Source organism: Clostridium sp. (genome assembly GCF_030532265.1).
Taxonomy (GTDB): Bacteria; Bacillota; Clostridia; order Clostridiales; family Clostridiaceae; genus Clostridium.
In genome coordinates, this window is sequence record NZ_JAUNLM010000008.1 from 1 (window position 1) to 57,671 (window position 57,671).

A 57,671-nucleotide genomic window follows, 5' to 3' on the forward strand; every position below is an offset into this window, starting at 1 on the left:
TTTCTCAGAACAAGAAACTACAGTTGGTATAGTAAGATATGCACCATTTAATGCATTAGCAATACTTATAGGTTCACAAGTTGGTCGTCCTGGAGTATTAACTCAATGTTCAGTTGAGGAAGCTACAGAACTTGACCTTGGAATGAGAGGACTTACAAGTTATGCAGAAACAGTTTCAGTATATGGAACAGAATCAGTATTTACAGATGGAGATGATACTCCATGGTCAAAAGCATTTTTAGCATCAGCTTATGCTTCAAGAGGACTTAAAATGAGATATACATCAGGAACTGGTTCAGAAGCATTAATGGGATATGCAGAAGGTAAATCAATGCTTTACTTAGAATCAAGATGTATTTACATAACTAAAGGAGCTGGAGTTCAAGGACTTCAAAATGGAGCAGTTAGTTGTATAGGTATGACAGGAGCAGTTCCATCAGGAATAAGAGCAGTACTTGCTGAAAACTTAATAGCTTCAATGCTTGATATAGAAGTAGCATCAGCTAATGACCAAACATTCTCACATTCAGATATAAGAAGAACAGCTAGAACATTAATGCAAATGCTTCCAGGAACAGATTTTATATTCTCAGGATATAGTGCAGTTCCAAACTATGATAATATGTTTGCAGGTTCAAACTTTGATGCGGAAGATTTTGATGATTATAATGTACTTCAAAGAGACTTAATGGTAGATGGTGGATTAAGACCAGTATCAGAAGAGGAAACAATTGCAATAAGAAATAAAGCTGCAAAAGCTATTCAAGTAGTATTTAGAGAGCTTGGATTCCCTAAAATAACTGATGAAGAAGTTGTAGCTGCAACTTATGCACATGGAAGTAAAGATATGCCAGAAAGAAATGTAGTTGAAGATTTAAAGGCTGCAGAAGAAATGCTTAAGAAAAGAATAACAGGATTAGATATTGTTAAAGCTTTAGGTTCAAATGGATTTGAAGATGTAGCAAACAATATATTAAATATGCTTAAGCAAAGAGTTACTGGAGATTATCTTCAAACATCAGCAATACTTGATAGAGATTTTGATGTAATAAGTGCTGTTAATGATGTAAATGACTATAAAGGACCAGGAACAGGATACAGATTAAGTAAAGAAAGATGGGAAGAAATTAAAAATATTCCTAACGTAATAAAACCAGAAGATATTGAATAAGAAAAGGTGGTATACATATGGAAAATGGAGCAAATAAATTTGTTATGCCAGAGCTTACTCTTACAGAAGTAGGAGAAGCAAAAGTTGGAACAAGAGCGGATGAGGTTGTGATTGGACTTGCCCCAGCATTTGAAAAATTTCAACATCATACATTAGTTAATATAGATCACAAAGATATTTTAAGAGAACTTATAGCAGGTATTGAAGAAGAAGGATTACATGCTAGGGTTGTTAGAATATTAAGAACATCAGATGTTTCATTTATAGCAAATGATGCAGCAAAATTAAGTGGATCAGGAATTGGTATAGGAATTCAATCTAAAGGAACAACAGTAATTCACCAAAAAGACTTACTTCCTTTAAATAACTTAGAATTATTCCCACAAGCACCATTATTAACATTAGAAACTTTTAGATTAATCGGTAAAAATGCAGCTAAATATGCAAAAGGAGAATCACCAACTCCAGTACCTACAAAAAATGACCAAATGGCTAGACCAAAATTTATGGCAATAGCAGCATTATACCATATAAAAGAAACTAAGCATGTAGTAAATGGAGCAAAACCAGTACAAATAGAAGTTAAATTCTAAAAGGATAAGGAGAGAGACTTAATGGAAGCGAAAAAAATGGGACCTAAAGATTACCCTTTAGCAACTAAAAGACCAGAGGATATAAGCACACCAACTGGAAAAAATTTAAATGATATAACATTAGAAAATATATTAAATGGAGATATTAAACCAGAAGACGTTAGAATATCACCTGAAACATTAGAAATGCAAGCTCAAATAGCTGAAGGTATGAATAGAGCTGCAATAGCAAGAAACCTTAGAAGAGCTGCTGAACTTATAAAAGTTCCAGATGATAGAATACTTGAAATGTATAATGCGTTAAGACCATTTCGTTCAACTAAAGAAGATCTTTTAAAGATTGCAGATGAACTTGAAAATGTATATGGAGCAAAAGTTAATGCAGATTTCGTAAGAGAAGCAGTAGAAGTATACGAAAAGAGAAATAAATTAAGACAAGAATAATTTATTTCTTTCAGGAGGAAAGTATGAAAATAGTAGCAGGTGTTGATATTGGTAATGCTACTACGGAAACAGCATTATCAAAAATAGAAGATGGAAAAATAGAATTTCTTTCAAGCGGTATAGTTCCTACAACAGGTATAAAAGGTACTGAAGAAAATATAGAAGGTGTATTCGATTCCCTAAAACAAGCATTAAAAAAAGTATCTTTAACTCTTGATAATTTAGATTTAGTTAGAATAAATGAAGCAGCTCCAGTTATAGGTGATGTTGCTATGGAAACTATAACTGAAACTATAATAACAGAGTCAACAATGATAGGACATAACCCACAAACACCAGGTGGAATAGGAATTGGAACAGGAAAAACTATATATATAGAAGACCTAGAAAATATAAATGAAAATGAATTATCAGAAGATGATGCATTTATACCACTTATATTAAGCAAAATAAATTTCCTAGAAGCAGCAGCTAGAATAAATCATGCTACAAGAAGAGGCATAAAAATTACAGCAGCAATAGTTCAAAGAGATGACGGAGTACTTATAAACAATAGATTAGATAATACTATTCCTATTGTAGATGAAGTTATGTTACTTGAAAAAGTGCCAGTTAATATGAAGGCTGCTGTAGAAGTTGCCGGTCAAGGAGAAGTAGTTGAAAGTCTAGCTAATCCTTATGGTATAGCAACAGTATTTAATTTAACAGCTGAAGAAACAAAAATGATAGTTCCAATATCAAGAGCTCTTATAGGAAACAGATCAGCCGTAGTAATTAAAACTCCAAAAGGAGATGTTCAAGAAAAGAAAATACCAGCAGGATGTATAAATATAGATGGGTTAAATCGTAAAGAAAGTGTAGATGTAGAACACGGTGCAGAAAAAATAATGGATGCTGTAAGAGCTTGTGTACCAATACAAGATGTAAAGGGAGAAGCTGGTACAAATGCTGGTGGAATGCTTGAAAGAGTAAGACAAGTTATGGCTAATCTTACTAAGCAAAAAATATCAGATATAAAAATACAAGACCTTTTAGCAGTTGATACTTTTATCCCACAAAAAGTAAAGGGTGGTCTTGCAGAGGAGTTTTCACTTGAAAATGCAGTTGGAATAGCTGCTATGGTTAAAGCAGATAAACTACAAATGCAAATGATAGCAGATAAGCTAAGAGAAGAACTTAATGTACCAGTAGAAGTTGGTGGAGTAGAAGCTGACATGGCTATTCGTGGAGCACTTACAACTCCAGGAAGTAGTACACCGCTTGCTATATTAGATATGGGGGCAGGATCTACTGATGCATCAATTATAAATAAAGAAGGAAAAATTTCATCAATACATTTAGCTGGTGCTGGAAATATGGTAACTATGCTTATTAAATCAGAATTAGGACTTGATTCATTTAATTTAGCAGAAGATATAAAAAAATATCCATTAGCTAAAGTTGAAAGTCTTTTCCATATAAGACATGAGGATGGAACTGTTGAATTCTTTAAAGAACCTTTAGATCCATCAGTATTTTCAAAAGTTGTAATAATAAAAGATGGAACTTTAGTTCCGATAGATGGACAAACTTCTATAGAAAAAATAAGAACTATAAGAAGAGGAGCTAAGGAAAAGGTATTTGTAACAAATTGCCTAAGAGCTTTAAGTATAGTTTCACCAACTGGAAATATAAGAGACATTGAATTTGTAGTATTAGTTGGTGGATCATCATTAGACTTTGAAACTCCTCAATTAGTTACAGATTCATTATCACAATATGGTGTAGTAGCAGGTCGTGGAAACATAAGAGGAACAGAGGGACCAAGAAATGCTGTTGCTACTGGACTTATATTATCTTGCAATGAAATGGAGTAATTTAGTATGGCAATGGTAATGAAAGCTTATGAGTATGAAGTTCCTAGTATATATGTATATTATTCAAATGATTTAAAAGATTTAAGTAGATTAGATGAAGTATTATGGGGAATAGAAGAAGAAGGAATACCTTTTGATTTAAAAGCTAAAGAATGTAATACTTCTGAAGAACTTAGTCATTTAGCATCAATGCAATCTAAACTTTTAGTTGGTATAGGAATTGATAGTAAGGGCAAAATAACTTTAACACTAAATAAGTTAGAAAAAGATAAACCTTTATTTACTATGAACTTAGATGATGATAACAGTAAATTAAGAGATCTAGGTTCTAATGCAGGAAGATTAGTTAAAGGTATAGCTTTTAAATAATATTAAGGAGTAATTAATATGTATAAAATCTACACAAAAACAGGTGATAAAGGAACTACAGCACTATTTGGAGGAAGCAGAGTTGATAAAGATAGTCTAAAGGTTGAAGCATATGGAACTGTAGACGAATTAATATCATCAATAGGTTTTGCTTACTCAAAAATTCAATTAACAGAACAAAGAGAAGAACTTAGAAATATACAAAAAAAATTATTTAATTTAGGTGCTGAACTTGCAAGTGATGAAAACGGAATTAAATATTTAAAAGAAATAGTTACTAAAGAAGATATAGAATATTTAGAAAAACTAACAGATAAATATATGGAAATAACAGGTCCTTTAAGAGAATTTGTTATACCAGGAAAAAATGAAATATCAGCAAGCTTACATATAGCAAGAACAGTATGTAGAAGAGCTGAAAGAAGAATAATAACTTTAAAGAGAGAAGAATCTTTAAGGGAAGAAGTTTCAAAATATATAAATCGTTTATCAGATACACTTTTTGCAATAGCAAGATATTTTGAAGAAATGTAAAGGAGGATATTGATTACTATGAAAAAGTTAAATGAAGTTAAAGAGTTAAGTTTAGAAATAGTAAAGGAAATGGCAAAAGCAGCTGAAGCAAAAGCAAATGAAATGAATGTTCCAGTTATATTTGCTGCAGTAGATAAGGGTGCAAACTTAATGTTAATGCACAGAATGGAAGATGCATTCATAACAAGCATTGATATAGCTATAAATAAAGCTTATACAGCAGCTTGTTTAAAACAAGGAAGTCATGAAATTGCAGATGTTGTAAAACCAGGAGATAGCCTTTACGGATTACAACTTACAAACAATCAAAGAATCGTACCATTTGGTGGTGGATTCCCAATAATAGTTGATGGACAAGTTGTTGGAGCAGTTGGAGTAAGTGGTGGAACTGTCGAAGAAGATATGGCCATTGCACAAGCTGCAGTTGATGCTTTTAGTAAAGAATATTAATATTTTAAAATTAATATATAAACAAATCTAGGAGGAATTTAAAGATGAGAATGTACGATTATTTAGTACCAAGCGTAAACTTTATGGGAGCTAACTCAATAACAGTAGTTGGTGAAAGATGTAAAATATTAGGTGGAAAGAAAGCTTTAATAGTTACAGATAAATTTTTAAGAGGATTAAAAGGTGGAGCAGTTGAATTAACTGAAAAATACCTAAGAGAAGCAGGAATAGAAGTTGCTTATTACGATGGAGTTGAACCAAATCCAAAGGATACAAACGTTAAAGATGGATTAAAAATATTCCAAGATGAAAAGTGTGATATGATAGTTACAGTTGGTGGAGGAAGCTCACATGACTGTGGTAAAGGTATCGGTATAGCAGCAACTCATGAAGGAGATCTTTATGACTATGCAGGAATTGAAACATTAACAAATGCACTTCCTCCAATAGTTGCAGTTAATACAACAGCAGGAACAGCTAGTGAAGTTACAAGACACTGTGTTATAACTAACACAAAAACAAAAGTTAAGTTCGTTATCGTAAGCTGGAGAAACTTACCATTAGTTTCAATCAATGACCCAATGTTAATGGTTGGTAAGCCAGCAGGACTTACAGCTGCAACAGGAATGGATGCATTAACTCATGCTGTAGAAGCATATGTATCAAAGGATGCTAATCCTGTAACAGATGCTGCTGCAATCCAAGCTATAAAATTAATATCAAATAACTTAAGACAAGCAGTTGCTTTAGGAGAAAACTTAGTAGCTAGAGAAAACATGGCTTACGGTTCATTATTAGCTGGTATGGCATTTAATAATGCTAACTTAGGATATGTACATGCTATGGCTCACCAATTAGGTGGATTATATGATATGCCTCACGGTGTAGCAAATGCAATGCTTTTACCACACGTTGAAAAATATAACTTAATTTCAAACCCTCAAAAATTCGCTGATATAGCTGAATTCATGGGAGAAAATATTGAAGGATTATCAGTAATGGATGCTGCACAAAAAGCAATAGATGCTATGTTCAAGCTTTCAACTGATATCGGAATTCCAGCTAGATTAAGAGATATGGGAATAAAAGAAGAAGATTTCGAATACATGGCTGAAATGGCTTTAAAAGATGGAAATGCTTTCTCAAACCCAAGAAAAGGAAATAAGCAAGATATAATCAATATCTTTAAAGCTGCATACTAATTATAAGTTATAACATAAAGCCCCTTTAGCTTTAATAAATAAAGGGGCTATTTTAATGACATAATTTATTACAACAGGAGGAGTTTTTAATGAATTTAGGAACATTTATGGCTGAACTTATAGGAACTGCTATATTAGTATTATTAGGTGATGGAGTAGTTGCAAACGTTGTTTTAAAGAAATCTAAAGGTTTTAATTCAGGATGGATGGTTATTGCATCAGGTTGGGCGTTTGCTGTTGCTGTTCCAGTATTTATGTTTGGAACTATAAGTGGAGCACATTTTAATCCAGCAGTAACTTTAGCTTTAGCTGTTACTGGTAACTTTGCTTGGAGTCAAGTGCCAATGTATATATTAGCTCAATTTATAGGAGCTTTTATAGGAGCTACATTAGTTCTATTATCATATTATAATCATTTTGAGGCTACAGAAGATAAAGCTACAAAACTTGGAGTATTTTGTACAGCTCCAGAAATAAGAAATCCAAAGTGGAATTTTATAACTGAATTTATAGGTACATTTTTATTAATGTTTGGAATATTAGGTATATCATCAAGTCCTTTTGTTGATGGGCTTCAACCTTTAGCTATAGGAATACTTATATGGGCTATAGGATTATGTTTAGGAGGTCCAACAGGATACGCAATAAATCCTATAAGAGATTTTGGACCAAGATTAGCTCATTTTATATTACCTGTACCAGGTAAGGGTGGATCAGATTGGAAGTATGCTTGGATACCAGTTGTAGCACCTATATTAGGAGCTATAGTATCTGCTATAGTATATGGAATTATATTTTAAAGTGGTTTTTAAACCACTTTTTTTATAGTATATATTATATAAATAGAAAAGTTTTAAATTTAGCTTTTATTTTAACTTAAATAAGGTTACAATTAAAATATAATGTTAAGTAATGTATCTTAATTATAAGGAGGAATGAAAATGGATAAAGAATTAAATAAATGCGGATGTGGAAATCACAATCATGAAGGAGAACATGAGTGTTGTGGAGGACATCATCACGATGAAAACCATGAATGTTGTGGAGGACACGGACATCACCATGAACATGGAGAAGGATGTGGATGTGGAGAAGACCATCACGATCATTTTGTAGTAGATTTAGTAGATGATGAAGGAAATACAGTATCATGTCCAATTATAGATGCTTTTCAATTTGAAGAAAATGAATATGTTTTAGCTAAAAATATGGATGATGATTCAGTATATTTATTTAGAGTTTCAGAAGAAAATGAAGAACTAATAGTACCTGATGAAGCTGAGTTTGATAAAGTTAGAGCTTATTATGAGGAAGTATTAGCAGAAGACTAATATTAAAAGATAGAGTGGTATTTTGCCACTCTTTTTTTGAAATATTTATAAGATTTTATTAATTTACATATAAATTTAAAAGTGGTATAGTCATTATATAGATAAGGATGGTGTAATTATATGAAGTACGCAGATTTACATTTACATTCCACCTTTTCTGATGGCAAACTAACACCAGAACAAATATTAGAAGTATCTAAAAACAATGGAGTTAAGTATATTTCTATAACAGATCATGATTCTATTGATTCACAATATATAACTAGAGGAAATAATGATGGAATTAATGTTATACCTGGTATAGAGTTTAGTAGTGAAATATATGAATTTGAAATTCATATATTAGGATATTTTATAGATATAGATAATAAAAATTTAAATGATGTAGTAAATAATTTAAAAAAATCTAGAATAAAAAGAGCAAAAAGTATAATAGATAAACTTGAAAATGAAGGAATATATTTAAATATTGATGATATTATAAAAGATAATTTATCTATTGGAAGAGCTCATATTGCAAATGAAATTGTTAAAAAGGGATATGAGGAGAATTTTAAAGGGGCGTTTTTAAAATATCTTTTAAAAGGAAAGCCGGCATATGTTTCAGGTGAAAAATTAAATTATAAAGATGCTATTAAGGTTATAAAAGAGGCTGGTGGAATAGCAGTTTTAGCACATCCAGGCAAAATATATAAAAGTATGGCAGTAGAAAAAATTATAAAAGAATTAAAATGTTATGGATTAAATGGAATCGAAGTTTACCATCCAAGTCATTCAAAGGATCAAGTAAATTTATTTTATAATTTAAGTAAAAAATATAAGTTATCCATAACAGGTGGAAGTGATTTTCACGGAGGATATAATAAAGAAATTTGCATAGGCTATGAAGGTATAGATGAAAATTTATTAAATAAGTTAATTAATAATAAAGGCAATAAGTAGAAAAGGGGAAGTTAAATGAAATTATCACAAAGAGCAAAAGGAATTTCAGCATCAATAACTTTAGAAATTACAGCAAAGGCTAAAGAATTAAAAGAAAGTGGTGTTGATGTAATTAGTTTTGGAGTTGGAGAGCCAGATTTTAATACTCCAGAAAATATATTAAAAGCAGCTAATTGTGCTATGATAGAAGGAAAGACTAAATATACAGAAGTTGCTGGAGTAAAAAATCTTAGAGAAGAGATATGTAAAAAACTAAAAAAAGAAAATAATTTAGATTATAAAATAGATCAAATAATAGTAAGTAATGGAGCAAAACAATGTTTGGCAAATGCTTTTATGGCGATATTAAATCCAGGAGATGAGGTTATAGTACCAATGCCTTATTGGGTTAGTTATCCAGAACTTATTAAGCTTTCAGGTGGTGTTCCTGTTTTAGTAAATACTAACGAAAACAATAGTTATAAATATACTGAAAATTGCCTAAAAGAAGTTTTAACAGATAAAACAAAAGCTTTAATTATAAATAGTCCTAATAATCCAAGTGGTGCTGTTTATTCTAAAGAAGAACTCTTAGAAATTGCAAAATTTGCAGAAGAAAATGATTTGATAATAATATCAGATGAAATATATGAGAAGTTAATATATGATGGAGAAAAGCATATAAGTATAGCTTCTCTTTCAGAATATGCGTATGAAAATACAATAGTAATAAATGGACTTTCAAAATCATCAGCTATGACTGGATGGAGAGTTGGATATGCTGCTTCAAATAGAGAAGTTATTAAGCATATGGTTAGTATACAAAGTCATATGACATCAAACATTAATTCAATAACACAATATGCTTCTATAGAAGCTCTTAAAAATTCTTTAGAATCAGTTGAGGAAATGGTTAAAGAGTTTGATAAGAGAAGATTATATATGGTTGAGAGATTAAATAAAATAAAAGGAATAGATTATATAATACCAAAAGGTGCGTTTTATATAATGGTAAATGTATCAAGTACTTATGGAAAAGAAGTTAATGGAGAAAAGATAACTGATTCTATTAGTTTTTCAAGAGAATTGCTTAAAGAGAAGAGTGTTGCAGTAGTTCCTGGAATTGCATTTGGACTTGATAAATATATAAGACTTTCATATGCAACTTCAATAGAAAATATTAAAGAAGGATTAGACAGAATAGAAGGTTTTATTAATTCTCTATAAATATTTGAAAATGATTAGCTTTAAAAATTGAAAGCTAATCATTTTTTATAAATTTTATTTTTTAATTAAATAAGTTTAATAAATAGTATATAATATATATAGAAAAAATATTTGGAGGAACATATGGTAAAGCTAGGAATATTCGATGTTGATTTTACAATAACAAAAAAAGAAACATTAATGCAATTTTTTAAATATATGATACATAAGGATAAGAAAAATATTAAATTTCTTCCAAGAGCAATATTTTCAGGTATTATGTATGGTATAGGAATATATGATGAAAAGAAAGTTAAAGAAACTTTTCTTAAATTTATAGATGGTATAGACGAAAAGGAATTATCATATATAGTTAAAGAGTTTTATAGTGACGTACTTAGCAATATATTGTATGAAGATGCTATAAAAATGATGAGAGAATTAAAATCAAAAGGTTATAAAATTTATTTAATATCAGCATCACCAGAATTTTATTTAAATGAGTTTTATAGTTTCAAAGAGGTAGACAAGATTATTGGAACTAAGTTTAAATTTAAAGATGGAAAATTCATAAGAGAGATGGACGGATATAATTGTAAGGGTGAAGAAAAAGTTAGAAGATTAATGGAAGAATTAAAGAAAGATAATATAGAAGTTGATTTTAAAGAATCATATATGTTTTCTGATTCTTTATCAGATAAACCTCTTTTAGATTTAGTCGGACATCCATATCTTATAAATTTTAAGAAAAAGAATAATATAGAAATACTTAAATGGAAATAAGAGAAAAAAATAAAGCCATGCTAAAAATAGCATGGTTTTATTTTTATGAATTTATTATTGAATTTGTAAGTGGTGGTATTACTTGTTTCTTTCTTGAAAGAACTCCTGGTAAAAATGCCATAGAATCTTTAAGTTCCACTTTAAATGCTTTTTCAACTATTTCAGGTTGTTTTCCTGCAACAAGTATTTGTGATCCTTCAGTTAATATGTCAGTTAATAATAACATAAGCATATCAAATCCGCCTTCTTCAGCTTTTTTGCTCATGTATGATAACATATCATCTTTTAAAGGCATAAATCCTTCAATATCCATTGTATTAACTTGAGCTACACCAATTTTAGTATCTCCAATAGTAAATGGTTTGAAGTCTTGGTTGAATATTTGTTCAACTGTTTTACCTTGTAGTGAAGTACCGGCTTTAAACATTTCTTTTGCAAATTCTTCTAAATTTATTCCTGCTATTTCAGCAAGTTTATTACAAATATATTTATCTTGTTCTGTGCAAGTTGGGCTTCTGAATAATAATGTATCAGAAATTATAGCACCACATAATAATCCAGCAATTTCTCTTGATGGTCTTATTCCATTTTCAAAATAACATTTAGCAACTATAGAAGATGTACTTCCTATAGGCTCGTTTCTGAAGAATATAGGGTTACTTGTTTGGATATCAGCAACTCTATGGTGGTCTATTATTTCAAGAACATCTGCTTCTTCAAGACCAGGTACTGATTGACCTCTTTCGTTATGGTCAACTTGAATAACCTTTTTCTTGAAGTTTGAGATTAAGTGGTATCTTGAAATAGTACCAATAACTTTTCCTTCAGAATCAACTACAGGATAGCTTCTATATCTAGTTTCAAGCATTGTTTCTTTAACATCTTCAACTAAATCATCAGTAGAGAAGGATACGATATCATCTTTAACCATAACGTATCTTACTGGGATACTTTGAATTATAAGTCTTGAAGCTGTAAATGAATCATGTGGAGTAGAAATAACTGTTATTCCAGCTTCTTTAGCTTTAGCTAAAAGTTCATCACTTAATGAACTTGATCCTATTAAAATCATTAAAGAAACTTTTTCGTTAATTACTTCTTCATGAATTTCAGGTCTATCGCCAACAATTACTATATCACCTTCATCTACATGTTCTTTCATTGAATTTGGTTGCATAGCAGCAACGCAGATTTTACCTGGAAATACTTTAACATTTTCATTTATGTATAAAGCTTTTGCAGATAAAGTATCAATTATATTATCAATACTTGTCTCGCTCTTGCTTAATATTTTGTTATCCCATATGTCCATGTAAGAAGATGTAAGGTTTGAAATTGATAATAAACCTATAAGGTGGTCTTTATGGTCACCTACAGGAATAGATTTAATATTTTTATCTCTCATTATATTCCAAGCCATTTTTAAAGATATATCAGGTGATATAGGGCTGATATTATCTATTTTTAAATCTTCAACTTTTAATTTAACTGTCTCTAAAAATTCAGGTGCTTCAACATTAAAATAGTCTAAAATAAATTGAGTTTCTCTACTAACATTTCCAAGTCTTACAGGAATAGCTGGAATATTACCAGTTTTATTTTTAAGCTCTGCGTAAGAGATGGCAGCACATATTGAATCTGAATCTGGATTTTTGTGTCCAGTAACATATACTACGTTCTTCAAAGACATTACCTCCTTTATCTTATGAATTTACAGTATAATTGTACGACCTAAATAACAAAAAGTAAAGCAGTAACTTTAATTAAAACTTTTCATAAGTTAATAAATTTTAAATATATATATATAAGAATGCTTAAATAAGGAGGAATTCTTAAGGTGATACAGGAACAAAATATAATTCCAGGGCTTACAACAAAAGAAGCAGAGAAGCGAATTAAAAACTTTGGATTAAATGAATTAGAACAAAAAGGTAAATCATCTCCTATAAAAATATTATTATCTCAATTTAATGATTTTATGGTTTGGGTTCTTATAGGTGCAACTATTATATCAGGTTTTATGGGAGATACGGCAGATGCAATAACAATACTTATTATAGTTATAGTTAATGCATTACTTGGATTTTTTCAAGAATTTAAAACTGAAAAATCCTTAGAAGCTTTAAAAGATATGGCGGCACCTACTTGTAAAGTTTATAGAGATGGAAGAATAAAGGTTATTAATTCTAAATATTTAACAATAGGTGACATAGTTATATTAGAATCTGGTGATAGAATACCAGCAGATGGAGAATTTTTAGAAGCTTCTGGAATAGTAGTTGATGAATCTTTGTTAACAGGAGAATCAGTAGGAATTAATAAAGATTGTAACAAAGGAAATAATTTAGGATTTATGGGAACAAATGTTTTAAAAGGAAAAGGACTTTTTAAGGTAGTAGAAATTGGAATGAAGACAGAGATGGGTAAAATAGCAAATCTGCTACAAAATATAGAAGAAGATAAATCACCTCTTAAAGAAAAGCTAGATTCGCTAGGTAAAATATTAGTAGTTATTTGTTTAGCTATATGTATAATAGTTACTGTACTTGGAATTATAAGAGGAAATGAAGTTAGAGAAATGTTCTTACTTGGAGTTTCATTAGCTGTAGCTGCAATACCAGAAGGACTTGCAGCAATAGTTACTGTTGCTTTAGCACTTGGTGTATCTAAAATGCTTAAAAGAAATGCCCTTGTTAGAAAACTACCAGCTGTTGAAACATTAGGTTGTACGTCTGTAATATGTTCTGATAAAACAGGAACTCTTACTCAAAATAAAATGACAGTAAAAGAAGTATATTTAAATGGAAAAATAATCGAATTAGAAAAAGAAGATATAAATAATGTTAGAGGTATATTAAAGTTAAAATCTGCATTAGTACATTGTAACGATTGTCAGATTGATAAAAAGAGTAAAAAAATAGATAGAGCATTATTTGGAGATCCAACAGAAACAGCATTAGTTAGAATGTTCTTTAAAAATGTAGATGATTTAAAAAATTTTACTAAGGATGTAAAAAGAGTGTTTGATATTCCCTTTGATTCAACTAGAAAAATGATGTCTGTAATAGTTGAGGAAAATGGAAAAGAAATATGTTATGTAAAAGGTGCTCCAGAGAGAATATTAGAAAAGAGTAATTATATATATGAAGATGGAATAGTAAAACCACTTACTTATCAAAGAAAGAAGATGATTACTAATTCAATTGAAGCTATGTCTTCTAGAGCTTTAAGATGTATTGCAGCAGCTTATAAAGCTGATAATTTAATGAAAAGTGAAAAACTTGAAAGTGATTTAATCTTTATAGGACTTGCTGGAAGCATAGATCCCCCAAGAAGTGAAGCAAGAGATGCTGTATTAAAATGTAAGCTTGCAGGAATAAAACCAGTAATGATTACAGGTGACCATCAAAAAACAGCTTTTGCTATAGCAAAATCTTTAAACATATGCAAAAATGAAAGTCAAGTGTTAACTGGAGAGGATTTAGAAAAAATGACTGATAGAGAGCTCTACAGCAAAATAGATTCAGTTAGAGTATTTGCAAGAGTATCTCCAAGTCATAAGCTTAGAATAGTTAAGGCATTTAAATCGAAAGGAAATATTGTTGCAATGACAGGTGATGGGGTAAATGATGCTCCAGCCATAAAAGAAGCTGATATTGGTATTTCTATGGGACTTTCAGGAACTGATGTTACTAAAGAGGCTTCATCAATGATACTTATGGATGATAATTTTAGTACTATAGTTGCTGCTGTTGAAGAAGGACGAAATATATATGATAATATTAGAAAATTTATAAGATATCTTTTATCATGTAATTTAGGTGAAGTTTTAACAATGTTTTTAGCAACAATATTTATGTTGCCAAATCCTCTTACGCCAATTCAAATTTTATTTGTAAATTTAGCGACTGATGGACTTCCAGCTATTGCGCTTGGTGTAGATCCAGCAGATAGTGATATAATGAGACAACAGCCTAGGGAAAAGAAAGAGAGTGTATTTGCAAGAGGACTTACAGAAAAGATAATTATAAGAGGAACCCTTATAGGTGTTTGTACACTTTTAGCTTTTATGATTGGAAGATTTTATAGAATGGATCTTGAAACTTGTAGAACAATAGCACTTTCAACTTTGATAATGTCACAGTTATTTCATGTATTTGAGTGTAGATCAGAGAGACATTCAATATTTGAGATAAAATTATTTACAAATCCATATTTAGTTGGAGCGGTTTTAGTATCAGTAATAATGTTACTTTCAATTTTATATGTACCATTTTTAAGCTCTATATTCCATACAGTACCACTTATGCTTAATCATTGGATGATAGTATTATTATTCTCTGGAGTAATAGCATTTATAAATAGTGTTTATTTATATATAAAATCAAAATAATTAAAATTATAAAATTAAATTTAAGAGTATTTTTTAGAAAAATTATTTATTTTAAATTTATTTTATAAGATAATTATTAAGAGGTGATATTTATGATTAAACATATAGTTATGTGGAACTTAAAAGAAGAAAATAGAATGAAAAATGCAAAGAAGTTAAAAGTATTATTAGAAGATTTAAAAAAAGATATAAAAGAAATAAACGAAATTGAAGTCGGAATAAATTTGAATAATAGTAATGCTAGTATGGATGTAATTTTATATTCAGTATTTAACAATTTAGATGATTTAGATATTTATCAAAATCATCCAAAGCATTTAAAGGTTAAAGAATTCGTTAAAGAAATTGCAACAGATAGAAAAGTTGTAGATTATGAAATATAAATAATAAAAGCTACGTTTATACGTAGCTTTTATTATCTTTGTCTCATTCTTGAAGCTGTTTGTCTAGCTTTTTTTATTTGAGAATGATCTATTGGTATTAAATCTTTCTTTGTAGTTAGATTTAAGATATTTTGAACTTGAAGAATTTCTGAGTCTTTCTTTCCTTTAACGCCTTTAAGTCCCATAATCATTACTTTATGACCTTTATTTAATTGAATAAAGTCTGGTTCTTTAAACCATCTACTTTTCTTATATCTACATTTAATAGCAGCTCTACCTACTTCAGGTTTGATTATCATATCAACAATTAATTTATGAAAAATAATATAATTTTTCTTTTCAGTTTTAACTGAAATTACAGTACCAGAAGCACTTGTTATTCTATCTCCATATTTTTCAAAGTAAGAGTCTCTAAAATATTTATCAAATTTATCTCTTAATCCCATAAACAAATTCTCCTTTTTAAATATAAGTCCGTGTCAATTGGATAAATCCATTATAACAAGTAGTATTATAACATAAATGAAAAATTAATAAAATAAAAAGTTAGTATAAGAAAATACCGTAAATATAAATATGTTTAATTAAAAATAAAGCTATTTATATTTTATTAAATTAACTTCTAGAAGTTAATTTAATAACTTTTAGTCATATTAATGACATAAAAATATAGTATAATTAAATTGGTTTTAATTAATAATTAAAAGATTATTATGAATTTTAATGTATAATATATTTGTTATTAAGAAATGGGGATGGTTAAATAATGAATAATATTTTATACTCTATTACAAATAAGGTTATTGAAAATTATAAATTAGTAAAGCATAAATTAAGATTTGATGGAGAATATATAAATCATTTTGCATCATTAATATTTGCAGAGGATTATAATATTGATATAGATAAAATAAAAGAAATAAGAAAGTATATAAAAACAAATACAAATAAAATGTCAAGCTTTAGAGGAGATATGTTATATATGATATCAATACTCATAAGTAAAGAGGAAAATTATAAAGAGTTTTCAGACAAAGTAATAAATATAAATGATGTATTAGAAGAAAATGATTTTAAAGAAAATGATTTTTTAGTATTAGCAGCTTATACAATAGCAAAACATATAGAATTTAATAACATCGATAGCACAATAAAAGATATGAAAATAATTTATAATTCTTTAAAAGAAAATTATAAAGGATTTACTGATGAGGAAGATTATTTAGTGTGTGCTCTTCTTGCAATAAAAAATAATAAAAATAAAGGTGAAGCTAAAAACATTCATGAATATATAGATAGTATGTTCAAACATCTTTTAGATTTAGAACACTATTCTAAAAATGATCTTCAAGGAATTGCAAGTAGTATAGTTTTAAATGATAAAGCCTCAGCACCCTATGAAATTAAAGCATTAATAAATGCATTTAATAAAAATAATATGAAAATTAGTGATGAAGTACTACCTTTAATTGGAATTATTGAAAGGGAAGAAAATATAAATAGTTATTTAGAAAAAATAAATGAAGTAAACCAGTATTTATGTGATGAAGATGGGGAATATGCTTTTTATATGGATAAAACATTTAGAACTTTAATTTCTATAGTTATAGTAGAGTTTTATGAGTTATTTAAAAATTCAACGAAAAATGAATTTTTAAATGAATTAATATGTTTTTCAGTATATTCATTTCTTGTTAGTAAAAAACAAGGGATTTTTGAGGAGGTTTTAGCCTAGTAAATGGAGCTTTATGAAAATATAATACTTCATGTTGATATGGATGCGTTTTTTGCATCAGTTGAACAAATTGATAATAAAAAGTTAATAGGAAAACCTGTAATAGTAGGTGGAGTTAGTGAAAGAGGAGTTGTATCTACATGCTCTTATGAAGCAAGGAAATATGGTGTTCACTCAGCAATGCCTTTGTTTATAGCAAGGCAACTATGCCCTACAGGAGTATTTTTAAATGTAAGACATTCAAGGTACAAAGAAATATCAAGAAGAGTCTTTGAAATATTTAGAGAAGTTACGAATTTAGTTGAACCATTATCAATAGATGAAGCTTACTTAGATTTGATGAGTGGTACTATAGAAAAAGGAGAAAATGTAGCAAGATATATAAAAGAAAGGGTTTATAAGGAATTAGGATTAACTTTATCTATAGGAATTTCTTATAATAAATTTTTAGCTAAACTTGCATCAGATTGGAATAAACCAAATGGAATAAAGATAATAAGTAAGGATATGGTGCCAGAAGTTTTATTTCCTTTATCAATATCTAAAATATATGGGCTTGGGAGTAAGTCTGTAAGTAAACTTAACAATATGGGATTTTTTAAAGTTGAAGATTTATATCCTCTTTCTAAAGAATTTTTATTTGAATATTTAGGAAAGCAAGGTGTAGAAGTATTTCATAGAATAAGAGGGATTGATAAGAGAAAAGTAACTATAATTAGAGATAGGAAATCTATTGGAAAAGAAAGAACTCTTAAAAGAGATACTAAAGATAAAAAAGAACTTATTAAATATTTGGAGTTTTTTTCAAGAAATATATCAGACATACTTATAAAAGAAGATAAATTTATAAAAACTGTTACTTTAAAATATAAAACTAGTTCCTTTAAAAATCATACAAGAAGTAAAACATTAAAAGATTACATTAGAAGTTTTGATGATATATTTAAAATAGCAAAAGAAATTTTAATAGAAGAGAGTCTTAAAGAAGATATAAGATTAATAGGGCTTAGTGTATCTTACTTTAAAGAAAGTTTAGAAGAACAAATATCATTATTTTAGTGTGCTTTTTTTAAAATGATATATTATTGACAATATTGTCGAAAAAGTTCTATAATCACATTAGAGTAATTATGTAAAGGAGTGCAAAAAATGAATAAAAAAGAATTAGCAAAAATGATAGACCATACATTATTGAAACCTGAAGCAACAAGTGAAGGAATTAAGAAGCTATGTGAAGAAGCAGTAAAATATAATTTTGCATCTGTATGTGTTAATCCAGGAAGAGTAAAAGAAGCATATGAAATAGTTAAAAATAGTGAAGTTAAAGTATGTACAGTTATAGGATTCCCTTTAGGAGCTACAACTACTGAAGTAAAAGTTTTTGAAACAAAAGATGCTATCCAAAATGGAGCAACTGAAGTAGATATGGTTATAAATGTTGGAAGACTTAAAGATAAAGATTATGATTTTGTAAAAGAAGATATAAAAGCTGTAGTAGAAGCTGCTAAAGGAAAGGCTTTAACTAAAGTTATAATTGAAACTTGTCTTTTAACAGATGAAGAAAAAGTTATAGCTTGTAAATTATCAAAGGAAGCTGGAGCTGATTTTGTTAAAACTTCAACTGGATTCTCAACAGGTGGAGCTACAGGAGAAGATATTAAGCTTATGAGAGAAACTGTAGGAGAGAATATGGGAGTTAAAGCATCAGGTGGTGTAAGATCATTAGAAGATGCTTTAGTTATGATTGAAAATGGAGCTACAAGAATAGGAGCTTCTGCTTCAATAGCAATATGTGAAGGAACAGAGTCAGATAGTACGTATTAATACGTATTAATTTAAAACGTTTTAAAATCCTTAAGAAAAAATTCTTAAGGATTTTTTTTATTTTCAAAAATTATATCTAAAATGAAATAACTAGAATATTAATATAATATACAAATATAAAATAAGGAGGAATTATCTAAATTTACTAAAGGTGAATTTAGTAAAAGCATTAGTATGAAGAAAGAATTAACTCTAAAAGAAATAATTTATGATTTGGAATATGTTAACGAAGGGGATGGGGTAACTATTAAGGATATTCCAGAAATAAATACTCCTTACAATGAAATAAAGGCTGCCCTTAATATAAGGAGGCAAGGATATAACTTGTATATTATAGATTCATTTTCAAAAGATAAGATAGATGGGTTAGTTAATTTCATAGATAATGAATATAAGTCTTTAAAGCCTCCTTCAGATATATGCTATGCAACTATTAAAGATATAAAAAGTCCATTTCCTATATTTGTTTCTAATGGAAAGGGGAAAAGCTTAAAAAAAGAAATAAAAAAATTAAAAGAAGAGTATATGATAAATTTTTTAGAATTTTTCAATATGTCATCAGATGATGAGAAAGATGAAATTGTAGAAAATATACATCTTAAAAGAAATAAATATATAGGGGAATTAGTTGAGGTTGCAAAGCAAGATGGATTTGATGTTAAAGCAACTTCAGGAGGGTTTGCATTCATTCCATTAAACGAAGGAGAAGTAATGACAGAGAAGGAGTATGATGAACTAGATATTAAAGATAAAGATATAATAATTCAAAAAGCTAGCAAACTTAAAGAAAGAGCAGAAATTATATTAGATGATTTAAAAGATTTAGAAGTTAATTCAATGGAAAGGATAAAAGTTATATTTAGGGAATATATAAATGAACGAATGGAAAACTTAAAGGATGATCTTCTTTTAGATTTTATAGGAGATGACGATGTATATAATTATTTAATAGCTTTATATGAAAGTATAGAAGACGAACTTATAGAAAATTACAGTATAGATTTAGAAGATGAGGATGAAACAGTTGAAAAGATTTTGTCAAAATACAATATTGAAGTTATTGTAGATAATTCAAAAAATAATCATCCTTTAGTAATATATGAAGATGATCCAAATATAGCGAACCTTATAGGTAATATAGAATATGAAAGTCAAAATGGTAATTATACCACAGATCTTTCACTAATAACTGCAGGTTCACTTCTTAAGGCAAATGAAGGCTGTTTAATAATAAGACTTAATAAACTTATTCAAAATGGTAATAGCTATTATCAACTTAAAAACTCATTGATGTCTGGAAAAGTGAATTTAGATAGTAATAGAAATTATTTAGAATTACTATCTATAAATGGATTAAAGCCTAAGTCAATACCTATAGATGTAAAAGTTATAATTATAGGAGATTATGAAAGTTATTCAATTTTATATAATCATGATGAAGAATTCAAAAGTTTATTTCCATTAAAATGTGAAATAAAAACTGAAATTGGGAATGTAAAAAATATAATTAATGAATTAGTAGAATTTATAAAAGATAGAATTAAGAAAAAAGAATTACTAGATTTAGATAATGAAGGAATAAAAGTTTTATTAAGGTATTTAACAAGAACAGCTTCAAATAGAGAAAAGATAAATATAGATGAATTTAAAATAGATACTATATTAGTAAGAGCAGATAATATAGCAAGAATAAAGAATGAAAATAAAATATTAAAAGAATTTATAGAAGAAGTAATATATGAGAAAGACAGCATAATTGATGAATATGCTGATATGTATAAAGAAAATAAAATCTTTATAAAGACAGATGGAAGATGTATAGGGAATGTAAATGGACTTGCTGTATTAGATACTGGAATTTTTAGTTTCGGAAAGCCTTTAAGAATAACATGCTTAGCATTAAAAGGTGAAGGTAATGTTATTGATATTCATAAAGAATCAAAGTTAAGTGGTAAAATTCATGAAAAATCAATAAAAATATTAACAGGGTTATTATATAGTTTAGTATCACCATATAAAAAGTTACCTATAAATCTTCATTTAAGTTTTGAACAAAGCTACGGACTTATAGAAGGCGATAGTGCTTCAGTTGCAGAAATGATAGCTATGTTATCTGCTATAAGTAAAATTGGAGTAGATCAACGTATAGCTGTTACAGGATCTTTAAATCAATTTGGAGAAGTACAGCCTATAGGTGGAGTAAATGAAAAAATAGAGGGATTTTTTAATGTATGTAAAAGAACTACAGGTATTAAAGGAAAAGGGGTTTTAATACCATCTACTAATAAAGATGAATTAGTATTAAATAAGGAAGTTGAAGAAGCTATAAAAAATGGGGATTTTCATATATACGAAATGGAAACAATAAATGATGCAATAGAAACATTAATATTAGATAATGATGAAACTGTAGAAGATTTTTATAAAAAAATAAATAAAGAAATAGAAAAATATAATAATTAATAGATTGTTATAAGGAGCAAAAACTGCTCCTTATTTTTTAAAAATATATAAAATATGTAAAGTAATTGACTTGAAAGAAAGTTATATGTTAAAATATGGAAGAAAAGGGTGATGAGGAGGTGAATTACTCTAAAGGGAACTTTAGGGTATTATGTATGTATCTTAAATTTAATATTATAGAAAACAAGTTGATTGCTCATCTTATTGGCGAGTTAGATCACCATAGTTCTCAAGAAGTTAGAGTTAAAATTGATGATAGAATAGACAGAGATAACATAACAAATGTTATATTAGATTTTAGTAAAGTAACATTTATGGATAGTTCAGGAATTGGTGTTGTTGTAGGACGATATAAAAAGGTTTCTGCAAATGGAGGTAATATTTGCGTTGCTAATGTAAGTAAAAGTGTAAATAGAGTTTTTGAATTATCTGGATTATTTAAAATTATAAAAAACTTTAATACTGTAGATGAGGCAGTAAGGTGCATTTAATGGAGGGGTTTTATAATGTACGATAATAAAATAAGTATTGAATTTTTAAGCAAATCTGAAAACGAAGGTTTCGCAAGAGTTGCAGTATCAGCTTTTGTTTCTCAATTAGATCCCACAATAGAGGAGCTTACAGATATTAAAACAGCTGTTTCAGAAGGTGTAACTAATTCTATTATTCACGGATATGAAAATAAAAAAGATGGTAATGTAAGAATTGATGCCTCAATTTCTGGAACTTTAGTTGAAATAATAATATCAGATTTTGGTGTAGGAATAGAAAATGTTGAAAAGGCAAAAGAACCTTTATACACTTCAAGACCGGATCTTGAAAGATCAGGAATGGGATTTACGGTTATGGAAAGTTTTATGGATAGTTTGGAAGTATATAGTGAAAAAGGAAAAGGTACAAGGGTTGTTATGAAGAAAAATATTGATACTGAAATAGATTAGGGGAAAAATATGAGTATTGAGAATTATAAAAGAGAGGAATTTAATTATGATGACAATTCTGAATTGTTGCCTTTAGCTAAAAATGGTGATAAAAAGGCATTAGACAGATTAATTGAAATGAATTTACCGTTGGTATCATCTATAAGCAAAAAGTTTTCTAATAGAGGATACGATTATGAAGATATATATCAAATTGGCTCGATAGGTCTTGTAAAAGCTATAAAAAATTTTGATGAATCATTTAATGTTAAATTTTCAACATATGCAGTTCCTATGATTATAGGAGAAATAAAAAGATTTTTAAGAGATGATGGAATTATAAAGGTAAGTAGAAATGTAAAAACATTAGCGAGAAAATTACATTATGCTAAAGAAGAGCTTACTAAAAAGTTAAATAGAGAACCTACTATAGATGAATTATCAGAGTATTCATCTATAGATAAGGAAGAGATTATAATTGCATTAGAGTCATCATCAAGCATGCAATATTTGTATGATACTATACATCAAGATGATGGTGCACCAGTACTTCTTATAGATAAAATAAGTGAAAATGCTGAAGAAGATTCTGAAATGATAGAAAGAATAGCACTTAAAGAAGCTATAGGAACATTAGATGTAAAGTCAAGACAAATTATAATACTTAGATATTTTAAAGATAAAACCCAGGTACAAGTAGCAAAAATGTTAGGTATAAGTCAAGTTCAGGTATCTAGAATAGAAAAAAAAGTATTATCTAAAATGAAAGAAAAATTGTCAGATTAGAATGAGATTTTAAAATCTCATTCTTTTTTTATGAAAATATTAATTATAAGAATTAGATTAATTATTTTACAAATAATAATGATATATATTTTTGAAAGGAGAGAATAGGTTTGAAAAGAAAAAATAATAAAGAAAATATGGTAAAAGAAAAATTTAAAAAAATAACTAAAGAAACTGAACCTAAACCTCAGCTTACAAGACATTGTATAAGAGCTTTTATAGTTGGAGGATTAATTTGTGATGTTGGTCAGTTAGTATCAGATATATTTTTAAGAATTGGATATTCAAAAGATGAAGTATCAAGTATAACAGCAATAATAATGGTATTTTTAGGAGCTTTATTAACGGGAGTTGGTATATATGATAAGATTGCAAATTATGGAGGAGCTGGTACTGTTGTACCAATAACTGGTTTTGCAAATGCTGTTGTTGCACCAGCTATCGAATTTAAAACAGAAGGTTTTGTTTTTGGAGTTGCAGCGAAAATATTTACAATAGCTGGACCAGTATTAGTTTATGGAATAGGATCATCTGTAATAATTGGATTAATATACTATTTAATAAAAATATTTTAATTAGCTTATGAATGGAGGCATTAATGTGAATAATATAAAAAAAGTAGGAGGGCAAACTGTAAAATTAAAAAATCCTCCTAAAATAATTTCAGCTTTTTCAATTGTTGGACCAAAAGAAGGGGAAGGACCATTAAAATCATATTTTGATCAAGTATTAAATGATGAAACTTATGGTAAAGAAAGTTATGAAAAAGCTGAAAGTGAAATGATGTATACATCAATAAAAGAATCTATAAGAAGAGCAAATTTAAAAGAAGAAGATATAGATTATATGTTTTCAGGAGATTTATTAAATCAAATAATTTCATCAAGTTTTGCAGCAAGAGAGTTAAATATACCTTTTTTTGGACTTTATGGTGCATGTTCAACCATGTCAGAATCCTTAAGTCTAGCATCTCTTATAATAGATGGAGGATTTGCAAATTATGTAGTAGCAGCTACTTCATCTCACTTTTGTGCTGCTGAAAGACAATTTAGATTTCCTTTAGAATATGGTGCTCAGAGATGTAAAACAGCTCAATGGACTGTAACAGGATCTGGTGCAATGGTTCTTGGGAAAGAAGGGGATTTTCCTAAAATAACATATGTTACTACTGGAGTAGTAAAAGATTATGGAATAAAGGATGCTAACAATATGGGAGCTGCAATGGCGCCAGCTGCTGTTGATACTATATATAATCATTTCAAAGATACGGGAAGAACAGCAAAAGATTATGACATAATAGCAACAGGAGATCTTGGAAAAGTAGGTAAGGAAATATGTGATAAGTTGATATTAGAATATGGATATGATATAAGAAATAATCATGTAGATTGTGGAGATATAATATTTAACAATGAACTTCAAGGCACAGAGGCTGGTGGAAGTGGATGTGGATGTTCAGCAACGGTTACATGTGGATATATATATAAAAAATTAATGAGAAAAGAAATAAAGAGTGCTCTTATAATATCAACAGGTGCTTTAATGAGTACAACATCATCTCTTCAAGGAGAAAGTATACCTGGTATAGCACATGCTGTAGCTATAGAGATGGATTAAGGAAGGAGATAAATAAAATATGGATTACGTAAAAGCATTTATAATTGGGGGGATTATATGCGTTATAGCTCAAATTTTAATGGATAAAACTAAACTTACACCAGGAAGAATTTTAGTTTTATTTGTAACGATAGGAGCAGTATTAGGAGCCTTCGGTATATATGACAAACTTATAGATTTTGCAGGAGCGGGAGCAACAATACCATTGCCTGGCTTTGGAAATTCTTTGGCTAAATCAGCTATAAAAGAAGTTGATAAAATAGGATTTTTTGGAGCTTTTAGTGGGGGTATAAAAGGAGCGGCAGCAGGAATAACAGCGGCTATAATTTTTGGTTACATAATGGCAATTATTTTTAAGCCTAAAAGTAAATAAATTTAGAATAAATTTTATAATTAATTGTCTATACTCACTATTAGAGGTGAGCTAATTGAACATAAATAAAATAGGAAAAGTAAGGTTACCTATTATATATATTGCAGTATCTTTACTTTTTAGTAGTATATATTATAAATATTTTGATAATGATATTTGGCTAGCTATCACCATAGTTAGCCTTTTCTTTTTATGGGTTATATTAAAAGAGGGAGCTGAATTTTTTATATTTACGATTATTATATTTATAATTGGAATAACTATAAATATAAATTTTTATAATTTAAAAATAAATAACATTGAAAAGATAAGAATAGAAAAATTATATTCTTATGGTGGTATAGGAAATATAAAAGGGAGAGAAGTATTTATTAAGGGGGATATATCTAATTTAAAAGAAGGAGTAGTAATAAAGGGCAAAGGAATATTTGAAAGAAAATTAGATAAAAAGCGTGGAAGAATAGGAAATTATGAAATAAAAAAATGGACTATAGATAATAGTGATATAAATACAAAACTTTCTAATATAAGAGAAAAGTTTAAAGAAAAACTTGAAAATAATATTGGAATTAGAAAGGCAAGTCTTATAACATCAATTACTTTTGGAAAAGATAAAGCTTTAGATTTTGAAGATCAAGAAGATATGAAAAGATTTGGAATTATACATGCATTAAGTGTATCAGGGCTTCATATAGGGGTTATATTTTTAATTATGAAAAAGTTATTTAAAGAAAAATTTGCACTTTTAATAACTTTTTTTTATGTAATTATGACTGGTATGGCTTTTTCAAGTGTAAGGGCATTTATTATGTTGTTTATTATAAACTTGGGAGTAATTTTAAAAAGTAGATATAATCATATATGTAGTTTGGCATTAAGCTCTATAATAATATTTTTAATATCTCCATATTGCATATTTGAAGTTGGATTTTTATTATCATTTGGAGCAACTATTGGTATTATATTATACAACAAAACTTTAAATAAAAAATTTTATAAATTACCTAAGGTAATTAGAGAAACTTTAAGTATATCATTAAGTGCTCAATTATTTACTTTACCAATACTTATAATATTTTTTAATGAAATATCTATAGGATTTATTATAGGAAATTTAATACTTATTCCTATAATAAATTTAATATTAACAATAAGCATAATATCAGTACTTTTTATAAATATAGATTTTCTATTTAATTATATTAGTTTTATATTAAAAAATATTATAATAATTTTTGATAATATAAGTGAATTATTTTTAGAAATCACACCTAATCTGATATATATAAATGAGTATTATGGATATTTTTATATTAGTCTTTTAATAACATTTTTTATATACAACAGAGGATATAAGAAAATTATTATATTACCTTTATCATATATAGTTTTCATAACAATTAGTTTATATAGTGTAAATCCTAAAATAGAGTATAAATATAAAGATACACTTTTAGTTTCGTATAAAGGAAAAAGAATTTTATTATCTAATGATAATATTGATGTAAATAAAATGAAATCTGTATATGCTTCTAATAATTATTATAAGAATCCAAAAAGAATAGTAATAAAAGAAAATTGCTTTTTAGAAGCTTTTAATAAAGATTATATATTAAATGTAAATGAAACTAAATATTATTTAAACATGAGTTTTAATAATAAAAGCAATATTAAATATGATATAATTAATTTCAAAGAAGATGATGTTACTAGTATAGTTATATTAGGAGAAAAAATATTAGTAAGATAGATTTTACTTGAAAGGTGATTAGCTTGATAAATTATGAAACGTTAGAAAAAGATATAAAGGTTGGGAATATAAAAAATTCTTATATTTTTTGTGGACCGGATGAAGAACTTATAAAAGAAGCCATAGGTAAGGTTATAAGTCCATATATTGATGAAAATTTAAAAGACTTAAATTTAGTAAAATTTGATGGGGTTCAATGTGAATTTGATGAAATAGTAAATGCTTGTGAAACATTACCATTTATGGCTGAAAAAAAAGTAGTCATTGTATATAGATGTCCATTTTTAAAAGAAAAATTAGATGCTTCAAATAAAAGTTTTTATAATAGTATGAAAGAATATTTAAAAGATATGCCAGGTCATACAATATTAGTTTTATACCATGTATTCGGAGATAAAAGAGATACTTTAAAGAAAAATAAAAATATAATGGCTCTTGATAAGATTACTACTATTGTACAAATAGATAAGTTAAAAAGGGATGGATTTTATAAGAGAGTAGACAATATATTTAAAACAAATAAAAAAAATATAAATAAAGTAGAACTTAGATATTTTTGTGAGAAGATTCCTATGAATTTAGAGATTGCACAAAAGGAAGTAAGTAAATTAGTTGATTATACTGTAGGAAGAGAAATAACTAAAAGAGATATTGATATGCTAATACCTAATAAAAGTGAAGATGATGTATTTGATTTAGTTGATTTAGTATCACAAAAAAAAATAGAAAGAGCTCTTGATATATTAAATGAACTATTATTTAAAGCAGATCAACATATGTTAATAATTACATCTATACAAAATCAGTTTAAAAGATTATATGATATAAAAGTTGGATTATCATTAGGAAAAAAAATAAATGATTTTGTAAGTGAATATAGAATACCACAATTTGTTGTTGAAAAACTTGTAGCACAAAGTAATAAGTTTTCTTTAAAACAATTAGAAAAAATATTACAGCTTTGTGTAGAAGTAGATAAAAATTTAAAAAGTGGTTTAGGAGATAAAAAGTCAGAGCTAGAATTATTTTTAATAAATATAGCAATGGTGAAGAAATAAAAAAACACCTCAGAAATTTCTGGGGTGTTTTTATTTCTTGAAAATATTTATTCAAGATAAAAGTTGTAGAAAGTAAATAACCGACCGTTAAAGGTCGGTTTATGTTACTACTATGCCATAGCGTTTAACTTTGCAGCTAGTCTTGACTTCTTTCTAGCAACCATGTTCTTGTGAAGAACTCCTTTTGAAGCAGCCATGTCTAAAGCTTTAGTAGCTTGAACGAAAGCAGCTTTAGCTTCTTCAGCGTTATTAGCAGCGATTGCAGCTTCTAACTTCTTTATTTCAGTTTTTAAAGCTGATTTAACCATTCTATTTCTTAAAGTTTTAGTTTGAGTAACTTTAATTCTTTTTTTAGCTGATTTTATGTTTGCCATTACTTTTCACCCCCTCTAAATTTTATAGGGCCTCTCTGCAGTTTTGGGGAATCTGCGTACGAGTTTACATTCAACAAACCATATTATAGCATTGAAATTTATTATATTCAAGTATTAAATTTAAACAAAAAGGAAAAATAATTTTGAAAGTATAAAATTAGAGAGGTGACATTATGTTGAATTTTAGAACAGACCTTGCAATTGAAGCTAAGGAAAACTATTCAAAAGCTCATAAAGGTGAGATCGATGGTGTTATTGTAAATGAAGAAGTAATTAGTGATAGTAAGATTACAACAGTAAAAATAAAAAATAATGAAGGTGCAAAAAAATTAGAAAAACCTATAGGAACATATATAACTATAGACATTCCAGAATATACAATATATGATGGAGAATTAATGGATAATGTTTCAGAAACTGTAGGGATAACTCTTAAAAAATTAGTTGATATTGATGAAAAAAAGACAGCTTTAGTAGTTGGACTTGGAAACTGGAAGGTAACTCCAGATGCTTTAGGGCCAAAGGTTGTAGAGAAGATAATGATAACAAGACATTTAAAAGAAGTTATTCCAGAGTCTATAGATGATTCTATAATACCTGTTTGTGCTATTGCACCTGGGGTTTTGGGAATAACAGGAATAGAAACAGGAGAAATAATAAAAGCACTTGTGGAAAAAATACATCCAGATTTGGTTATATGTATAGATGCATTAGCTTCAAGAAAAATAGAAAGAGTAAATAGAACTATACAAATAAGCGATACAGGAATATCACCAGGTGCTGGTGTTAATAATCATAGAATGCTTATAAATGAAGAGACATTAGGTGTTAAGGTTATAGCTATAGGAGTTCCAACAGTTGTTGATGCAGCAACTATTGCAAATGATAGTATAGATTTAGTAATAGATGAACTTATAAGCAAATCAGAAAAAGGATCAGAATTTTATAATATGATAAAAGGTGTAGATAAATATGAAAAAGGAATGCTTATAAAAGAATTACTTAATCCTTATGTTGGTGATTTAATGGTTACTCCAAAGGAAGTAGATCAAGTGATAGATTCTTTATCAAAAATAATTGCAAATGGTGTAAATATTGCAGTTCAACCTAATTTAGAAATGGAAGATATAAATAAATTTATGAATTAAAAATTAAATAAAGATATAATAATTATGTAAATTCCCTCATATACTTTTAAAAGTGAGGAGGGGATAGAGTGTGGGTTTAAATAGTAATAATTTAAGGCGAAAAAGCTCTATGGATATAGGAATAATGATTTTACTTGTATGCCTAGTGATATTTTTTGGTAGATGTATATATATAATGAAAAATAATAGTGAAAGAGGCGGATTAGCTTACGTTGAACTTCTAAATTTTTCAATGCCTTTAGTCAAAACTCAAGTTTATGATGAAGAAGCTTATTATGAAAATAATTTTTCATTAAAAAATATAGCATTAGAGGCACTTGGTTTATCAGACTTAAGTTTAGAAAAGCTAGTAAGCAATGAAATTCCAATGTTTAAAATAGATGATTATGTAAAAGAGAATAAAGAAGATTCAGGATATAGTCCTTTTGAGCTTGATTCTGAATCTATAATAAAATATACAAGTGAAGAAAAAAATAATTTATATAACCCAAAACTTAAAAAAGAGTTAAATCAGTCTAAGCCTGAGGTTTTAATTTATCATACTCATACAGGAGAAGGTTATTCAGAAACAAAGAACTTTACTGATGATAGTAATCATAATGTAGTTGGAGTTGGAGAAATTATTACAAAAGAGTTAGAAGAAAACTATGGTATATCAGTAATACATGATAAAACTGTACATGATGTTTCGTATAATGATAGTTATAATAGATCAAGAGATACGGTAAAAAAATATTATGATAAATATGGAGATAATTTTAAATTAGTAATCGATATTCATAGAGATGGTATAGATAAAAAGAAAGCAACAAATAGAACTAAAGATTTATTTACAGTAAATATAAATAAGCAAAGTATGGCAAGAATAATGTTTTTAAATACAAGAGGAAGTTCTAAATTTAGTTCTAATGAAAAGATGAGGAAAAATTTATATAATATTGCAAATTCTTTATATCCAGGTCTTGTAACAAGTGAAACATGGAACAGGGGAATTAATTTACTTAATCAAGATATATTAAGTAATTCAATATTATTTGAAGTTGGGTCTAATATAAATACATCAAAGGAAGCAATGACGTCAGCTAAATATATTGCGAGAGTTATAGCAGAATATATAAATGGTAAGTAATTAATAATGAGTACTTTTGCATAAAAGTTTTATAAAGTGTCTATTATTTAAAATAAGTGAGGTGAACTTTATGAAATTAAAAAAGTACTCAATAATTATATTTTCGGTAGTTATAGTATTATTAGCTTTTTTTAGCTTAATAAAAGTAAATATAATAAATACAAAATCATTATCTCCAGTTGGTAACACTGATGATAATAAAAAAATTGTTAATACAGAGTTTGGTGAAGATTTTAATAATTTTATTCAAGATAATGCAGATGTTAAAATATATAATAAGGAAAACGGAGATTATTTATTGAATATAAATGATAATAATTTAAGAATTAAGAAAGAATCTGAATTAGTTAACTTTATAAAAGATAAATTTTATAAAGTTACAGATAGTTTAAAAAGCGTAATAATAAATATACAAAATTTAATACAAAAATTAATATCTTAAAATAAAGGCAGTTATATACCCTATAAATATTGACACTACCTAAGGAAAGTATGATATAATTTAGCTTGACTTTAATATATGGGGGTGAAATAACTGCTTTCTTACATAAGAAGGGCAGATTTTATATATGAAAAATGATAGACAAAAATTTATTAGAAATTTTTCAATAGTAGCACATATAGACCATGGTAAATCAACATTAGCAGATAGATTATTAGAAATTACAGGTACTTTAACAAAAAGAGAAATGGAAGAACAAGTACTTGATAATATGGAACTTGAAAGAGAAAGAGGAATAACAATAAAGTCTCAAGCTGCAAGACTTATATATAGAAAAGATAATGGAGAAGAGTATATATTAAATCTTATAGACACTCCAGGTCATGTAGACTTTACATATGAAGTATCAAGAAGTTTAGCTGCTTGTGAAGGGGCTGTATTAGTTGTTGATGCAACTCAAGGTATTCAAGCTCAAACATTAGCAAATTGTTATTTAGCATTAGACAATGATTTGGAAATAACACCTGTTATAAATAAAATAGATCTTCCATCAGCAAGACCTGATGAAATAAAACAAGAAATAGAAGATGTAATAGGTATTCCAGCAGAAGATGCTCCAATGATATCTGCAAAAACAGGATTAAATGTAGAAGAAGTATTAGAAGCTGTTGTGCGTGATATACCAGCTCCAAATGGAGATGAAGAAGCTCCGCTTAAAGCTTTAGTTTTTGATTCATATTATGATACATATAAAGGTGTTGTAAGTTATGTAAGAATTATAGATGGTACTGTAAAAAGAGGAACTAAAATAAAGTTTATGGCAACTAATAAAGTTTATGATGTAACTGAAGTTGGTGTATTTACTCCAGGCTTTTTACCAGTTAATGAATTAAAAGCTGGAGATGTTGGATACATTACAGCATCTATAAAAAATGTAAAGGATGCTAGAGTTGGTGATACTATAACTGAAAGTGGAAGAGAAACTAAAGATGCGCTTCCAGGTTATAAACCAGCAATTCCAATGGTATACTCAGGTATATATCCAGTAGATGGAGCAAAGTATGAAGAACTTAAAGAAGCACTTGAAAAGTTACAAATAAATGATGCAGCTTTAAATTTTGAACCTGAAACATCAGTAGCATTAGGTTTTGGATTTAGATGTGGATTTTTAGGTCTTTTACATATGGAAATAATTCAAGAGAGAATAGAAAGAGAATTTAATCTTGATATTATTACAACAGCACCATCAGTTATATACAAAATAAAGAAAACTGATGGAACAGTTTTAGATATAACAAATCCAACAAATCTACCAGAAATGAGTGAAGTAGATTATATGGAAGAACCTATTGTTAAAGCTTCAATAATTACTCCAACTGAATATGTAGGAGCTGTTATGGAACTTTGCCAAGAGAGAAGAGGAACATATATTGATATGCAATATATGGAAGAAACAAGAGCTGTAATTAATTATGATATACCTCTAAATGAAATAGTTTATGATTTTTTTGATACATTAAAATCAAAAACTAGAGGTTATGCATCATTAGATTATGAATTTAAAGGATACGAAAAAGCAGAGCTTTGTAAGCTTGATATTCTTTTAAATGGTGATGTAGTTGATGCTCTTTCAATGATAGTTCCAAAAGAAAGAGCTTATCATAAAGGTAGAGGAATAGCTGAAAAGCTTAAAGAAATTATTCCAAGACAACTTTTTGAAGTTCCAATACAAGCAGCTATTGGTTCAAAGATAATAGCTAGAGAAACAGTAAAGGCTATGAGAAAAGATGTTTTAGCTAAATGTTATGGCGGAGATATTTCAAGAAAGAGAAAACTTCTTGAAAAACAAAAAGAAGGTAAGAAGAGAATGAGACAAGTGGGTTCAGTTGAAGTTCCACAAGAAGCATTTATGTCAATATTAAAAGTAGATTAATTTATAGAGTCTAATACATTTTGTATTAGACTCTTATTTTTAATTAAAATAACATTTAATATGTGGAATTATTTATATCTTTTTGAATATACATTACTATAAGAAATTACGGAGGTGTGTATATTATGATAGAAATTAATTTAAGAGATGTAAATATAAAGTGTAAAAAGTTAAGAAAAGAAGGAATAATAACAGGTACACTAAAAAGAATAAACGGAGAAATAATTCCTATAAGTTTAAAAGGAAATAAAATAGATTCTTATATATTAAATAATGGATTCAATGAAGATTTAAAAGTAGTATTAAATGGAGAAGAAATAGTAACAAAAATTTATAGAGTTCAGAAAAATCTTCTTATTCACAATATAGATAATATAGATATATGGGAAAAGAAATGTTAAAATATGTTTAAGATATAATAAGGTTAAGTGAATTTTTAGTAAATATAAGGTATAATAAAACAAAGGAAAAGGAGGTTTATTAATGTTTTTAAAAGAGTTAAACAATAAAGAAGCAATAGCTTTTATAAATTTAGTAAATGAGTTTGCTAACATAGATCATGTACTTGCAAGAGAAGAAAAGAGACTAATAAAAGATTATTTGAAAGAACTTAATTTAGATTTAAGTAAAATTGGTGCGGTGTCTTATGATGAAGCACTAGAAATTTTAAAAAATAGTAAAGAAAGAATAAAAAGAATAGTTTATTTTGAATTAGTAGGATTAGCTTTAGTAGATGGTAATTATGGTGAAGTTGAAGTAGATTATTTAGATAAAATAGCAACTGATCTTGATATTAATAGATCACAAAAAATTGCCTTTGCAAATTATTTTTATAATTTTAAAGATATACATGACTTCTCAGTAATAGAAACTGAAAGCAAAGAACTTGAAAATTTAAAGAGACAAGCAGAAGCGTTATTATAAAATAATTTTTAAAATAAAGGGGAATCTAATTTAATAAGGATTAGATTCTTCTTTTTTGTTATAATAAATAAAATATATAAATATAGAGAAGAAGGTGATAAGGATGAAAGAAATTTCACTATATGTGCATATTCCTTTTTGTAAGCAGAAATGTCTTTATTGTGATTTCCCATCTTATGCAGGAAAAGAAAATTTAGAAGATAGTTATATAGATTCATTGATTAAAGAAATAAATTTAAAATGTAAAGGTAAAATTATAAAAACTTTATTTATAGGGGGAGGAACTCCTTCATACCTAAAAGAAGAAAATTTAAATAATTTATTAGTATGTTTAAACAGTTTAAAGTATAAAGAAGGTTCAGAAAAAACCATAGAATGTAATCCAGGAACTTTAACAAGTGAAAAGCTTAAAATAATTAAGGATAATGGTATAAATAGAATTAGTATGGGACTTCAAACTACAAATAATAATTTATTAAAAAAAATAGGAAGAATACATACAATGAAAGAATTTGAGGAAAATTATAATAGGGCAAGAGAATTCGGGTTTAATAATATAAATATAGATATAATGTTTGGACTTCCAAATCAAAGTGTATTAGATTATAAAAAGAGTTTAGAAGATATAGTAAAATTAAATCCAGAACATATATCTTGTTATAGTTTAATAATAGAACAAGGAACACCTTTTTATAATATGAATGAAAAGGGATTATTAAAATTACCAACTGAAGACGAAGAAAGGAAAATGTATAACATAACAAAGGATATATTAAAATCTAATGGTTATCATCAGTATGAAATATCAAATTACTCAAAGGAAAATAAAGAGTGCGAGCATAATAAAATTTATTGGAAACTTGAAGAGTATATAGGGGTAGGTGTATCTGCAAGCTCATATATAGATAGTAACAGAATAAAAAATATAGATGATATAAAAGAATACATAAATAAAATAAATAATAAAGAAGCAGTAGAAGAATCTATTATTAAAAATAGTAAAAAAGAAGATATGGAAGAATTTATGTTTTTAGGGCTTAGATTGATTAAAGGAATAGATAAAAATAATTTTAAGAGAAAGTTTGATAAAAATATAGAGGATGTATATGGTGATGTTATAAATAAAAATATAAAAAAAGGACTAATAGAGGATAAAGATAACTATATATATTTAACTTCAAAAGGTGTAGAAGTATCAAATTACGTTATGAGTGAATTTATTAAATAGTGATAGAAAAATGAAGCAATTAAAAGAAAAATAAATATAATATCATATAAATATCTTTAAAAGTTAAAATAAAGCAAATATTCTCGTTGACAAAAATATGTAACGAGAATATTATTTAAATATAGTCATTAGCACTCGTTGTTAGTGAGTGCTAACAAGTAGAGGTGATGATATGGTTATTGATGATAGAAAGATAAAAATATTAGAAGCTATTATCAATGATTACATTAAGACTGGTGAACCTGTTGGATCTAGAACAATAGCTAAAAACTATAATTTGGGTGTTGGTTCTGCAACAATAAGAAATGAAATGGCAGATTTAGAGGATATGGGGTACTTAGAACAACCTCATACTTCAGCAGGAAGAGTTCCATCTAGCAAAGGATATAGACTATATGTAGATAGTTTGATGGATAAACCAATTTTAAGTAAAGAAGAAGATTTAAAAATAAGAGAGTATGTTATAAACTCAGCAATGCTTGAGGTTAATAAGATAGTTAAAAATGCAAGTACTTTACTTTCAGAATTAACTCATCTTACATGTGTTGTAAAAACACCATCTCTTAGTATGAGTTGTATAAAATCAATTCAACTTATGAGAGTCGATAGTTCAAGTTTATTAGCAGTAATAGTTACTGATGGTGGACTTATAAAAAATCAAATAATAAAAGTAGATAAAGTACCTTCAATAAATATATTAAATAAGATGAATGAAGTATTAAATAAACGACTTGTAAATCTATCTATAGATGAAATTAACTTAGAAGTTATAAATCATTTAAAAATAGGTTTAGATGGTCAAGATGAAGTATTTAATGCAATAATTCCAGCACTTTATCAGTGCCTAAAGGAAGACGATACTTCAAGAGTTTTTATGGAAGGTGCAACTAATATATTCAACTTTCCTGAGTATAATGACATAGAAAATGCAAAAAGAATATTATCACTTCTTCATAATAAAGATTGCGTTGTGGAACTAATAGAACCTGAAAGCGATATAACAATAAAGATTGGTGATGAAAATTATCTTCCAGAAGCAAAAGAGTGTAGTGTTATATCAGCTGAGTATTCTTTAGGAGATAATGCAAAAGGTACTATTGGACTTATAGGACCTAGAAGAATTGATTATTCAAAGGTAATTGCAATAATGGCACAAGTCATGAAAGAGCTTAATCAAACTCTTAAAGGACAGTCTAAAAAATAAGAGAGACGAGGTGTGGGCAAAAAGTGAAAGAAAATTTAGAAAATCAAGAACAAGAAGTTAAAAATGAGGAAAACATAGTAGCTGAAGAAGAAATGACAAAAGAAAATTTAGATTCATCAAATGAAGAAGAGTTAAAAGAAGAGTCTCAAGTAGAAGATAATAAAGAAGAGGATGAGTTAAAAATGTTTAAAAAGACAAAGGAAGAAAATAAAAAGCTACAAAATGAACTTGAGACTTTAAAGGACAGACTTTTAAGACTTACAGCTGAATATGATAATTATAGAAAAAGAACAACAAAAGAAAAAGAAGGAATTTACACAGATGCATGTGTAGATGTATTAAAGGAAATAATTCCAAACCTTGATAATCTTGAAAGAGCTATCGAAGCTGATGGTAGTGTAGAAGATATGAAAAAAGGATTAGAAATGACACTTAAAGGTTTTAGAGGATCTCTAGAAAAGTTAGGTGTTGAAGAAATTATAACAGAAGAAGGTTTTGATCCTAATATGCATCAAGCAGTAATGCATATTCAAGACGAGAACTTTGGAGAAAATCAAGTAGCTGAAGTTTTCATGAAAGGTTATAAAAGAGGAGACAAAGTTATAAGACACTCTGTTGTAAAAGTTGCAAACTAAAAATAACATTTTAAAATATATTAAATTTAGAATTTAAATCAAATGAAAGTTTGAGTTAAGGAGGAATATATTATGGCAAAAATTATAGGAATTGACTTAGGAACTACAAATTCATGTGTAGCAGTTATGGAAGGTGGAGAACCTGTAGTTATAACTAACTCAGAAGGAGCAAGAACAACTCCATCAGTTGTTTCATTCCAAGCAAATGGAGAAAGACTAGTTGGTCAAGTTGCTAAAAGACAAGCGATTACAAATCCAGACAAAACAATAATCTCAATAAAGAGACATATGGGAACAGATTATAAGGTTGATATAGATGGAAAGAACTATACACCACAAGAAATATCAGCAATGGTACTTCAAAAATTAAAAGCAGATGCAGAAAGTTACTTAGGAGAAAAAGTAAATCAAGCAGTTATCACTGTTCCTGCATACTTTAATGATGCTCAAAGACAAGCAACAAAAGATGCTGGTAAAATAGCAGGACTTGAAGTATTAAGAATAATAAACGAACCAACAGCAGCAGCTTTAGCTTATGGATTAGATAAAACAGAAGCAGAAGAAAAGGTATTAGTATATGACCTAGGTGGTGGTACTTTTGATGTATCTATACTAGAACTTGGCGATGGAGTATTTGAAGTACTATCAACAAATGGAGATACTCACTTAGGTGGAGATGACTTTGATAACAAAATAATGGACTATATTGCAGATACATTTAAAGCAGAAAATGGTATAGATTTAAGACAAGATAAGATGGCACTTCAAAGATTAAAAGAAGCAGCTGAAAAAGCTAAAATTGAATTATCATCATCAACACAAACAAATATTAACTTACCATTTATAACAGCAGATGCAACAGGTCCTAAACATATAGATATGAATTTAACTAGAGCTAAATTCAATGAATTAACTCATGATTTAGTTCAAAGATCAATTGAACCAATGAAAAAAGCATTACAAGATGCATCATTATCAGTAAAAGACATTGATAAAGTATTATTAGTTGGTGGATCAACAAGAATACCAGCTGTTCAAGAAGCAGTTAAAAACTTTATAGGAAAAGAACCTTCAAAGGGAGTTAACCCGGATGAATGTGTTGCAATAGGTGCAGCTATTCAAGCAGGTGTATTAACAGGGGAAGTTAAAGACGTATTATTATTAGATGTTACACCATTAACATTAGGAATTGAAACTTTAGGAGGAGTTGCTACTCCACTTATAGAAAGAAATACAACAATTCCAGCTAAGAAGAGTCAAGTATTCTCAACAGCTGCAGATGGTCAAACATCAGTTGAAATTCACGTAGTTCAAGGTGAAAGACAAATGGCTGCTGATAATAAAACTTTAGGAAGATTTACATTATCAGGAATTGCACCAGCTCCAAGAGGAATTCCTCAAATCGAAGTTACATTTGATATAGATGCTAACGGTATAGTTAATGTATCAGCTATGGATAAAGGAACTGGTAAAGAAGCAAATATTACAATAACAGCATCAACTAACTTAACTGATGATGAAGTAGATAAGGCTGTTAAAGAAGCTGAAAAATTTGCTGAAGAAGACAAGAAGAGAAAAGAAACAATAGAAGTTAAAAATAATGCAGATCAAGTCGTTTATCAAACAGAAAAAACTTTAGAAGAACTTGGAGATAAAGTTTCAGCAGAAGATAAAGCAAAGGTTACTGAAAAATTAGAAGCTGTTAAGAAAGTTAAAGATGGAGACGATTTAGAAGCTATTAAGACTGCTGTTGATGAATTAACAAAAGAATTCTATGCAATTTCATCAAAAATATATCAAGAAGCAGGAGCACAAGGTGGAGCTCAAGGATTTGATCCAAATAACATGGGTGGAGCTCAAGGATCTCAAGAAGCACCACATGATGATAATGTTGTAGATGCAGATTTTAAAGTAGAAGATGATAAGTAGTTGTAAATAAACTACAATACCTTTATAATAACAAAGGGGAAGGCAGTACTCGTCTTCCCTTTTGTAAAGTTTAATAATATAAATTTATAATAATATGGTGGTGAAATAGATGGCGCAAAAAGACTATTATGAAATTCTTGGTTTACAAAAGGGTGCAAGTGATGCAGAAATAAAAAAGGCCTTTAGAAAGCTAGCTATAAAATACCATCCTGATAAAAATCAAGGAAATGCTGAAGCAGAACAAAAATTTAAGGAAATAAATGAAGCTTATCAAGTACTTTCAGATCCAGAGAAAAAAGCTAGATATGATCAATTTGGAACAGCTGATTTTGATGGAAGTGGATTTGGAGCAGGAGCAGGTGGATTCGGAGGTTTCGATTTTTCAGATATCGGAGGCTTTGGAGATATATTTGATTCATTCTTTGGAGGCGGTGGCGGAAGTTCAGCTAGAAATAATGGACCAAGAAGAGGAGCCGATATTGAATATACAATAAGACTAACATTTGAAGAAGCTATAAAAGGCGTAGAAAAAGAAATATCAATTACAAGAAGTGAAAATTGTGAAAGTTGTCATGGAACAGGTGCTAAAGCAGGAACAACACCAAAAACATGTCCAACTTGTCATGGAACAGGACAAATTAGAGTTCAAAGACAAACACCTCTTGGAAGTTTCGTAAGCACAACAACATGTGATCAATGTCATGGAACAGGTAAGATTATAGAAGAACCATGTGAAACATGTAAAGGAAAAGGTAAAGTTAGAAAGCATAGAAAAATAAAAGTTAATATACCAGCAGGTGTAGATACAGGAAATGTAATTCCACTTAGAGGACAAGGTGAGGATGGTACTAATGGAGGTCCAGCAGGAGATCTTTATATTAATATAATTGTATCAGCATCTTCTAAGTTTAAAAGAAAAGGAATAGATATATATGTTGATACTCATGTATCTATGGCTAAAGCAGCTTTAGGTACTGAGATAACTGTTGAAACTGTAGATGGAAATGTTAAGTATACAGTTCCAGCTGGAACTCAATCTGGAACATTATTTAGGTTAAAAGGAAAAGGTGTTCCTAGAGTTAATGGAGGCGGAAGAGGAGATCAATATGTAAAAGTAATAGTTGATATTCCTAAAAAGCTTAATGAAAAGCAAAAAGAAGCTTTAATGATGTTTATGGAAGCATCAGGAGAAAAGGTAGATGGAAAAGAGCATCATAAAAAAGGATTAAGAGATTTATTTAAATAAATCTAAAAAGGCTACTATTTTAAGTAGCCTTTTTTGTAATATAAATATATAAATTGTTAAAAAGATATTTTATAACCTATTGATAAATGTAATTTAAAGTATTTTATATATTGATAGTAGTAACCTTGACATAATCTTAAGAAAAAGGTTAAAATTATTTATTAGTTTATTAGTGACATATTAGAAAGGAATGATTTTCATGGAAGGATCATGGATAGAGATAAAAGTTATTACAACAAGTGAGGCACTTGAGCCAATAGAAGGGATTTTTTACATATTAGATTGCAAAGGAGTTTCAGTTGAAGATCCAAATGACATATTAGGTAGAGAACAAGGTCCTTTAACTTGGGATTTTGCAGATATAAATGTTTTAGAACATAAAGGTAAATTTGCTGTTGTAAAAGGATATTTTTCAGAAGAAGACAACATAGATGAAGTTGTTAAATATGTTAAAGAGAAAGTAGAAGAAATAAGAAATATGGGCTTTAACGTTGGAGAAGGAAGAGTTGAAGTTTCTAAAACTCATGAAGAAGATTGGGCAAATAATTGGAAAAAGTATTATAAACCATCTAAAGTTGGAGACCAAATAGTTGTAAAACCAATATGGGAAGAATACGAACAAAAAGATGGAGAATTAGTTGTAGAATTAGATCCTGGAATGGCATTTGGAACAGGTGACCACGAAACAACAAGAATGTGTATACAAGCACTTGAAAAATATGTTCAAAAAGATAGTATAGTATTTGATGTTGGAACAGGTTCAGGAATTCTTGCAATAGCTGCAGCTAAGCTTGGAGCTAAAAAAGCTGTTGGGGTAGATTTAGATCCAGTTGCAGTTGAGTCAGCAAAGGAAAATGTAGAATACAATAATTTAGATAATATAGAAGTTCTTTATGGAAACTTAGTTGAAGTTATAGATGGGAAAGCTGATATAGTTGTAGCTAATATTATTGCAGAAGTAATATGTATATTAATAGATGATGTTAAGAGAGTTTTAAAAGAAGGTGGAATATTTATAACATCAGGTATAATTCATGATAGAGTTGATATGGTTACATCTAAGCTTGAAGAAAGTGGTTTTGAAGTAATTAAAGTTAACAAAGACGGAGAATGGAACTGCATAATTGCAAAATCAAAATAAAGGTTAGGTGATTATTTAATGCATAAGTTTTTTACACCATCAGAGTATGTATTTGGAGATTATGCCAAAATAATAGGTGATGATGTTAAGCATATATATAAAGTTTTAAGACTTTCAGAAGGTGAAGAGGTAGTCTTAAATGATTGTAATGGAACAGAGTATTTAGCTAAAATTAATGAAGTTACAAAAAGTGAAGTAACTTTAGATATAGTTAAAAAGTTAGATTTAAATAATGAAAGTAATATTGAAATAGTTTTATTTCAAGGGATGCCAAAAGCGCAAAAAATGGATTTAATAGTTCAAAAAGGAACAGAACTTGGAATAACAAAATTTGTTCCTTTAATTACTGATAGAGTTGATGTAAAATTAAAAGGCGATTTTAAAAAATTAGATAGATTAAATAGAATAGCACTTGAGGCTTGTAAGCAAAGTAAAAGAAGTATAATTCCAAGGGTTTTAGAACCTATAAAAATTAATGATTTAATAAAAGAAATAAAAGAATTTGATTTACTTATAGTACCTTATGAAAATAAAGAAGATTTTGGTATAAAATCTTTGATGAAGGATTTAGATAAAAATTCTATAAAGAGAATTGGAATTGTTGTAGGGCCAGAAGGTGGATTTGAAGAAGCAGAAATAGAAAAGTTAAAGACAGAGGGAGCATATATTATAACTCTAGGAAAAAGAATTCTTAGAACAGAAACAGCAGGTTTTGTTGCTACCTCATTGATTCAATATGAATTAGGTGACTTAGGAGGAAAGATTTAATGAAGGTTGCATTTGCTACATTAGGATGTAGAGTAAATATGTATGAATCAGAAGCTATGACTGAAAAATTTGTAAGAGAAGGATATGAAGTTGTAGATTTTTCAGAAGTTTCAGATGTATATGTTGTAAATACATGTTCTGTTACTAATATGGGAGATAAAAAATCAAGACAAATTATAGGTAGAGCTAGAAGATTAAATCCTGAAGCTATAATAGCAGTTGTAGGTTGTTATTCACAAATAGCGCCAAAAGAAGTTTCAGGAATAGAAGGTGTAGATGTAGTTCTTGGTACTAGAAATAAAGGAGACATAGTATACTATGTAAATAAAGCTAGGGATGAAAAGAAACCTCAAGTTAAAGTTGGGGCAGTACTTAGAAATAAACAATTTGAGGAATTAAAAATAGAAGATTATAGAGATAAAACTAGAGCGTTTTTAAAAATACAAGATGGATGTAATAGGTTTTGTGCATATTGTTTAATACCATATACTAGAGGCGCAGTTTGCTCAAAAGATTTCAATAATGTATTAAATGAAGTAAGAGAACTTGCAAATCATGGTTTTAAAGAAGTAATTTTATCTGGTATACATACAGCATCATATGGATTAGATTTAGAAGGTAATGTTGATTTAGTAACGTTATTAGAAGAAATAGAAAAGATAGATGGAATAGAAAGAGTTAGAATAGGTTCAATAGAGCCAGCATTCTTTACTGATGAAGTTGTAGAAAAAATAAAAAACATGAAAAAATTATGCCCACAATTCCATTTATCACTTCAAAGTGGTTGTAATTCCACATTAAAAAGAATGAATAGAAGATATTCAGCAGAAGAATATGAAAGAATAGTTAATGTTTTAAGAGAAAATTTAAAGGATGCTTCAATAACAACAGATGTAATTGTTGGATTTCCAGGAGAAACTAATGAAGAGTTTGAAGAAACATATGAATTTTTAAAAAGAAATAAATTAACTAAAACTCATATATTTAAATTTAGTCCAAGAACTGGAACTAAAGCAGCTACAATGGAAAACCAAATAGATGGAAATATAAAAGAAGAGAGAAGCAAAAGATTAATAGAACTTAATAATATAAATGAAAAAGCTTATACTGATAGTTTAATGGGAAGAGAAATGGGAGTTTTAATTGAGCAGGAAGTTAAAGGCTTAGATGGAATATTTGAAGGGTATACTAGAAATTATGTTAAGGTTCATGTTCATGGTGCATCTAAAGATGATATTGGAAATATAATAAAAGTAAAACTTTTTGAATCAAAGGGTGACTATGCAGAAGGAAAAGTGGTAAAATAATAAGGTAACTACTCTGTAAAGGGGGTGAACTTATGACAGATTGTATTTTTTGTAAAATAGTAAAAGGTGAAATTCCTTCAAAGAAAATATACGAAGATGATTTAGTTTATGCATTTTATGATATAAGTCCAGAGGCACCGGTTCATTTTTTAGTAATACCAAAGGAACATATAAAAAGTGCTAATATGATTTCAAACGAAAATTCTCATATAATAGCACATATTTTTGAAGTTATAAATAAAATAACAAGTGAGTTAGGTATTGCTGATGATGGATATAGAATAGTAAATAACTGTGGAGTGTTAGGTGGGCAAACAGTAGATCATATGCATTTCCATGTTTTAGGTGGAAGAGAATTAAAATGGCCACCAGGCTAAAAATGTTTACGTAAAATGTTGACATAAATAACAAAACTAATGTATAATATAGCTTGTGTTATTAAGCCCGTAGCTGATTGAATTTATAATTTAAGCTAGCGGAGGGAGGGATAATAGATGTCAGAAATAAAAGTTGGAGAAAACGAAACACTTGAAAGTGCATTAAGAAGATTTAAGAGAAAATGTGCTAGAGCTGGAGTTCTTTCAGAAGTTAGAAAGAGAGAACACTACGAAAAGCCAAGCGTAAAGAAGAAAAAGAAATCAGAAGCTGCTAGAAAGAGAAAGTTCAAGTAGTATTTTGAAAGAAGGTATAAAAATGCCAGGAATTAAAGAGAGACTTCAAGAAGATTGGAAAACTGCTTTAAAGGCAAAAGACAAGTTTAAAGCTAATGTATTAAGTACCGCTAAATCTGCTATTTTATTAGCTGAAAAAACAACTGGTAAACCAGTAGAAGAAAGCGAAATAATTGAAATATTAGCAAAAGAAGTCAAGCAAAGAAGAGAAGCTGTGCTTGAGTTTGAAAAAGGTAACAGACAAGATTTAGTAGATGAAGCTAATGCTGAAATCAGTATCTTGCTAGATTACCTTCCTCAGCAATTAAGCGAAGACGAAATTTTAAAGATAGTAGAAGAATCAGCTACAGAAGCGGGTGCATGTAGCATAAAAGACATGGGAAAAGTTATGGCGTTAGTTAGACCTAAGACAGTTGGTAAAGCTGATGGCAAGCTTGTAAGTCAATTAGTTAAAAATTATTTAAATAATAAATAATAAATAGCAAAAGAGCTCTTATGGAGCTCTTTTTGTTATTTATTAAAAAAGGAGAGTTTAAAAACTCTCCTTTTTTGTAATTAAAATTATTTAAAAATCATAAATTACTATGATAGGAGTATTTGTAAAGGGAGGTTTTATTTTGAGAGAGAGTATAAATAAAAAAAAGAATAACATTATAGAAAAAATAGATTTACCTAAAGATGTTATCTTGAATTTACCTAAGATAACTGTTGTAGGTAGAGAAGAAATAAGTATAGAAAATCATAAGGGAATAGATTCTTTTGATAAAGAGTTTATAAAAGTAAAAACTAATATAGGTCTTGTAAAAATTGAAGGTGAAAATTTTGAAATATTATATATAGCATCTGAAACGATAGTTTTAAGTGGAAGGTTTAAAGCAATGTCATATGAAGGTATTGAAATATGAGGTACTATGCAAAAAAAATATCTATAATAACAGTTGAAGTTACTTGTATGAATACAGAACAAATATTAAATGGACTATGGAAAAGTGGTATAAAGGTTAATAAAATAAAGAGAATAGATGCTGTTACTTTAAATATGGATATATATGGAGATGATTATGAAGATTTAAAGACAATAGTTAAAAGGTGTAATGGAAAAACTAAAATTTTAAAAAGAAAAGGAAAAATAATAAATATATCGAAATTAAAAAGAAAGATAACATTTACTATAGGTGGGGTTTTATTCTTTTTTATATTGTTTATATTATCAACAAGAATATGGGCGATAGATATATATACAGAAAAAAATGTTACTCCATTTGAAATAAGAAAAATATTAAATGAATTTGGAATAAAGCAAGGTATTGGGAAAAGTGAAGTTGATGTTTATAGCTTAGAGAAAAAACTTGAAGATATACATGATGAAATATTATGGGTTAGGGCAAGAATTGAAGGTTCTACTTTAAAAGTTAAAATAGAAGAAAAAGTAAATCCACCAGATTTTTTAGAAATTTATAATAAAGAAATATTAGCTAAAAAGGATGGAGAAGTAAAAAGAGTATATACTCAATTTGGTACAGCAGCAGTAAATCCAGGAGATATGGTTAAAAAGGGTGATGTTTTAATATATCCATATGATGGCCTTTTAGAAGAAAAATATGAGGTTGAACCTAAAGGAAGCGTTATAGCTAATGTTTTTTACGAGAGAAGTTTAGAAGTTCAAATAAAAGGTAAAAAGTTAGAGAAAACAGGAAGAGAGGATAAAGATTTATATTTAAACTTATGGGGAAAGAAAATTTACCTAAAAAAGGCTACAAATTCATTTGAAAATTATGATAAAATAGTAGATAATACTGGATTTGTTAAGTCTATTACTTATTGTGAAATGGCAGAAAGGGAAATAAATTTAGATGAAGATAGCGTAGTGAATGACTCTTTAAATAAGTTAGAAAACCTTCTATTAAAGGATCTTAGTAATGAAGCTAAAATAATAAAGAGAAATCATAAAGTTAAAAGTATAAAAGATGGAAAGATACAAATAATTGCACAATTTGTAGTTGAAGAAAACATAGCGTAAATTTAAGTAATATGTAATTGATAAGAAGGTGATAAACATTGAATATAAAAGAAAAGTTATTTTTAAATAAAAGTCTATCAAAAAAGTCTAAAAAATTATATATTAAAACATTAGTTAATATAGTTACAATACTTATAACATATATATTGCTTATAACGGCAATAGCACCTAAACAGTATGATTTAAAGGAAGGTGAAATAGCTAGAGTTGATATAAAGGCACCAAGAGATACTGTAAATGAAATAGCTACAAATGAAAGAATAAAAGAAGCAACTGAAAAAATAGATAAGCCTTATACTTCAAAGGGTGAAATTAGGACGGAAGCCTTAAAAAATATAGATAATGTTTTAAACAAAGTTATAAATTTAAAAGCAACAGTGGAAAATGAAAATGATAAATTAAAAGAATTATTGAAGTTAGATAACAAATATTTAAATGAAAATGATTATAAAGTATTAATTTCACTTTCTGATTCTAAACTTAATGATATAAAGTTTGAATTAAATACAATAATAAATGAAGTTTATCAAACGAATATAGAGGATGGAAATGCTGAAAGTTTAAATAATGCAATAGATCTTGCAAACAAACAAATTGAAGCAACAGATACTAAGCCTTCTGTTAAAAAGGTTCTTAAAAAGTTAGTTATACCTGAAATAAAACCAAATTTCTTTTATGATAAAGAAAAAACAGAAGAGTTAATAAAAGAGGTTCAAAAGAATGTACCTAAAGTAATAATTAAGAAAAATCAAACAATAGTAAGTGAGGGAGAACCTGTAACAGCAGAGCAGATAGAAATATTAAAAGATTTAGGTATTTTAGATCAAAATGGAGGGGGAAGCTTTTTACTTCTTTATTCAATGCTTGCTATATTTACTGTTGTAACATTCTTTATTCAATATTTTTATATATATAAATATCATAAAAATATATATAAAAATACTAAGCTTGTTGTACTTATAAATATAATAAATATATTTAGTTTTATATTAGCTAGAGTTATTGGAGAAATTTCTCCCTTTGTTATTCCTCTAGCATGCGCACCAATACTTATTACTTTACTTATTGATTATAAGTTATCTCTTATAGTTTGTAGTATTAATGTAATAATTATAAGTGCATTAGTTAATTTTAATCCACAAATAATGATTCTTGGAATATTAAATGCTATTTTAGGAGCTATAAGCTTTAGAAAGATGCAACAAAGAAATGATATTTTTTATTCATCAATATGGCTCATGATAATAAGTGCTATAATTACATTTACAACAGGGGTATTATTATCAAACAACTTTAAAGAAATATTTATTTTTAGTGGATTATCAGCAGTAGGAGTTATTTTTTCGGCAATACTTTCTATAGGTGTATTACCGTTTTTGGAATCAAGTTTTGATGTTGTAACAACACTTAAGCTTTTAGAACTTTCAAATCCTAATAATCCGTTACTTAAAAAGCTTTTGATGGAAGCTCCTGGAACTTATCATCATAGTATGTTAGTTGCTAATTTAGCAGAAATGGCTGCAGAAGAAGTTAATGCTAATCCTGTAATAGCTAGAGTAGGTGCTTATTTCCATGATGTTGGTAAGACAAAAAGACCATATTTTTTTGGTGAAAATCAATTTGGAAAAGAGAATCCTCATGACAAAATTACAGCTAATTTGAGTACATTAATAATAACTTCTCATGTTAAAGATGGTGTTGAACTTGCAAAGGAATATAACATACCTGATGTTATAAAAGATATAATAGAACAACATCATGGAACAACGTTAGTAAAATACTTTTATTATAAAATGAAAAATAGTTCTGAAAATCCAGATGAAGTAAATGAAGAAGATTTTAGATATCCAGGTCCAATACCAAGTAGTAAAGAAGCTGGAATAATAATGTTAGCAGATAGTACAGAGGCAGCGGTTAGATCAATATCTGAACCAACTAAAGGTAAAATAGAGGAAATGGTAAATAATATAATAAAAGATAAACTTTATTCAGGACAATTAGATAATTGTGATTTGACACTTAAAGATTTAGAAACGATTAGAAAGTGTTTCTTAAAGGCTTTATATGGCATATACCATCAGCGTATAGAATATCCAAGTGAAAAAAAAGAGAAAAATAATTAATTGTTATGGGGAGTATTAAACTCCCCATAATTTAGTTTATAATATAAATATAAAATAAATATAAAGGGAGAAAAAATATGATATATGTAGATAATAGACAAGATAAAATAAATGTAACAGAAGAATTTATTAATAAGTTAGAAAGAGTAATAAATTTTGCCCTAAAAGAAGAAGAAGTTAATGTAGATTGTGAAATATCTATGTTATTTGTTGATAATAATGAAATAAAAGAAATAAATAATGATACAAGAGGAATAGATAGAGCAACAGACGTTTTATCATTTCCAATGTTAGATTATGAAGATAAAAAGGTATTTAAAGAAATATATTTAAATAAGGAATTTGATGAAACATTTTTAGATGGAGAAGAATTAGTTTTAGGTGATATAGTTTTATCTTTAGAGAGAGCTTTAGAGCAAAGTGAAGAATACAATCATTCCTTTGAAAGAGAAGCATGCTATTTAGTAGTTCATTCAGTTTTACATCTTTTAGGTTATGATCACATGGAAGAAGATGAGAAAAAAATAATGAGAAAAAGGGAAGAAGAAATACTTGGGAAATTAAATATTAGTAGATAATAAATAAGGGTGATTTTATGAGATTAAAAAAGATGGTTGATAGTTTTAATAATGCTATAGATGGGGTTATTTATACTGTTAGAACTCAAAGGAATATGAAAATTCATATGGTAGTTTCTGTATTAGTTCTTATAGGATGTTTATTTTTTGATGTTTCAAAAATAGAATTTTTAATTTTAGCAATAACTATATCTATGGTAATAAGTGCAGAGCTTTTTAATACAGCTATAGAATCAGTTGTTGATATGAATACAAATTATTATCATCCTTTAGCTAAGATAGCAAAAAATGTTGCGGCAGGAGCTGTAATAATTACAGCCATAAATGCTGTTGTAGTTGGTTATGTTATCTTTTGGGATAAATTATCTAACTTTTCATTTATATTGCTTCATAAAATAAAGAGTTCAGAGCCTTATACAATATTTATAGTATTAGTTGTAGTTTGTATCTTAACGATAATAGTAAAAGCTATATTTGGAGAAGGAACACCTCTTAAAGGTGGTATGCCAAGTGGACATAGTGCTTTAGCTTTTTCTATAGCTACTGCTATCTCTTTAATAACAGAAGAACCTATATGTATAGTTTTGAGTTTTATTATGGCACTTATTACAGCGCAAAGCAGGGTTGATTCTGAAGTACATTCTTCATTAGAAGTTTTAGTTGGAGCTATTTTTGGTATATTAGTTACACTACTTATATTTACGATATTTAATGGGTAAACATATATATATAACTTTTTAAATTTCATTATTAGTGATATAATATATAGCACATATAGTTAAATAGATTATACAATTTAAAGCGAGGGATTTTATATGGTTAATGAAAATTTAATAAAAGAAGCTATAAATGTAAGAGAAAAAGCATATTGTCCATATTCAAACTTTAAAGTTGGAGCAGCAGCTCTTTTTGAAGATGGAAATATATATACAGGATGCAATATAGAAAATGCATCATATGGAGCTACAAATTGTGCAGAACGTAGTGCTATCTTTAATGGAGTTTCTAAAGGAAATAGAGTTCTTAAAGCTCTTGCACTTATAGGAGATACAAATAGCTATACTTATCCTTGTGGAATTTGCAGACAGGTTATAACTGAATTTGCAGAAGACGAAAATATAAAAATTTATATAATAAAAAATGAAAATGACTATATAGAAAAAACTTTAGAAGAGTTAATGCCAGGTTCCTTTACAAAGAAGGATCTAGAGTAACAGGAGGAAAAATGTTTAAATCAGGATTTGTTTCAATTGTAGGAAGACCAAATGTTGGAAAATCTACATTAATGAATTATATAATGGGTGAGAAGCTTTCAATAGTTTCTAATAAACCACAAACAACAAGAAATAATATACAGACAATATTAACAACAGATGATTATCAAATGATTTTCGTTGATACACCAGGTATTCATAAGCCTAAACATAAGCTTGGAGAATACATGGTTAATTCAGCAAAGGAATCAACTAAAGATGTTGATTTAATTCTTTTCTTAACTAATCCAGGTGAGGAGATTGGAAGAGGAGATAAATTTATACTAGAATCATTAAGAGATAAAAAAGCTCCAGTTTTTTTAGTTATAAATAAAGTTGATGAATTTAGTAAAGAAACTGTAGCTAAAACATTAGTAGAGTTTTCAAAAGAGTTTGATTTTAAAGAAATAATTCCTATATCAGCAATGAAAGGAAAAAATGTTGATAAATTATTAGAACTTATGGTAGCAGAATTACCAGAAGGTCCTAAATATTATCCGGAAGATATGATAACTGATGTTCAAGAAAGATTTGTAGTATCAGAAATAGTAAGAGAAAAGGCTCTTAGAACATTAAGAGATGAAGTTCCACATGGTATAGCAGTAGATGTAATACAAATGAAACAAAAAGAAAATGGAACTTATCATATTGAAGTTGACTTAATATGCGAAAAAGATTCTCATAAAGGAATAATAATAGGGAAAAATGGGCAATGTTTAAAAAGAATAGGTGAATCTTCAAGATATGAATTAGAAAGATTTTTAAGAAGCAAAGTTAATATAAAAATATGGGTTAAAGTAAGAAAAGAATGGAGAGACAACCAAATATTGCTTAAGGAACTTGGATATAAAAAGCTTAAGTAAATATTTGGAGGTTGATTTTAATTGTCTTTAATAAATACAAGAGGTGTTATTATTAAAGCTCTTGATTATAAAGAAAATGATAAGTTAATCTGGATTTACACTGAAGGGTTAGGTAAAATTACAGCTGTAGCTAGGGGAGCGAAAAAAAGTAAGAGTGGTTTATTTGCAATTACACTTCCACTTTGCTATGGAGATTATACAATATTTAAAGGTAAAAATTTATCTAATATTCAAGAAGGTAAAATAATTAATTCATTTCAAGGCCTTATGAGTAACTTAGATAAGCTTACATATTCATCATATTTATGTGAGCTTATTGATATAGCATTAGTAGAGGGAGAGAGGAACTTATATCTTTACAAAGAGTTTATAACTACACTATATCTTTTAGATACTGATGCTATAGATTATGAGTTGCTTATAAGGTCCTTTGAATTAAAACTTTTAAAAGCTACTGGATATGGATTGGTATTAGACTATTGTGTAAGTTGTAGAAAAAAAATAAATGTATCAAATTATATAAGTCTTTCTAATTTTGGAGGAGTTTGTGATGAATGCGAAAAAACTCATGGACTTTATGTTTCAAAGGGATGCTATAATTCATTAAAATTTTTATCTAATACTACTGCAGATAAAATTTTTAGACTTAATTTATCAAAAGATATAAAAAAAGAAATTGAGAGAGTTACAAGCTTTATAATATCATCAAATTATTCAAAAAAACCTAAAAGTTTAGAGATGCTAAATTACTTAAAGGAGTGATAATTTATGAAAGAAATTACTTTAGAAAAAGTAGACCAAATAAGAGAAAGAACAGGAGTTACTTATGAAGCTGCAAAAAAAGCATTAGAACTTAATGATGGGGATGTTTTAGAAGCTTTAATATATATAGAAAATAGTGTTGTAGTACCATTTGCTGAAGAAAATTCAAGTAAAAATGATAATGAAAAAAAATCATTAACTATTGATGAGCTTAAAACATGGTTAAAGGATATTATAGAAAAAGGAAATGTAAGTAGAATAAGGGTAAAAAAAGATAATAAGTTAATTGTAGATGTCCCAGTAAATGCTGGAATAGCAGCAACAGTTATAGCTGTTATTATTCCGCCTATACTAGCTTTTGGAGTGATTGCAGCTGTTGCAACTAAGTTAACTATTGAAATAATAAAATCTGATGGAAGTATTGAAGTTGTAAATAAGTATGTTGAAAGTGCAGCCAAAGAAGTTAAGGGTAAGGCATTAAATTTTACTGAAATGGTTAAAGATAAAATAAATAGTACAAAAAACAAAAAGAACAAAACTAATGTTTATAGTGGAGAAGATACTGTATATACATATAGAGTAAATTTTGATGATAAAGAATAATTAAAATACAAAATAATCAAAACTATAAAATTTTTAAGATAAAATCAATTAACAAGGAATATTTTATAAATTAATTACAAAAAAATGGGAAAAGTTATGACAAAAATGGAATTGAGTGGTATAATTATATTATAATTTCAAAAAATAACAATTTATTCAATATTCCTTGTATTAGAAAGAGGGATCGATTTTGAAATTGTCAGAAAGACAAGAGGAGATAATTAAGCTAGTAAAAGAAGGACAGCCTATAACTAGCGAAGCTTTAGCAGAGAAACTAGGGGTAACGAGAGCTGCCTTAAGAGCTGATCTTGCAATATTGACGATGATAGGTACATTAGATGCAAGACCTAAGGTTGGATATGTATACTCAAATAAACCAAAGAGTAGTTTAGTAAATGAATATATAAATGAAATAAAGGTTAAAGATATTATGTCCAAACCTTCTATAGTGAATGAAAGTACAACAGTTTACGATGCAATCGTATACTTGTTTTTGAATGATGTAGGAACTTTATTTGTTGAAAATGCAGGAGTTTTAACTGGTGCAGTTTCAAGAAAAGATTTTCTTAAAATTGCAATAGGAGGCACGGATATTCATAGAGTACCTGTAGGTGTGATAATGACTAGAATGCCTAACATAGTATGTGGCACAGTTGATGATCCAGCTTATGATATAGCAAAAAAAATAATAGAACATGAAATTGATAGTATTCCAATTGTTGAAAAAATTATGGTAGAAGATAAAGAACAATACAAAATAGTGGGTAAAGTGTCAAAAACTAACGTTACAAGGTTATTTGTTAAACTAGGGAATAATAAATAATTAAACTTAGCTAACTACGGTAATATTGCCGATAGTATAGATAACATTAGTATTGAACGGAGGAGTATTGAGATGGAAAAAAAGTACGTTTATCTTTTTAAGGAAGGAAATGCGTCAATGAAAAATTTGCTAGGTGGAAAGGGTGCCAATCTAGCGGAAATGTCAAGTCTTGGAGTACCAGTTCCACAAGGATTTACAGTTACAACAGAGGCTTGTAATAAATATTATGAAGATGGGAAAATAATTGCGTCTTCAATAATAGAAGAAATAGAAAAATCTATGAAGGAATTAGAAAAAGTTACTGGAAAGGAGTTTGGAAGTACTGAAAATCCACTTCTTGTTTCAGTAAGATCAGGGGCTAGGGTTTCAATGCCTGGTATGATGGATACCATATTAAATCTTGGGTTAAATGATGCTTCTGTTGAGGCTATGGCAAAGGCTACAAATAATCCTAGATTTGCTTATGATTCATATAGAAGATTTATTCAAATGTTCTCAGATGTTGTTATGGGAATTGAAAAGAGATTATTTGAAAATAAAATTGATGAAATGAAAGAGCGTAATGGAGTTGAATTTGATACAGAGTTAACTGCAGAGGATTTAAAAGAGCTTGTTTCAATGTATAAACAAATATATGTAAAAGAAAAAGGGGAAGAATTCCCTCAAGATCCAAAAACACAATTAATTGAAGCGGTAACTGCTGTATTTAGATCATGGAATAATCCAAGAGCTATAGTATATAGAAGATTAAATGATATACCAGGTGAATGGGGAACAGCAGTAAATGTTCAAGAAATGGTATTTGGTAATAAAGGAGAAACTTCAGGAACAGGAGTTGTATTCTCAAGAAATCCAGCAAATGGAGAAAATGAAATTTATGGAGAATATTTAATGAATGCCCAAGGAGAAGATGTTGTTGCAGGAATAAGAACACCTCTTCCTATAAAGAAACTAGAAGAACAAAATCCTAAAATATATAAAGAATTTGTTGACATAGTTAACATATTAGAAAAGCATTATAAAGATATGCAAGATATGGAAATAACAATTGAAGAAGGAAAATTATATTTCCTTCAAACTAGAAATGGTAAAAGAACAGCTCAATCAGCACTTAAGATTGCAGTTGACTTAGTAGATGAAGGTATGATTTCAAAAGAAGAGGCAATACTTAAAGTTGAGCCAAAACAATTAGATACACTTCTTCATCCAACGTTTTATGATGATGATTTAAAGAAAGCAAATCCTATAGCAAAAGGATTACCTGCATCACCAGGTGCTGCATGTGGTAAAATAGCATTTACTGCAGAAGAAGCAAAAGAGAGAGCAGCAAATGGAGAACAAGTAGTTTTAGTTAGACTTGAAACATCACCAGAAGATATAGAAGGTATGATAGCAGCAGAAGGAATACTTACTGTTAGAGGAGGTATGACTTCACATGCAGCTGTTGTAGCTAGAGGAATGGGAACTTGTTGTGTTGCAGGATGCGGAGATTTAAAAGTAAATGAAGAAAATAAGACTTTAGAAGTTAATGGAAAAGTTTATACTGATAAAGATTATATTTCAATAGATGGAACTACTGGAAATGTATATGGAGAAAAAATAAAAACAGTTACTCCAGAAATAACAGGACACTTTAAAACTTTCATGGAGTGGGTTGATGAAATAAGAGCATTAAAGGTTAGAACTAATGCTGATACTCCAAGAGATGCTAAACAAGCTGTAGAATTTGGAGCAGAAGGAATAGGTCTTTGTAGAACAGAGCATATGTTCTTTGCTGAAGATAGAATTTTAGCTGTTAGAGAAATGATAATAGCTAAAACAGTAGAAGAAAGAAGAAAAGCACTTAATAAAATACTTCCAATGCAAAGAGCAGACTTTATAGGAATATATGAAGCTCTTAAAGGTATGCCAGCTACAATAAGACTTTTGGATCCACCACTACATGAATTCTTACCTCATACTGATGAAGATATGAAAGCATTAGCTAAAGAATTAAATATTGATGTATCAGAAATAAAAAATGCTGTAGAGAGTAAACATGAATTTAATCCAATGATGGGACATAGAGGTTGTCGTCTTGCAGTAACTTATCCTGAAATTGCAGAAATGCAAACAAGAGCAATTATTGAAGCTGCAATAGCTGTTAATATTGAAAGAGGATATAATGTAATACCAGAAATTATGATTCCATTAGTTGGAGAACTTAAAGAATTAAAATATGTTAAAGATGTAGTTGTTAAAACAGCAGAATTAGTTATGGATGAAAAAGGAACTAAGATAGAATACAAAGTTGGAACTATGATAGAAATTCCAAGAGCTTGTATTACTGCTGATGAAATAGCAAAAGAAGCAGAATTCTTCTCATTTGGTACAAATGATTTAACTCAAATGACTTTCGGATTTTCAAGAGATGATGCAGCTAAATTCTTAGGTTCATATTATGAAAAAGGAATTTATGAGCAAGATCCATTTGCAAAACTTGATCAAAATGGAGTTGGACAATTAGTTAAAATGGCAGTAGATAAAGGTAAATCAACAAGAGAAAATATAAAACTTGGTATATGTGGAGAACATGGTGGAGATCCTTCATCTGTTGAATTCTTCCATAATATAGGTTTAGATTATGTATCTTGTTCACCATTTAGGGTTCCACTTGCAAGACTTGCAGCAGCTCAAGCACAAGTAAAGAATAAAAGATAATTAATAAAGTCCTAGAGAATTTATTCTCTAGGACTTTTTTAAAGTTTAAATCCATATTCAGATTCTATTCTAGGTATTATTTCATTAATGAATTTAAGATGAAAATAAGTTTTATCATTAGATTTTTGTAGAAGAGCAAAAAATGCATCTTTATTGCATTTATTTAAGTTTTTATAATAATCTCTTGATATTTTCCAAAATTTTTGCGGAAAGGCAACATATGCTAAAATATATCTTAAATCAGAAGGGGTAAGATTAGTTATATTATTGTATTCTCTTAATAGTGATAAGGTAAGTTCTATATCAAAACAGGTTGTATCTCGTCTTAAAAGCCTTCTAAGAAAATATCCAAAATCTCTAGCAGAATAATCAAATCTACATTTATCTAAATCTATTACCCATATATTAGAATTGTAATCAAATATAATATTTTTATTTACATAATCACCGTGGCATAAAGATTTAGATAATTCATTATTATTTATATTTGATGTTAAATATAATGAAGCTTTAGCAAGTTCTAAGTTATCATCAAAGGTTTTTATATATTCATTAGAAAATTTATCTGATGATTTAGAAGCTAAGTTATAAAATGATAATAACTGTTCAAAATGCTTTGTTGTAGATATGTAATAATCAGAAAGGCCTATGCGATTTTCACTTCCAGGTATAGGTTTAAATTTTCTTGAGTAAGAATGAATTCCAGCAAGTTGTCTTATTGAGATTACTAAATGATCTAAATTGTCAAAATCACATTTAACACCATCTATCCAAGGGGTGAGAATGAAAAACATATTTTTAAATTTAACATATTTCTCTTTAGATAAAGTATTTAAAAGAGTTGGTGTTTTTATTCCATTTTTCCATAACCACTCTAAAGCAGAATAAACAAAAAGTAAATTTTTTTCATCAAAATAAACTTTTTTTAAGCAGTAGGAAATACCAGACTTATTTATTTTATAAACTGCTCTTTGTTTATCTGTATCTTTAAATTTTATTATTTCAATATTAGCATCATCTAATCCATAATGAATCAAAATATTTTTTTTTATATTTTCTTCTGAAAATATATCTTTACATTTATTTTTATACTTTTTGCTCATTAAATAATCTCCTTAAATACATTGCTTATTATTAAATTTATTTTACTTTTCAACAGTTAATTTTTATTTTTTGTACTTGTTATTACTATATTTATTATAAAGTTTATCTAAATAGAATAATAATAAATTTAAAATTTTTGCAAATACTAAGGTGAAGTAATAAATAAAGGATTTTAAAGATATATATAGAATTATTTAATTAGAGGTGAATTATGTGTATATAAGAGAAAAAATTGAGAATTTTGAAAGGTTGACATTAAGAAAAGAGGCGCAGTATTCTTCAGAAAGTCTAGGAAGAAAAATCAATGAAAAAAATGACAGCATAAGAACTTGTTTTATGGTAGATAGAGATAGAATAATACATTCTAAAGCGTTTAGAAGACTTAAAGATAAAACACAAGTATATATAAGAACTAATGGGGATCATTACAGAAGAAGGTTAACACACACTTTAGAAGTTTCACAAATTGCAAGAACTATAGGAATAGGGATAGGTCTTAATGAGTATTTAATAGAAGCTATAGCATTAGGGCATGATTTAGGTCATGTTGCATTTGCGCATAATGGAGAAGAAGTTTTAAATGATTTTTTAAAGGGCGGAT

The 57,671-nt window shown here is 28.1% G+C and carries 60 protein-coding genes (1 of these 60 running past the window's edge); 56 read left to right on the plus strand and 4 right to left on the minus strand.

Annotated features, from left to right (window positions below; genetic code table 11):
* The 13 genes from Q4E08_RS03315 to Q4E08_RS03375 form a co-directional block, all read left to right on the plus strand.
* A partial coding sequence (locus tag Q4E08_RS03315; protein WP_303128384.1) for a propanediol/glycerol family dehydratase large subunit occupies positions 1-1,171 on the plus strand: 1,171 nt, incomplete at its 5' end.
* Between the two features lie 17 nt (positions 1,172-1,188).
* The gene (locus Q4E08_RS03320) at positions 1,189-1,764 is read left to right on the plus strand and encodes a propanediol/glycerol family dehydratase medium subunit (protein ID WP_303128387.1); all 576 of its coding nucleotides are present in this window, start codon (positions 1,189-1,191) and stop codon (positions 1,762-1,764) included.
* A gap of 21 nt (positions 1,765-1,785) precedes the next feature.
* On the plus strand, positions 1,786-2,208 hold the full coding sequence (locus tag Q4E08_RS03325; RefSeq protein WP_303128391.1) for a diol dehydratase small subunit: 423 nt from the start codon (positions 1,786-1,788) through the stop codon (positions 2,206-2,208).
* 23 nt (positions 2,209-2,231) lie between these two features.
* Positions 2,232-4,064 (plus strand): diol dehydratase reactivase subunit alpha, encoded by a 1,833-nt coding sequence (locus tag Q4E08_RS03330; RefSeq protein ID WP_303128392.1) that lies wholly within the window; start codon positions 2,232-2,234, stop codon positions 4,062-4,064.
* Positions 4,065-4,070: 6 nt separating this feature from the next.
* Positions 4,071-4,433: a glycerol dehydratase reactivase beta/small subunit family protein gene (locus Q4E08_RS03335; RefSeq protein WP_303128393.1), complete on the plus strand. Its 363-nt coding sequence runs from the start codon at positions 4,071-4,073 to the stop codon at positions 4,431-4,433.
* An 18-nt stretch (positions 4,434-4,451) separates the two neighbouring features.
* Positions 4,452-4,967: a cob(I)yrinic acid a,c-diamide adenosyltransferase gene (locus tag Q4E08_RS03340; protein WP_303128394.1), complete on the plus strand. Its 516-nt coding sequence runs from the start codon at positions 4,452-4,454 to the stop codon at positions 4,965-4,967.
* Between the two features lie 18 nt (positions 4,968-4,985).
* Positions 4,986-5,417: a heme-binding protein gene (locus Q4E08_RS03345; RefSeq protein WP_303128396.1), complete on the plus strand. Its 432-nt coding sequence runs from the start codon at positions 4,986-4,988 to the stop codon at positions 5,415-5,417.
* Between the two features lie 44 nt (positions 5,418-5,461).
* A complete protein-coding gene (gene dhaT, locus Q4E08_RS03350) occupies positions 5,462-6,619 on the plus strand; it encodes a 1,3-propanediol dehydrogenase (RefSeq protein WP_303128397.1) in 1,158 nt (385 codons plus the stop codon).
* An 89-nt stretch (positions 6,620-6,708) separates the two neighbouring features.
* Positions 6,709-7,419: an MIP/aquaporin family protein gene (locus Q4E08_RS03355; RefSeq protein WP_303128398.1), complete on the plus strand. Its 711-nt coding sequence runs from the start codon at positions 6,709-6,711 to the stop codon at positions 7,417-7,419.
* A gap of 141 nt (positions 7,420-7,560) precedes the next feature.
* Positions 7,561-7,950, plus strand: a complete 390-nt coding sequence (locus Q4E08_RS03360) for a DUF1292 domain-containing protein (RefSeq protein WP_303128399.1) — start codon at positions 7,561-7,563, stop codon at positions 7,948-7,950.
* A gap of 120 nt (positions 7,951-8,070) precedes the next feature.
* Positions 8,071-8,892 (plus strand): PHP domain-containing protein, encoded by an 822-nt coding sequence (locus tag Q4E08_RS03365; protein ID WP_303128400.1) that lies wholly within the window; start codon positions 8,071-8,073, stop codon positions 8,890-8,892.
* A gap of 15 nt (positions 8,893-8,907) precedes the next feature.
* Positions 8,908-10,098 carry a pyridoxal phosphate-dependent aminotransferase gene (locus tag Q4E08_RS03370; RefSeq protein WP_303128401.1) on the plus strand — a complete coding sequence of 397 codons (1,191 nt, stop codon included), beginning with the start codon at positions 8,908-8,910 and terminating at the stop codon, positions 10,096-10,098.
* Positions 10,099-10,221: 123 nt separating this feature from the next.
* A complete protein-coding gene (locus Q4E08_RS03375; protein WP_303128402.1) occupies positions 10,222-10,860 on the plus strand; it encodes an HAD-IB family hydrolase in 639 nt (212 codons plus the stop codon).
* A gap of 43 nt (positions 10,861-10,903) precedes the next feature.
* On the opposite strand, the gene Q4E08_RS03380 is transcribed toward Q4E08_RS03375, so the two are convergent.
* Complete coding sequence (locus Q4E08_RS03380) at positions 10,904-12,544, minus strand: putative manganese-dependent inorganic diphosphatase (protein ID WP_303128404.1); 1,641 nt, start codon at positions 12,542-12,544, stop codon at positions 10,904-10,906.
* Positions 12,545-12,697: 153 nt separating this feature from the next.
* Between Q4E08_RS03380 and Q4E08_RS03385 the strand changes: the two genes are divergently transcribed.
* Entirely contained in the window at positions 12,698-15,253 is a 2,556-nt protein-coding gene (locus tag Q4E08_RS03385) for a calcium-translocating P-type ATPase, PMCA-type (protein WP_303128405.1), read from the plus strand.
* A 92-nt stretch (positions 15,254-15,345) separates the two neighbouring features.
* Positions 15,346-15,636 carry a Dabb family protein gene (locus Q4E08_RS03390; RefSeq protein ID WP_303128407.1) on the plus strand — a complete coding sequence of 97 codons (291 nt, stop codon included), beginning with the start codon at positions 15,346-15,348 and terminating at the stop codon, positions 15,634-15,636.
* Positions 15,637-15,668: 32 nt separating this feature from the next.
* On the opposite strand, the gene Q4E08_RS03395 is transcribed toward Q4E08_RS03390, so the two are convergent.
* Complete coding sequence (locus Q4E08_RS03395; RefSeq protein ID WP_303128408.1) at positions 15,669-16,082, minus strand: hypothetical protein; 414 nt, start codon at positions 16,080-16,082, stop codon at positions 15,669-15,671.
* Between the two features lie 320 nt (positions 16,083-16,402).
* Between Q4E08_RS03395 and Q4E08_RS03400 the strand changes: the two genes are divergently transcribed.
* From Q4E08_RS03400 to holA, 12 genes are all read left to right on the plus strand, one after another.
* A complete protein-coding gene (locus tag Q4E08_RS03400; RefSeq protein WP_303128411.1) occupies positions 16,403-17,371 on the plus strand; it encodes a DUF4003 family protein in 969 nt (322 codons plus the stop codon).
* Between the two features lie 3 nt (positions 17,372-17,374).
* The gene (locus Q4E08_RS03405; RefSeq protein WP_303128414.1) at positions 17,375-18,430 is read left to right on the plus strand and encodes a DNA polymerase IV; all 1,056 of its coding nucleotides are present in this window, start codon (positions 17,375-17,377) and stop codon (positions 18,428-18,430) included.
* Between the two features lie 90 nt (positions 18,431-18,520).
* Positions 18,521-19,195, plus strand: a complete 675-nt coding sequence (gene deoC, locus Q4E08_RS03410) for a deoxyribose-phosphate aldolase (protein ID WP_303128417.1) — start codon at positions 18,521-18,523, stop codon at positions 19,193-19,195.
* A 174-nt stretch (positions 19,196-19,369) separates the two neighbouring features.
* Entirely contained in the window at positions 19,370-21,658 is a 2,289-nt protein-coding gene (locus Q4E08_RS03415) for an AAA family ATPase (RefSeq protein ID WP_303128421.1), read from the plus strand.
* A gap of 155 nt (positions 21,659-21,813) precedes the next feature.
* Positions 21,814-22,149 (plus strand): anti-sigma F factor antagonist, encoded by a 336-nt coding sequence (spoIIAA, locus tag Q4E08_RS03420; protein WP_303128591.1) that lies wholly within the window; start codon positions 21,814-21,816, stop codon positions 22,147-22,149.
* A 15-nt stretch (positions 22,150-22,164) separates the two neighbouring features.
* On the plus strand, positions 22,165-22,599 hold the full coding sequence (gene spoIIAB / locus Q4E08_RS03425; RefSeq protein WP_303128424.1) for an anti-sigma F factor: 435 nt from the start codon (positions 22,165-22,167) through the stop codon (positions 22,597-22,599).
* Positions 22,600-22,608: 9 nt separating this feature from the next.
* On the plus strand, positions 22,609-23,364 hold the full coding sequence (gene sigF / locus Q4E08_RS03430) for an RNA polymerase sporulation sigma factor SigF (protein ID WP_303128426.1): 756 nt from the start codon (positions 22,609-22,611) through the stop codon (positions 23,362-23,364).
* Positions 23,365-23,501: 137 nt separating this feature from the next.
* Entirely contained in the window at positions 23,502-23,939 is a 438-nt protein-coding gene (gene spoVAC / locus Q4E08_RS03435) for a stage V sporulation protein AC (RefSeq protein ID WP_303128594.1), read from the plus strand.
* Positions 23,940-23,946: 7 nt separating this feature from the next.
* Positions 23,947-24,981: a stage V sporulation protein AD gene (gene spoVAD, locus Q4E08_RS03440; protein ID WP_303128428.1), complete on the plus strand. Its 1,035-nt coding sequence runs from the start codon at positions 23,947-23,949 to the stop codon at positions 24,979-24,981.
* Positions 24,982-25,000: 19 nt separating this feature from the next.
* On the plus strand, positions 25,001-25,354 hold the full coding sequence (spoVAE, locus tag Q4E08_RS03445; RefSeq protein ID WP_303128430.1) for a stage V sporulation protein AE: 354 nt from the start codon (positions 25,001-25,003) through the stop codon (positions 25,352-25,354).
* Between the two features lie 55 nt (positions 25,355-25,409).
* Positions 25,410-27,104, plus strand: coding sequence for a ComEC/Rec2 family competence protein (locus Q4E08_RS03450; protein WP_303128432.1), 1,695 nt, complete (start codon positions 25,410-25,412; stop codon positions 27,102-27,104).
* A 23-nt stretch (positions 27,105-27,127) separates the two neighbouring features.
* Entirely contained in the window at positions 27,128-28,162 is a 1,035-nt protein-coding gene (holA, locus tag Q4E08_RS03455; RefSeq protein ID WP_303128435.1) for a DNA polymerase III subunit delta, read from the plus strand.
* 110 nt (positions 28,163-28,272) lie between these two features.
* Here the strand turns inward: holA and rpsT are convergent, their stop codons facing one another.
* Positions 28,273-28,536, minus strand: coding sequence for a 30S ribosomal protein S20 (gene rpsT / locus Q4E08_RS03460; protein ID WP_024615134.1), 264 nt, complete (start codon positions 28,534-28,536; stop codon positions 28,273-28,275).
* A gap of 173 nt (positions 28,537-28,709) precedes the next feature.
* On the opposite strand from rpsT, the gene gpr reads away from it, so the two are divergent.
* From gpr to ppdK, 28 genes are all read left to right on the plus strand, one after another.
* The gene (gene gpr / locus Q4E08_RS03465) at positions 28,710-29,684 is read left to right on the plus strand and encodes a GPR endopeptidase (RefSeq protein ID WP_303128439.1); all 975 of its coding nucleotides are present in this window, start codon (positions 28,710-28,712) and stop codon (positions 29,682-29,684) included.
* A gap of 70 nt (positions 29,685-29,754) precedes the next feature.
* On the plus strand, positions 29,755-30,813 hold the full coding sequence (locus Q4E08_RS03470; protein WP_303128440.1) for a stage II sporulation protein P: 1,059 nt from the start codon (positions 29,755-29,757) through the stop codon (positions 30,811-30,813).
* A gap of 70 nt (positions 30,814-30,883) precedes the next feature.
* On the plus strand, positions 30,884-31,255 hold the full coding sequence (locus Q4E08_RS03475) for a hypothetical protein (RefSeq protein WP_303128443.1): 372 nt from the start codon (positions 30,884-30,886) through the stop codon (positions 31,253-31,255).
* Positions 31,256-31,382: 127 nt separating this feature from the next.
* On the plus strand, positions 31,383-33,188 hold the full coding sequence (gene lepA, locus Q4E08_RS03480; RefSeq protein ID WP_303128446.1) for a translation elongation factor 4: 1,806 nt from the start codon (positions 31,383-31,385) through the stop codon (positions 33,186-33,188).
* A 125-nt stretch (positions 33,189-33,313) separates the two neighbouring features.
* Positions 33,314-33,589, plus strand: a complete 276-nt coding sequence (locus tag Q4E08_RS03485; protein WP_303128448.1) for a hypothetical protein — start codon at positions 33,314-33,316, stop codon at positions 33,587-33,589.
* Positions 33,590-33,671: 82 nt separating this feature from the next.
* Complete coding sequence (locus tag Q4E08_RS03490; protein ID WP_303128451.1) at positions 33,672-34,112, plus strand: hypothetical protein; 441 nt, start codon at positions 33,672-33,674, stop codon at positions 34,110-34,112.
* Positions 34,113-34,215: 103 nt separating this feature from the next.
* Positions 34,216-35,340, plus strand: coding sequence for a radical SAM family heme chaperone HemW (hemW, locus tag Q4E08_RS03495; protein WP_303128454.1), 1,125 nt, complete (start codon positions 34,216-34,218; stop codon positions 35,338-35,340).
* Positions 35,341-35,512: 172 nt separating this feature from the next.
* Positions 35,513-36,544: a heat-inducible transcriptional repressor HrcA gene (gene hrcA / locus Q4E08_RS03500; RefSeq protein ID WP_303128456.1), complete on the plus strand. Its 1,032-nt coding sequence runs from the start codon at positions 35,513-35,515 to the stop codon at positions 36,542-36,544.
* Positions 36,545-36,567: 23 nt separating this feature from the next.
* Entirely contained in the window at positions 36,568-37,179 is a 612-nt protein-coding gene (gene grpE, locus Q4E08_RS03505) for a nucleotide exchange factor GrpE (protein ID WP_303128458.1), read from the plus strand.
* A 72-nt stretch (positions 37,180-37,251) separates the two neighbouring features.
* Positions 37,252-39,108, plus strand: coding sequence for a molecular chaperone DnaK (gene dnaK / locus Q4E08_RS03510; RefSeq protein ID WP_303128461.1), 1,857 nt, complete (start codon positions 37,252-37,254; stop codon positions 39,106-39,108).
* Positions 39,109-39,217: 109 nt separating this feature from the next.
* On the plus strand, positions 39,218-40,354 hold the full coding sequence (gene dnaJ / locus Q4E08_RS03515) for a molecular chaperone DnaJ (RefSeq protein ID WP_303128464.1): 1,137 nt from the start codon (positions 39,218-39,220) through the stop codon (positions 40,352-40,354).
* A gap of 199 nt (positions 40,355-40,553) precedes the next feature.
* Complete coding sequence (gene prmA, locus Q4E08_RS03520) at positions 40,554-41,495, plus strand: 50S ribosomal protein L11 methyltransferase (RefSeq protein ID WP_303128493.1); 942 nt, start codon at positions 40,554-40,556, stop codon at positions 41,493-41,495.
* An 18-nt stretch (positions 41,496-41,513) separates the two neighbouring features.
* On the plus strand, positions 41,514-42,263 hold the full coding sequence (locus tag Q4E08_RS03525) for a 16S rRNA (uracil(1498)-N(3))-methyltransferase (RefSeq protein ID WP_303128502.1): 750 nt from the start codon (positions 41,514-41,516) through the stop codon (positions 42,261-42,263).
* On the plus strand, positions 42,263-43,570 hold the full coding sequence (gene mtaB / locus Q4E08_RS03530) for a tRNA (N(6)-L-threonylcarbamoyladenosine(37)-C(2))-methylthiotransferase MtaB (protein WP_303128504.1): 1,308 nt from the start codon (positions 42,263-42,265) through the stop codon (positions 43,568-43,570). The genes Q4E08_RS03525 and mtaB overlap by 1 nt, the downstream gene beginning before the upstream one ends.
* A 32-nt stretch (positions 43,571-43,602) precedes the next feature.
* Positions 43,603-43,947, plus strand: coding sequence for a histidine triad nucleotide-binding protein (locus Q4E08_RS03535; RefSeq protein ID WP_303128506.1), 345 nt, complete (start codon positions 43,603-43,605; stop codon positions 43,945-43,947).
* A 117-nt stretch (positions 43,948-44,064) separates the two neighbouring features.
* Positions 44,065-44,241 carry a 30S ribosomal protein S21 gene (rpsU, locus tag Q4E08_RS03540; protein WP_008429643.1) on the plus strand — a complete coding sequence of 59 codons (177 nt, stop codon included), beginning with the start codon at positions 44,065-44,067 and terminating at the stop codon, positions 44,239-44,241.
* A gap of 22 nt (positions 44,242-44,263) precedes the next feature.
* Entirely contained in the window at positions 44,264-44,716 is a 453-nt protein-coding gene (locus Q4E08_RS03545) for a GatB/YqeY domain-containing protein (protein ID WP_303128541.1), read from the plus strand.
* 142 nt (positions 44,717-44,858) lie between these two features.
* Complete coding sequence (yqfC, locus tag Q4E08_RS03550) at positions 44,859-45,146, plus strand: sporulation protein YqfC (protein WP_303128544.1); 288 nt, start codon at positions 44,859-44,861, stop codon at positions 45,144-45,146.
* Positions 45,143-46,261 (plus strand): sporulation protein YqfD, encoded by a 1,119-nt coding sequence (gene yqfD / locus Q4E08_RS03555; RefSeq protein ID WP_303128546.1) that lies wholly within the window; start codon positions 45,143-45,145, stop codon positions 46,259-46,261. Before yqfC ends, yqfD begins: the two co-directional genes overlap by 4 nt.
* Positions 46,262-46,299: 38 nt before the next feature.
* Positions 46,300-48,384, plus strand: a complete 2,085-nt coding sequence (locus Q4E08_RS03560; protein ID WP_303128548.1) for an HD family phosphohydrolase — start codon at positions 46,300-46,302, stop codon at positions 48,382-48,384.
* Positions 48,385-48,461: 77 nt separating this feature from the next.
* Positions 48,462-48,962 carry an rRNA maturation RNase YbeY gene (gene ybeY / locus Q4E08_RS03565; protein ID WP_303128551.1) on the plus strand — a complete coding sequence of 167 codons (501 nt, stop codon included), beginning with the start codon at positions 48,462-48,464 and terminating at the stop codon, positions 48,960-48,962.
* Positions 48,963-48,979: 17 nt separating this feature from the next.
* Positions 48,980-49,681 carry a diacylglycerol kinase gene (locus Q4E08_RS03570; protein ID WP_303128554.1) on the plus strand — a complete coding sequence of 234 codons (702 nt, stop codon included), beginning with the start codon at positions 48,980-48,982 and terminating at the stop codon, positions 49,679-49,681.
* Positions 49,682-49,777: 96 nt separating this feature from the next.
* A complete protein-coding gene (locus Q4E08_RS03575; RefSeq protein WP_303128556.1) occupies positions 49,778-50,176 on the plus strand; it encodes a cytidine deaminase in 399 nt (132 codons plus the stop codon).
* Between the two features lie 11 nt (positions 50,177-50,187).
* The gene (era, locus tag Q4E08_RS03580) at positions 50,188-51,078 is read left to right on the plus strand and encodes a GTPase Era (RefSeq protein WP_303128558.1); all 891 of its coding nucleotides are present in this window, start codon (positions 50,188-50,190) and stop codon (positions 51,076-51,078) included.
* 21 nt (positions 51,079-51,099) lie between these two features.
* A complete protein-coding gene (gene recO / locus Q4E08_RS03585) occupies positions 51,100-51,840 on the plus strand; it encodes a DNA repair protein RecO (RefSeq protein WP_303128560.1) in 741 nt (246 codons plus the stop codon).
* 6 nt (positions 51,841-51,846) lie between these two features.
* Positions 51,847-52,443, plus strand: a complete 597-nt coding sequence (locus Q4E08_RS03590) for a DUF4342 domain-containing protein (RefSeq protein WP_303128563.1) — start codon at positions 51,847-51,849, stop codon at positions 52,441-52,443.
* Positions 52,444-52,633: 190 nt separating this feature from the next.
* Positions 52,634-53,266: a helix-turn-helix transcriptional regulator gene (locus Q4E08_RS03595; protein WP_303128565.1), complete on the plus strand. Its 633-nt coding sequence runs from the start codon at positions 52,634-52,636 to the stop codon at positions 53,264-53,266.
* Between the two features lie 72 nt (positions 53,267-53,338).
* Positions 53,339-55,966: a pyruvate, phosphate dikinase gene (gene ppdK / locus Q4E08_RS03600; protein WP_303128568.1), complete on the plus strand. Its 2,628-nt coding sequence runs from the start codon at positions 53,339-53,341 to the stop codon at positions 55,964-55,966.
* Between the two features lie 38 nt (positions 55,967-56,004).
* Here the strand turns inward: ppdK and Q4E08_RS03605 are convergent, their stop codons facing one another.
* Positions 56,005-57,069, minus strand: a complete 1,065-nt coding sequence (locus Q4E08_RS03605) for a CotS family spore coat protein (protein ID WP_303128571.1) — start codon at positions 57,067-57,069, stop codon at positions 56,005-56,007.
* Between the two features lie 214 nt (positions 57,070-57,283).
* Between Q4E08_RS03605 and Q4E08_RS03610 the strand changes: the two genes are divergently transcribed.
* On the plus strand, positions 57,284-57,671 hold the 5' portion of the coding sequence (locus Q4E08_RS03610) for a deoxyguanosinetriphosphate triphosphohydrolase (RefSeq protein ID WP_303128573.1). The gene runs 644 nt beyond the window's last position; 388 of the gene's 1,032 nt are visible here — the first part of the coding sequence; the start codon lies at positions 57,284-57,286; its stop codon lies off the right edge, out of view.

Bases quoted from the DNA above. Each gene is read 5' to 3' on its own strand.
- Q4E08_RS03340 (WP_303128394.1), top strand. From the start codon at position 4,452: ATGTATAAAATCTACACAAAAACAGGTGATAAAGGAACTACAGCACTA.
- spoIIAB (WP_303128424.1), top strand. From the start codon at position 22,165: ATGTACGATAATAAAATAAGTATTGAATTTTTAAGCAAATCTGAAAAC.
- Q4E08_RS03475 (WP_303128443.1), top strand. From the start codon at position 30,884: ATGAAATTAAAAAAGTACTCAATAATTATATTTTCGGTAGTTATAGTA.
- yqfD (WP_303128546.1), top strand. From the start codon at position 45,143: ATGAGGTACTATGCAAAAAAAATATCTATAATAACAGTTGAAGTTACT.
- Q4E08_RS03575 (WP_303128556.1), top strand. From the start codon at position 49,778: ATGGTTAATGAAAATTTAATAAAAGAAGCTATAAATGTAAGAGAAAAA.
- Q4E08_RS03335 (WP_303128393.1), top strand. From the start codon at position 4,071: ATGGCAATGGTAATGAAAGCTTATGAGTATGAAGTTCCTAGTATATAT.
- dhaT (WP_303128397.1), top strand. From the start codon at position 5,462: ATGAGAATGTACGATTATTTAGTACCAAGCGTAAACTTTATGGGAGCT.
- Q4E08_RS03485 (WP_303128448.1), top strand. From the start codon at position 33,314: ATGATAGAAATTAATTTAAGAGATGTAAATATAAAGTGTAAAAAGTTA.
- spoVAE (WP_303128430.1), top strand. From the start codon at position 25,001: ATGGATTACGTAAAAGCATTTATAATTGGGGGGATTATATGCGTTATA.
- Q4E08_RS03355 (WP_303128398.1), top strand. From the start codon at position 6,709: ATGAATTTAGGAACATTTATGGCTGAACTTATAGGAACTGCTATATTA.
- Q4E08_RS03395 (WP_303128408.1), bottom strand. From the start codon at position 16,082: ATGGGATTAAGAGATAAATTTGATAAATATTTTAGAGACTCTTACTTT.
- deoC (WP_303128417.1), top strand. From the start codon at position 18,521: ATGAATAAAAAAGAATTAGCAAAAATGATAGACCATACATTATTGAAA.
- hemW (WP_303128454.1), top strand. From the start codon at position 34,216: ATGAAAGAAATTTCACTATATGTGCATATTCCTTTTTGTAAGCAGAAA.
- Q4E08_RS03535 (WP_303128506.1), top strand. From the start codon at position 43,603: ATGACAGATTGTATTTTTTGTAAAATAGTAAAAGGTGAAATTCCTTCA.
- Q4E08_RS03545 (WP_303128541.1), top strand. From the start codon at position 44,264: ATGCCAGGAATTAAAGAGAGACTTCAAGAAGATTGGAAAACTGCTTTA.
- Q4E08_RS03570 (WP_303128554.1), top strand. From the start codon at position 48,980: ATGAGATTAAAAAAGATGGTTGATAGTTTTAATAATGCTATAGATGGG.
- ppdK (WP_303128568.1), top strand. From the start codon at position 53,339: ATGGAAAAAAAGTACGTTTATCTTTTTAAGGAAGGAAATGCGTCAATG.
- spoIIAA (WP_303128591.1), top strand. From the start codon at position 21,814: ATGTATCTTAAATTTAATATTATAGAAAACAAGTTGATTGCTCATCTT.
- Q4E08_RS03345 (WP_303128396.1), top strand. From the start codon at position 4,986: ATGAAAAAGTTAAATGAAGTTAAAGAGTTAAGTTTAGAAATAGTAAAG.
- Q4E08_RS03605 (WP_303128571.1), bottom strand. From the start codon at position 57,069: ATGAGCAAAAAGTATAAAAATAAATGTAAAGATATATTTTCAGAAGAA.
- Q4E08_RS03365 (WP_303128400.1), top strand. From the start codon at position 8,071: ATGAAGTACGCAGATTTACATTTACATTCCACCTTTTCTGATGGCAAA.
- ybeY (WP_303128551.1), top strand. From the start codon at position 48,462: ATGATATATGTAGATAATAGACAAGATAAAATAAATGTAACAGAAGAA.
- Q4E08_RS03390 (WP_303128407.1), top strand. From the start codon at position 15,346: ATGATTAAACATATAGTTATGTGGAACTTAAAAGAAGAAAATAGAATG.
- Q4E08_RS03325 (WP_303128391.1), top strand. From the start codon at position 1,786: ATGGAAGCGAAAAAAATGGGACCTAAAGATTACCCTTTAGCAACTAAA.
- Q4E08_RS03590 (WP_303128563.1), top strand. From the start codon at position 51,847: ATGAAAGAAATTACTTTAGAAAAAGTAGACCAAATAAGAGAAAGAACA.
- era (WP_303128558.1), top strand. From the start codon at position 50,188: ATGTTTAAATCAGGATTTGTTTCAATTGTAGGAAGACCAAATGTTGGA.
- hrcA (WP_303128456.1), top strand. From the start codon at position 35,513: ATGGTTATTGATGATAGAAAGATAAAAATATTAGAAGCTATTATCAAT.
- dnaJ (WP_303128464.1), top strand. From the start codon at position 39,218: ATGGCGCAAAAAGACTATTATGAAATTCTTGGTTTACAAAAGGGTGCA.
- Q4E08_RS03525 (WP_303128502.1), top strand. From the start codon at position 41,514: ATGCATAAGTTTTTTACACCATCAGAGTATGTATTTGGAGATTATGCC.
- dnaK (WP_303128461.1), top strand. From the start codon at position 37,252: ATGGCAAAAATTATAGGAATTGACTTAGGAACTACAAATTCATGTGTA.
- Q4E08_RS03375 (WP_303128402.1), top strand. From the start codon at position 10,222: ATGGTAAAGCTAGGAATATTCGATGTTGATTTTACAATAACAAAAAAA.
- prmA (WP_303128493.1), top strand. From the start codon at position 40,554: ATGGAAGGATCATGGATAGAGATAAAAGTTATTACAACAAGTGAGGCA.
- mtaB (WP_303128504.1), top strand. From the start codon at position 42,263: ATGAAGGTTGCATTTGCTACATTAGGATGTAGAGTAAATATGTATGAA.
- sigF (WP_303128426.1), top strand. From the start codon at position 22,609: ATGAGTATTGAGAATTATAAAAGAGAGGAATTTAATTATGATGACAAT.
- Q4E08_RS03400 (WP_303128411.1), top strand. From the start codon at position 16,403: ATGAATAATATTTTATACTCTATTACAAATAAGGTTATTGAAAATTAT.
- Q4E08_RS03415 (WP_303128421.1), top strand. From the start codon at position 19,370: ATGAAGAAAGAATTAACTCTAAAAGAAATAATTTATGATTTGGAATAT.
- Q4E08_RS03320 (WP_303128387.1), top strand. From the start codon at position 1,189: ATGGAAAATGGAGCAAATAAATTTGTTATGCCAGAGCTTACTCTTACA.
- Q4E08_RS03490 (WP_303128451.1), top strand. From the start codon at position 33,672: ATGTTTTTAAAAGAGTTAAACAATAAAGAAGCAATAGCTTTTATAAAT.
- Q4E08_RS03405 (WP_303128414.1), top strand. From the start codon at position 17,375: ATGGAGCTTTATGAAAATATAATACTTCATGTTGATATGGATGCGTTT.
- spoVAC (WP_303128594.1), top strand. From the start codon at position 23,502: ATGGTAAAAGAAAAATTTAAAAAAATAACTAAAGAAACTGAACCTAAA.
- Q4E08_RS03370 (WP_303128401.1), top strand. From the start codon at position 8,908: ATGAAATTATCACAAAGAGCAAAAGGAATTTCAGCATCAATAACTTTA.
- rpsU (WP_008429643.1), top strand. From the start codon at position 44,065: ATGTCAGAAATAAAAGTTGGAGAAAACGAAACACTTGAAAGTGCATTA.
- lepA (WP_303128446.1), top strand. From the start codon at position 31,383: ATGAAAAATGATAGACAAAAATTTATTAGAAATTTTTCAATAGTAGCA.
- Q4E08_RS03360 (WP_303128399.1), top strand. From the start codon at position 7,561: ATGGATAAAGAATTAAATAAATGCGGATGTGGAAATCACAATCATGAA.
- rpsT (WP_024615134.1), bottom strand. From the start codon at position 28,536: ATGGCAAACATAAAATCAGCTAAAAAAAGAATTAAAGTTACTCAAACT.
- Q4E08_RS03330 (WP_303128392.1), top strand. From the start codon at position 2,232: ATGAAAATAGTAGCAGGTGTTGATATTGGTAATGCTACTACGGAAACA.
- gpr (WP_303128439.1), top strand. From the start codon at position 28,710: ATGTTGAATTTTAGAACAGACCTTGCAATTGAAGCTAAGGAAAACTAT.
- spoVAD (WP_303128428.1), top strand. From the start codon at position 23,947: ATGAATGGAGGCATTAATGTGAATAATATAAAAAAAGTAGGAGGGCAA.